Source organism: Aeromonas sp. 600276, assembly GCF_049175815.1.
GTDB lineage: Bacteria > Pseudomonadota > Gammaproteobacteria > Enterobacterales > Aeromonadaceae > Aeromonas > Aeromonas dhakensis.
Genome location: NZ_JAAKVU010000002.1, coordinates 285548 through 342901 on the forward strand (window position 1 = coordinate 285548; position 57354 = coordinate 342901).

Sequence of the window (57354 nt, forward strand, 5' to 3'; positions counted from 1 at the left end):
CTTCTCCGGCGATCGCCTGTTTCTGATGCCGAGCGAACAGCTCAAGGGGGTCATTCCCGGCGCCCGGGTGGTGCCCATCACCGAGGAGCATGGCATTCCGGTCGGCATGAACCTGCTGGGCCGGGTCATCGACGGCATCGGCCAGCCGCTGGACGGGCTCGGTCCCATCCTCTCTTCCCAGACGGTGCAGTTTGCCCAGCACCGCATCAACCCGCTCTCTCGCCGCCCGATCCATCAACCGATGGACGTGGGGGTGCGTGCCATCAACGCCGTGCTGACCGTGGGGCAGGGCCAGCGGATGGGGCTGTTTGCCGGCTCCGGCGTCGGTAAATCCGTGCTGCTCGGCATGATGACCCGCGGCTCGGTGGCCGACGTGGTGGTGGTGGGGCTCATCGGCGAACGGGGCCGCGAGGTGAAGGAGTTCATCGAGGAGATCCTGGGAGAGGAGGGGCGCGAGCGCGCCGTGGTGGTGGCGGCGCCGGCCGATGCCTCGCCGCTGATGCGGCTCAAGGGGTGTGAAACGGCGCTGGCCATCGCCGAGTACTTCCGCGATCAGGGGCTCAACGTGCTGCTGCTGATGGACTCGCTCACCCGTTACGCCCAGGCCCAGCGCGAAATCGCCTTGGCGGTGGGCGAGCCGCCGGCCACCAAGGGCTATCCCCCCTCGGTGTTCGCCAAATTGCCGGCGCTGGTGGAGCGGGCCGGCAACGGCAGCGACGGCCAGGGCTCGATCACGGCATTCTTCACCGTACTGACGGAGGGGGACGATCTGCAGGATCCCATCGCCGACGCGGCGCGGGCCATCCTCGACGGCCACATAGTGCTGTCGCGCGAGCTGGCCGACTCCGGCCACTACCCGGCCATCGACATCGAGAAGTCCATCAGCCGGGTCATGCCCATGGTGACCTCGCCGGAACACATGGAGCTGGCGCGCACCCTCAAGCAGTTCTACTCCCTCTACCAGCAGAACCGGGATCTCATCACCATCGGCGCCTACAGCCAGGGCTCCGACCCCCGCATCGACCGCGCCATCATCCAGAAACCCTATCTGGATCAGTTCTTGCAGCAGGGAATGCGCGAGGTCATTCACTACGATGCCGGCCTGCAGGCCCTGCAGCTGGTGGCCATGCCGCTGATGCGTTGACGAGAAGATGAAGGGGAGGCGTGACCATGAGTAAAGGCTTGATGATGTTGTCGGAGCGGCTGGTGGAGGCCGAGCAGCAGGCCGCGCTGGCGCTGGCCAAGGCCCAGCAGGATCTGAAAATCTTCCTGGAGCAGCAGGATGCGCTCAACCAGTACCGCCAGATCTACCACCAGCAGTGGACCGACCGCGGTCTGCAGGGGATCGGTGCTCAGCAGAACAGCCAGTATCACGCCTTCATCAACAAGCTCGAGCAGGCGGCGACCCAGCAGTACGAAGGGGTGCTGCAGGTGCGCCAGGCGCTGGAGCTGCGCCGTGAAGAGTGGCTGGCCGCCCAGCAGAGGCGCAAGGCGGTGGAGCTGCTGCTGGCCAAGCAGGCGGGGCGCGAGCAGCTTAAAGCCCAGCGCCAGGAGCAGAAGATGCTGGATGAGTACGCCACGCTTCGCCGTTTCCACCATTCTGGCCTGTAACTTGCTTTCTTCTTGCCATCCCGTGTGCGCCTCACTCCCTGCGGGGAGCTGAGGAGAAATCCGAAGCCGAATGCCGTCAGGAATCTTCACCATGATGCAGACACTGTTAACCAATTCTTCCGCCGCACCGACAGCCGCCGCTGCCGACAAGAGTGCGGTGCTGACGGCGAGTCAGGATGGTAGCGAAGGAGCCCTGCAGAGCGACGGCAAGGGCGGCTTTTCCGAGGTGATGAACCGGGTGCAGCAGGCCGACAAGGGCAATGCCAAAGCCGATGGCCATGTTGCCAACGCTGATGGCAAGGCCGCGTCGCGGCCTGGCTCCGGGCCGGAGCGTGCCGGTGCAGTGGAGAGCGACAAGCCGCTGCAGAACGCCAAGGGCGAGGCTGCCAAATCTTTGGCGAATGAAGCCGAAGAGGCCGCTGGCGCCGACGACAAGCCACAGAAGGGGAGCGATCCCGATCCCGCCCTCACCCCCAACGACTTCCTGCAGCGTCTGCAGGATGCCCTCAAACAGGACACCTCCCTGGTCGCCCCGGCGGCCATCACTCTGGTCGCCAGCACACCCGTGGTCGAAACGGACGGCAAGATGTTGCCGCCGGATGACGCGCAGGCTGCGTCGGCCGAGACATCGGCCACCCTCACCCAGCCGCTCGCCGGCAGCGGTGACAAGCAGGGGACGACGACCGCTGCCGCCGCGCTGGCCCGTCAGGCTGCCAGCTTGCTGACGGGCGAAACAAGTGCACCGGTTGATGCGAAAGCCGCGCAGCCGGATGCCGTCGTGACGGATGACACCGCCCTGGCGGCTCAGTTGCAGGAAGCCGGGAAAGAGGGCAGTGGCAAGGAGAGCGGCGCCGGTGGCGCCAATGCCGACCAGCATGCCGATAAAAATGGCAAGGATACCAAGGGGAGCAAAAGCGAGCTCTCCGCCGCCGAGCGGGCGGCCTTGCAGAGCAAGGTGCCAGCCGCTGCCGCGGTAAGCGGGCAGGATAAGGATAACGCCCAAATCCAGGTGGAGGGCGCCGACAAGGGGGCCAAGCCTGTGGTGCCGCCCATGGCCGGCAAGGATGAACCTGCCAAGCCTTCCCCGCTGCAGACCACCCACAGCACAGTGGCCGCTCAGCCGGGCGCCGCCAGGGCGTTCGCCGAGGGGATGAGCCGGGCCGATGGCGAGGCGAACCAGACCTCTGAAAAGGCGCCGCCGCAGGGCGTTGCCGAGGGGGATGGCCACTCCAAACCCGCGACGGCGGCCAAGACGGAGAGCCAGCCCGCGCCTACAGCCGGCAGCACGCCGGCGCCGGCCGCCACCCCGAGCGAACCCGTGCTGGTGGCGCCGCAGCAGGTGCTGGCCAGCAGTGAACCCCAGGGCCCGCAAGCCTCCCTGGCCAGCCTGTCGGCCGGACTCAAGCAGATGGAAGCCACCGAGCGCAGCGACAGCGCCAGAGGCCGAAGCGAGGTCAAGGTTGACCTGAAACAGAAGGCGGCAGAGCTGGCTCGCGGCACCAGCCAGGGCAGCAGTGAGACGACCGCCACCCCGGAGAGCAGCCACAGTCAGCAGGTCCAGCAGAACAGCCAGCCCCAGGCGGTCGGTCATGACAACCGGCCTGCCACCGCCGAGCTGGCCGCGCGGCGGGATCCCGCCAATCTGCCTCACCTCAAGCTGGCCGACCCGGAGGCGCCGGCCCAGCTGCACCAGAAGGTCAACCTGATGCTGGCGGACAAGCTGCAGCAGGCGGAGATCCAGCTCGACCCGCTCGGGCTTGGCAAGATGAAGATCCAGATCCAGATAGACTCCTCCAACCAGGCCAACGTGCACTTCGTGGTCCAGCATGGCCAGACCCGGGAAATGCTGGAGCAGGCCATGCCCCGGCTGCGTGATATGCTGGCAGGGCAGGGCATCCAGCTTGGCCAGACCCAGGTGCAGCAACAGCCGCAACAGCAGTCACAGGGGCAGTCTGGCTTCTCCGGTCAGGGCCAGCAGGGACAAAAAGGCAGCGGATCTTTTGCCGAAACAGGCCAAACTGAGGCAGAGGTCACGGGCGCCGGCATGAGTTTGTCGAGGGAATCGACAAACGACCGCGGAATTGATTTCTATGCTTGATGCCAGCCCGAGTAAGTTTATGATATCGAACAAGTTTGAGACTAGGGTGGACAAGGGATGGCAGACGATAACGAACTGACGCTGAAAGATCCGGCGGCAGGCAAGAAAAAGAAGCTGATCATGATTATCGCCCTGGCCGTGATTGTGCTGGGCGGTGGTGGTGCCGGCGCCTGGTTCATGCTGGCCGGCGGCGACAAGCCGGCGGCCGAAGCCGCGGGGGAGGGCAAGGATGCCAAGCCCAAGGATGCAGCGCCTCAGCCCTCGCTCTACGTGGGCATGCCGCGCCCCTTCGTGTTCAACGTCTCCGGCGGTCAGCGCGACCGGCTGGTGCAGATCAAGATCCAGCTGATGGTTCGCGGTACCGCCGACGAAACACTGGCCAAGCAGAATATCCCCCTCATCGAAGGCACCCTGCTGCGGGTCTTCAGTGCGGCCACCAGCGAGCAGCTGATGACCTTCGAGGGCAAGGAGAAGCTGCGCAAGGATTCACTGGAAGAGTGCCGTCGGGTGCTCAATGACCTGGTCTCTTCCCCCGTTATCGAACAAGTGCTGTTTACCGGCTTTGTCATGCAATAAGGGTGAAGCGTGAGCGATCTGTTAAGTCAGGACGAAATTGATGCCCTCTTGCACGGGGTCGATGATGTCGAAGAGGAGGAGATAGGCGCGGCGGGGGATCCCGGTGTCGCCCAGTTTGACTTTTCCTCCCAGGACCGCATCGTCCGTGGTCGCATGCCGACCCTGGAGCTGGTGAACGAGCGTTTCGCCCGCCACATGCGGATCAGCCTGTTCAACATGATGCGCCGCACCGCCGAGGTCTCCATCAACGGCGTGCAGATGCTGAAATTCGGCGAATACGTCCACACCCTGTTCGTGCCGACCAGTCTCAACATGGTACGTTTCCGCCCCCTCAAGGGGACGGCGCTCATCACCATGGAGGCGCGGCTGGTCTTCATCCTGGTGGAGAACTTCTTCGGTGGTGACGGCCGCTACCACGCCAAGATCGAGGGGCGCGAGTTCACCCCCACCGAGCGACGCATCATCCAGATGCTGCTCAAGTTGGTGTTCGAGGACTACAAGGATGCCTGGGCGCCGGTGATGGACGTGGGCTTTGAGTACCTCGACTCCGAGGTGAACCCGGCCATGGCCAACATCGTCAGCCCCACCGAGGTGATCGTGGTGAGCTCGTTCCACATCGAGCTGGATGGCGGCGGCGGTGACTTCCACGTGGCCATGCCCTACTCCATGCTGGAGCCGATCCGCGAGCTGCTGGATGCCGGCGTGCAAAGTGACAAGGGCGACACCGACGTACGATGGAGCAAGGCGCTGCGCGACGAGATCATGGACGTCAAGGTGGAGCTGCGGGCCAAGTTGCTGGAGACCGAGCTCACCCTGCGCGAGCTGATGGAGCTGCAGCCTGGCGACATCATCCCGGTGGAGATGCCGGAGAACCTGCTGGTGTTCGTGGAGGACTTGCCCACTTTCCACGCCAAGATGGGCCGCACCAAGGACAATGTGGCGCTCAAGATCACCGACAAACTCAAACGCCCGGAAGGGGTCAAGACAGAGATGCATCTGGTGACCCGGGGCGGCGTACGCATCGATGGTGAGGCCGAGCTGGAAGAGCTCGAGCGCAGCATCGGAGACCAACAGCAATAAACGACGGCCTGCCTGGGCAGACCGTCACGAAAACAGCATAAGGAATTCAAGATGAGCGGAACTGAGGAAGAGGATCTGATGGCGGATGCCTGGGCTGCCGCGCTGGAAGAGCAGGTGACTGCCGAAGCCAAGCCAGCTCCTCTCGAGGAGCTCAAGGACGATGCCCCCATCAGTGCCGAGGAGCGGCGCAAGCTGGATACCATTCTGGATATCCCGGTCACCATCGCCATGGAGGTGGGCCGCAGCCAGATCAGCATCCGCAACCTGCTGCAGCTCAACCAGGGCTCGGTGGTGGAGCTGGATCGGGTGGCGGGCGAGCCGCTCGACGTACTGGTCAACGGCACCCTGATCGCCCACGGCGAGGTGGTGGTGGTGAACGACAAGTTCGGTATCCGATTGACCGACGTCATCAGCCAGATTGAACGGATCAAGAAACTCAAATGATCCGCGTCTTCCCGTTGCTGCTGTTGTCCCTCCCCGCACTGGCTGAACCCGGTGCGGGCGCCAATCCGCCCAGCCTCACCTCCTGGCTGCTCTCCAGCCTGATGGTCATAGGCCTCATCCTGGTGCTCGGTTTCCTGCTCAAGAAAAGCAAGATTGCCACCGCCATGGGGGGCGGCCAGATGCGGGTCATCGCCAGCCTGCCGGTGGGCTACAAGGAGAAGCTGCTGGTGGTCAAGGTGGGCGAGCAGCAACTGCTGCTCGGGGTGACGCCGCAGCAGGTCAACTTTCTCTATCGCCTGGAAGAGCCGCTGGACGAGAGCCGGCCCCAGGCATTTTCCCAGCAGCTTGGCAAATTGATGGGCAAGCATGAAAAAAGCTAACGGCTCACGGCCGCACGGTGGGCTGCTGGTCGGCCTGTTATCCCTCCTGATCCTCTGCTCGCCGCTGGCGCTGGCCCAGGACGGCATGTCGGCGGTCACCATCAAGACCATGGCGGACGGCAGCCAGGAATACAGCCTGACCCTGCAGGTGCTGGCGCTGATGACGGCGCTCTCCTTCCTGCCGGCCATGGTCATCATGATGACCTCCTTCACCCGCATCATCATAGTGCTCGGCATCCTGCGTCAGGCCATCGGCCTGCAGCAGAGCCCCTCCAATCAGGTGTTGATCGGCATCGCCCTGTTCATGTCGTTCTTCATCATGTCGCCGGTGCTGGATCGCATCAACAACGAGGCGTTGCAACCCTATCTGGCAGAGACCATCCAGGCCAAGGAGGCGCTGGAGCGGGCCGAGCTGCCTATCCACCAGTTCATGCTGGCCCAGACCCGGATCAAGGATCTCAACACCTTCATGGAGATAGCTAACGTGCAGGTGGACAAACCCGCCGACGTGCCGCTGCGGGTGCTGATCCCGGCGTTCGTCACCAGCGAGCTCAAGACCGCCTTCCAGATAGGCTTCATGCTGTTTCTGCCCTTCCTGGTGATAGACCTGGTGGTGGCCAGTATCCTGATGGCGATGGGGATGATGATGCTGTCGCCCATGCTGGTGTCGCTGCCGTTCAAGCTGATGCTGTTTGTCATGGTGGATGGCTGGAACCTCATTCTGGGATCCCTGGCCAACAGCTTCGGTCTGGGTGCCGGTGGTTAAGGGCGAACGACGCAAGGAGCGAATGGCATGAGTCCTGAAACCTTTATCGACGTGTTTCGCGAGGCGCTCTGGCTGGTCACCATCATGGTGTGTGCCGTGATCCTGCCGAGCCTCTGCGTCGGCTTGCTGGTGGCCATCTTCCAGGCCGCCACCTCCATCAACGAACAGACCCTGAGCTTTCTGCCCCGTCTCATCGTCACCCTGTTTGCGCTGGGGGCGGGGGCGCACTGGGGCCTGCAGAGTCTGATGGACTTCTTCATGCTGATGGTGAGTCAAATACCCGAGGTGGTGGGATGAGTAGCCAGGCCGTGCGCCTGCCGCTGCCGCAGGCCGGCAAGGTGCCTGCATGACCTATACAACCGCTCTCATCATGGAGTGGTTGTCTTCCATCGTCTGGCCGTTGGCGCGGGTGAGCGGGCTGCTGATGGTGATGGCAGTGTTCGGCAGCCGGCTGACACCGGCCCGCATTCGCATCAGCCTGGCGCTGGCGCTCACCCTGATGATCGCCCCTCTCTTGCCCGCCATGCCCAGGATTGAGCTCTTCTCCGTCGGTAGTTTTCTGGTGCTGGGGCAGCAGCTGCTCATCGGCATCGCCCTCGGTCTGATGACCCAGTTTCTGATGGAGAGCTTCGTGATGGCCGGCCAGATCATCGCCATGCAGACCAGCCTGGGGTTCGCCACTCTGGTGGATCCCATGAACGGCCAGTCGGCCCCTGTGGTGGGTCAGTTTTATCTGATGCTGGCGACCCTGGTGTTTCTGGCGGTGGATGGCCACCTCATCATGCTGCGCATGGTGGTGTTGAGCTTCGAGACCCTGCCGGTGTCGGACAGCGGCCTCAGCCTGCCCTCCATTCGCGATCTGATCGGTTTTCTCGGGGTCATGTATCAGGCCTCGCTGGTGATGGCGCTCTCCGCCATCGTCGCCCTGCTGCTCATCAACTTTGCCTTCGGCGTCATGACCCGCGCCGCCCCCCAGCTCAACATCTTCAGCATCGGCTTTGCGGTCAGCATGATGTCTGGCCTGCTGATCCTCTGGCTCACCATAGGTGGCTTCCTCGGTCACTTCGACAGCATGTGGGAGCGGGTGCAGGAGACCAGCTGTACCCTCATCGGCACCCAGTGTCTGGGGGGCCAGTAAGATGGCAGTGGGGCGCCGTTATCTGCCGCAGGCCGCGCTGGCCTGCGGCCTTGCATTCGCTCTGCTGAACTGCGGCGAGCGGGCGGGCGTTTCGGCTCGCCCACTCAACCTGTGCGGGGGTCAGCATGGCTGATACCGATCAGGAACGTACCGAACAACCCACGGGCAAACGACTGCAACAAGCCCGGGAAAAAGGGCAGATTGCACGATCCAAGGAGCTGGGCACCGCCAGCGTCCTGCTGGCGGCCGTATTCGGCCTGCTGATGGTCAAGGAGAGCCTGGCCGGCGCCATGGTCAAAGTGCTCACCATGGGCTTTACCCTGGACAGGGAGCAGGCGTTCGATCCCAACGCCATGATGACCATGCTGCCGGCCCTGCTGCGCGAACTGCTGCAGCCTCTTGGTCTGCTGTTCATGCTGGTGGCCATTGCGGCCTTCGTCGGCAACGTGCTGATGGGGGGGATGAACTTCTCCTCCGAGGCCATGCTGCCCAAGTGGAGCAAACTGAGCCCCCTCAACGGCATCAAGCGGATGTTCGGGGTGCAGTCCCTAGTCGAGCTGATCAAGTCCATCGCCAAGGTGGTGTTCATCACCCTGTTCGCCTGGTGGATGCTCTCCAGCCAGTTCAACCACCTGCTCAACCTCTCCCTCGAGGGCTACCCGGGCGGCATCATAGACGCGCTGGATCTGCTGCTGTGGATGCTGATCATCCTCTGCTGTGCCCTCATCCCCATCGTCGCCATCGACGTGCCGTTCCAGCAGTGGAACCACATGCGCCAGCTCAAGATGACCAAGCAGGAGGTCAAGGACGAGTTCAAGGACAGCGAGGGCAAACCCGAGGTGAAAGGGCGGATCCGTCGCCTGCAGATGGAGATGGCGATGCGCCGCATGATGGGGGACGTGCCCAAGGCGGACGTGGTGATCACCAACCCGACCCACTACTCGGTGGCGCTCAAGTACGATTCCGCCAAACCTGGTAGCGCGCCCAAGGTGGTAGCCAAGGGTACCGATGAAATCGCAATGAAGATCAGGGAGATAGCCCGAGAGTACGAGATCCCTGTGATGCCCTCTCCGGCGCTGACCCGCGCCATCTACCATGCTACCGAGATAGGCCACGAGATCCCGGAGGGGCTGTTTGCCGCCGTGGCCCAGGTGCTGGCCTATGTCTATCAGCTCAGGAAGTTCCGCCGTGGCCGTGGTCGTCGCCCCAATCCGCTGGCCAAGGATCTGCCCATCCCGCCTGAATTTCGCAAATGACAAACTTCTGACACAGTCAAAATAAAAGCATTGCATTTCAATGCGTTGCATTATTGGCTTGATGTTTGCTTTAATCTGGCATCAGCGGTTTGAGATTGAGAAAAACGATGAAACTCCAGGCATCATTGGGCCGTATCAAAGAGTACAAGTGGCTGTTGACCAAGGGCGTGGGGACGCCGCTGCTGGTGCTGGCCTCCCTTGGCATGGTGGTGCTGCCCATCCCGCCGTTGATGCTGGATATCCTCTTCTCCTTCAACATCGCCCTCTCCATCGTGGTGCTGCTGGTGGCGGTCTACACCCGCCGGCCGCTAGAATTCGCCGCCTTTCCGACCGTGTTGCTGATAGCAACCCTGCTGCGTCTCGCCCTCAACGTCGCCTCCACCCGAGTGGTGCTGTTGGAAGGCCACAACGGCAGTGCGGCGGCCGGCCACGTGATCGAGGCCTTCGGCAACGTGGTGATCGGCGGCAACTACACGGTCGGCATCATCGTCTTCATGATCCTGATGATCATCAACTTCGTGGTGGTCACCAAGGGGGCGGGCCGGATCTCCGAGGTGAGCGCACGCTTCACCCTGGATGCCATGCCCGGCAAACAGATGGCCATCGACGCGGATCTGAACGCCGGCCTCATCAATCAGGAAGAGGCCAAGAAGCGTCGCCAGGACGTGACCCAGGAAGCCGACTTCTACGGTTCCATGGACGGTGCCTCGAAATTCGTGAAAGGGGATGCGGTGGCGGGGATCATGATCCTCTTCATCAACATCCTGGGCGGTTTCATCATCGGCATGGTGCAACACCAGCTGAGCTTCGGCGAAGCGGCCCAGATCTACACCCTGCTGGCGATAGGTGACGGTCTGGTCGCCCAGATCCCGTCCCTGCTGCTCTCCATCGCCGCCGCCATCATCGTCACCCGTCAGAATACCGATCAGGACATGGGTACCGCGGTGCTGGGTCAACTGTTCGACAACCCCAGAGCCCTCATCATCTCGGCCGGTATTCTGCTGATGATGGGCAGCGTGCCCGGCATGCCCCATCTGGCGTTTCTGAGCCTGGGTGGCGTCGCCGCCGCCGGTGCCTGGTGGCTGCTGCGCCGCGAGAAACAGCTGGCCGCCAAGGCCGCCAAGGGCGAGCTGATGCCGGCGAACGCGGAGCAGCCCCACGAGCAGAAAGACTTGAGCTGGGACGATGTGATGCCGGTGGACATCATCGGACTGGAGGTGGGCTATCAGCTCATCCCGCTGGTGGACCGCAATCAGGGCGGCGAGCTGCTCAACCGGATCAAGGGGGTGCGCAAGAAGCTCTCCCAGGAGCTGGGTTTTCTGGTGCCTGCGGTGCATATCCGTGACAACCTGGATCTCGCCCCGAACCAGTATCGCATCACCTTGATGGGGGTCAGTACCGGCGAGGCCAATGTTTACCATGATAAGGAAATGGCCATCAATCCGGGTCAGGTGTTCGGCCAGATCCAAGGGATTGCCACCCGGGACCCGGCCTTCGGACTGGAGGCGGTCTGGGTCGCCAAGGAGCAGGTCTCCCAGGCGCAGACCCTGGGCTATACCGTGGTGGATACCGCGACCGTGGTGGCCACCCACCTGAGTCAGATCCTCTCCAACCATGCCGCCCTGTTGCTGGGTCACGATGAAGTGCAGCAACTGCTCGACATGATAGGGAAGCATCAGAACAAGCTGGTGGAAGGGCTGGTTCCTGAGGTCATCTCCATGGGTAACCTGGTGAAGGTATTGCAGAATTTGCTCAATGAAGGCGTGCCAATCCGCGATATGCGCACTATCCTGCAGACCCTGGTGGAATATGCCCCGCGCAGCCAGGATCCGGAAGTGCTGACGGCCGCCTGCCGTATCGCCCTGCGGCGCCTGATCGTGCAGGAGATTGCCGGACCGGATCCAGAACTGCCGGTGATCACCTTGGCGCCTGAATTGGAACGTATATTGCATCAATCCCTGCAGGCAGGGGGTGGTGATGGCGCCGGCATCGAGCCGGGACTGGCGGAGCGGATGCAGCGCTCGCTGGTGGAAGCCACACAACGACAAGAACTGGAAGGCCAACCGGCCGTGCTTCTGACATCAGGGATACTGCGCAATACCCTGGCGAAATTTGTCAAGAATGCCATTCCTGGATTGCGCGTTCTGTCTTATCAGGAAGTGCCTGATGACAAGCAAATCCGCATCGTCAGTGCGGTAGGACAGAACTAGTTAGCGGAGATGACGGGTGAAGATTAAGCGGTTTTTTGCCAAGGACATGCGAACGGCTCTGGCCGAGGTCAAGGAGACTCTCGGGCCCGATGCCGTCATCATGTCCAACAAGAAGGTCACCGGTGGGGTGGAGATAGTCGCCGCTGTCGATTATCAGTCCCAGGTGCCGGGACCCAAGGACGCGCCGGTTCGCCGTCAGTTGAACGATGAGAGCGTCAATATCTCGTCTGCCGGCCGGCAGATGACGCGCTCCGCGCCGAGCCCGGCCAAAGAGCAGAATGAACACTATGCCGATACCCTGGCCGCCCTGCTGGCTCGCCAGCAAAAACTGAACCCGGCCGGTCAGGGGCTCAACGGCGCAGCGCCTGCCGCCGCCAGCGGTGCTCCCCGCACTCTGGCCGAACAGGGACAGTGGGGCAATGCTCCCGAACCGGCCAAGCCGAAGGCGAGGGCTGCCGCGCCCGGCCGTGCTCCCCAATCCCCTCAGCGGGATCAGGAGATGGAAGGGATGCGCAAGGAGATGGCCAGCATCCGCAAGCTGCTGGAGCACCAGATCTCCGGTCTGATGTGGCAGGAGGTGGAACGCCGCGAGCCGATGCGCGCCCTGCTCATCAAGGAGCTCAAGAAGATGGGCTTCGACGATGCCTTCGCCGATCAGCTGGCCGGCATGATCCCCGAGGATATGCCAATTCATCAAGCCATGGCCCAGCTGGCCGAGGTGCTGACGGCCCAGCTCAAGATCAGCGAAGACGAGATTCTGCGCCAGGGCGGGGCGGTTGCCCTGCTCGGGCCGACCGGGGTGGGCAAGACCACCACCATCGCCAAACTGGCGGCGCGGTTTGCCATGAAGTACGGCGCCGAGCAGGTGGCACTCATCACCACCGACAACTACCGGATCGGGGCCCATGAACAGCTGCAGACCTATGGTCGTATCATGGGCTGCCCGGTGCGCCAGGTGCGTGATGCCGAGGAGCTGGCCAATGCCCTCTATCAGTTCCGCCACCGCCGGCTAGTGCTGATCGACACGGCGGGGGTCGGGCAGCGGGATATCCGGCTGACCGAGCAGCTTGATACCCTGGTCAAGAATGCCAAGGTGCGCATCCGCAGCTACCTGGTGATGTCGGCCACCTCCCAGCGTCGAGTGATGCAGGAGGCGGTGGACCATTTCCGGCGTATTCCATTGAGCGGCTGCATACTTACCAAATTGGATGAGAGTCTGAATCTGGGCGAAGTGATTAACGTGTGTATCCAGAATGCGTTGCCCATCAGCTATATCACTGATGGACAAAGGGTTCCGGAAGATATTCAGGTTGCCAATGCGGCGCAGCTCGTCGGAGCGGCCATGGGCTCGCTGGAGCGGGAAACAGAAGAACCCTATTTCTGGGGCACAGGCTTTGGCGAGGCCGAAGATTCGGAGTTTTATGAGTAACATGTATATGGATCAGGCGAGTGGTCTGCGCAAAATGCGTCAAAACAATCGAGTAAAAGTGATCGCCGTGTCTGGTGGCAAGGGGGGCGTCGGCAAGACCAACGTAACCCTGAACGTGGCGGGAGCCATGGCCGCACAAGGCAAACGGGTGATGGTGCTGGACGCCGACCTTGGCCTCGCCAACGTAGACGTCATGCTGGGGCTGCGGGTGCATCGCAACCTCTCCCATGTATTGGCGGGCGAATGCACCATCGACGACATCATAGTCGAAGGCCCTTACGGCATGATGATAGTGCCGGCGACCTCGGGCACCCAGTCCATGGTCGAGCTCTCGCCGGTGCAACACGCCGAGCTTATCCGCGCCTTCAGCGAGATGAAGACCCAGGTCGACATCCTGCTGGTGGATACCGCGGCAGGCATCTCCGACATGGTGCTGAGTTTCACCCGCGCTGCCCAGGACATCATGGTGGTGGTCTGCGATGAACCGACCTCCATCACGGATGCCTACGCGCTCATCAAGATCCTCTCCAAGGAGCACGGAGTGTTTCGCTTCAAGGTGGTGGCCAACATGGTGCGCTCCTTGCGTGAAGGGCAGGAGCTCTACGCCAAGCTGACCCGGGTGACCGACCGCTTCCTGGATACCTCGCTGGAGCTGGTTGCCTGCGTGCCTTATGACACCAATCTGCGGGCTGCCGTGCGCAAGCAGAAGCTGATTGTCGAAGCCTTCCCCAAGTCTCCGGCCGCACTGGCATTCAGAGCGCTGGCCAACAAGGCGGCAAGCTGGCCCATTCCTAACCAACCCGGCGGTCATCTCGAATTTTTCCTGGAAAATTTGCTGCAAAAGCCGGTCATAGCACAGGAAGGTTCCCGTGAATAAAGCCCAAGCGTACTTGCGTCATCAGGATTCCTACGTGCTGGTCGAGCGCCATGCTCCGCTGGTGAAGCGGATCGCCCAGCATTTGTTGGCTCGCCTGCCAAGCAGTGTCTTGCTGGATGACCTGATCCAGGCAGGTATGATTGGGTTGCTCGAAGCCTCCCGCAACTTTGATGGCAGCAAGGGGGCCAGTTTTGAAACCTACGCCGGGATCCGCATCCGCGGCTCCATGCTGGACGAGATCCGGCGCGGTGACTGGGTGCCGCGCTCGGTGCACCGCAACAGCCGCACCATAGCCGAAGCCATCGAAAATGTTGAACAAACCCACGGTCGTGATGCTCGCGACACCGAAGTGGCCGCCCAGATGGGGGTCAGCCTCGCCGAGTATCACACCATGCTGCAGGATGTCTCCTGCGGCAAGATCATCGGCATCGAGGATCTTGGTGTCAGCGAGGATGTCATCGGTCACCCCGATGACGAGCCGGGCAGCAACGGCTTTGATGAACTGGCGGCTGAACGTTTCCAGGGGGCGCTGGCCGAACACATTGCCCGCCTGCCGGAACGGGAAGCGCTGGTGCTCTCCCTTTACTACGATGAAGAACTGAACTTGCGTGAAATAGGCGAGGTATTGAACGTCAGCGAGTCTCGCGTGAGCCAGATACACAGTCAGGCGATGCACAGATTACGCGCGCGTTTAAGAGATTGGCATGTATAAGTGTTTGTACTGGCTACACTGAAACAAAACTCTAAGGCATAATCCGCAAAACAAAACCTGCGATCTGCATCATGTAAGTGAGCCGCTCTGGCGGCTATTTAGGAGGGAATTTTGGACAAGAACATGAAAATCCTCATTGTTGACGATTTTTCAACGATGCGCCGGATTATCAAGAACTTGCTGCGTGACCTGGGATTCAACAACACCCACGAAGCAGACGATGGCAACACGGCCTTGCCAATGTTGAAAAATGGCGATTTTCAATTTGTCGTGACCGACTGGAACATGCCCGGCATGCAAGGCATCGACTTGCTCAAGGCTATTCGCGTCGATGACAAGCTCAAACACCTGCCGGTACTGATGGTGACTGCCGAAGCCAAGCGCGAGCAGATCATTGAAGCCGCTCAGGCAGGCGTCAATGGTTATATCGTCAAGCCTTTCACTGCTGCAACGCTCAAAGAGAAACTCGACAAAATCTTTGAACGAATCGGCTAAGGAGCAGCAGGGATGAAGGCCAAAACGAGTGCAATGATTTCGCTCGATCAGGCAAGGATGCTTGTTGCCCATCTTGAGCAAGGTGAATTCGAACAGGCCGATACTCTCATCGCAGATGCGTGTGCACCCAATGCGGCGGCCCTGTTTGACAAAGTGGGTCAGTTGACCCGACAACTGCATGATTCCCTACAAGATTTTCGGCTGGATCCCAGGATCCCCGATCTGGCCACCCATGAAATTCCCGATGCGCGGGAGCGCCTCAGCTATGTCATCGACATGACGGACAAGGCTGCCAATCGCACCATGGATGCGGTGGAAGCCAGTCTGCCCATTGCCGATCGGTTAAATGACAACATTCAACTTGTTTTGCCCAACTGGAATGCCCTGATGAGCAGAGACATGAGTGTTGGGCAATTCAAGTCTTTGTGTCACCAACTGGATGATTTTATTAAGGCTTCTGAATCTGATGCCGATAAATTACGGCAACTGCTGACAGAAATCCTGATGGCGCAAGATTTTCAGGATTTGACCGGCCAAATGATCCGCAAGGTCATCAAGTTGGTCCAGGAAGTTGAAACTAAATTAATAGAAATGCTGACTATGTTTGGTGAGGCATCTGCCGAGCATTCTTCTCGCAGCCTTCCTGTAAGCGGGATTGAAGCCGAAGGCCCCATCATGAACCCTGAGACTCGTTCCGATGTGGTCAATGGTCAGGATGATGTGGACGATCTGCTGTCTAGCCTGGGATTTTAATGGAGTGACGCATGGCCTTCGAAGTTGATGAAGACATACTGCAAGACTTTTTGGTCGAAGCATCCGAAATATTGGAACAGTTGTCTGAACAACTGGTCGACTTGGAAAAGCGACCCGATGACAAGAATCTGTTGAATGCCATATTTCGCGGCTTCCATACCGTCAAGGGCGGCGCCGGTTTTCTCTCGCTGACCGAACTGGTGGACGTCTGCCACGGTGCCGAGAACGTGTTCGACATCTTGCGCAACGGCAAGCGGACCGTGACCGCCGAGTTGATGGACGTGATCCTGCAGGCCCTGGATGCCATCAATGTGATGTTCGCCCAGGTGCAGAATCGCGAACCGCCTAGCCCTGCGTCCGCCGAAATCCTTCATGATCTACACGAGCTCTGCAAACCCGAAGGGGAAGAGCAGCTGTTGACCGCCTCTGCAGGCAGCAGTGCGCCGGTGGAGGCTGCCGCTCCCGTGGCTGAAGAGGTGGCTGTGATTGCCGAGCCGGAGCCTGCGGCCGTGCCGGAGGCCTCCGTGGTCAGCGGCGGTGGTTCCATCGATGAGATCTCGGCCGATGAGTTTGAACGCCTGCTTGACGAGTTGCATGGCGTCGGTGGAGCACCTACCGCAGCGGCCAGCCCTGCCGCGCCGAGTTCCGGCGACATCACAGATGACGAATTTGAAGCCTTGCTTGACCAGCTCCATGGTCAGGGTCAGCACGGTGGTGCTCCCGAAGTCAACCCGCTGAAGTCGGTACAGAAAGAGGTGGACGAGCTGATCGATGACGATGAGTTCGAACGCCTGCTGGATGAACTGCACGGTCGCGGTCAGAGTCCGCAGAGCAGCATGTCTGCCCCGGCGGCGCCCCAGACTCCAGCACCGGCAGCACCGGTTACTCCGGTGCCGGCAGCCAAACCTGCTCCTGCACCTGCTGCGGCCAAGCCAGCCGCCGCGCCGGCAGCGGCAAAACCGGCTCCTGCCCCGGCGCCATCGAAGCAGGCTGCGCCAGCGCCCGCCGACAGTGCGGTGCAAAGCGACACTACGGTACGGGTGGATACCAAGACGCTGGATGTCATCATGAACATGGTGGGTGAGCTGGTGCTGGTACGAAACCGTCTGGTGAGCCTCGGCATCGCCAGCAACGATGAAGACATGTCAAAAGCCGTTGCCAACCTGGATGTGGTGACGGCGGATCTGCAAGGCGCGGTGATGAAGACCCGCATGCAGCCTATCAAGAAAGTATTTGGTCGCTTCCCACGGGTGGTGCGGGATCTTGCCCGAACTCTCAAGAAAGAGATTGAGCTGGTGATGGTGGGTGAAGAGACCGATCTCGACAAGAACCTGGTGGAGGCCCTTGCCGACCCGCTGGTTCACCTGGTGCGCAACTCTTGCGACCACGGCGTCGAGATGCCGGATGTCCGCGAGAAGGCGGGCAAGCCACGGCAAGGTACCATTACCCTGAGCGCGTCCCAGCAGGGCGATCATATCCTGCTCTGCATCGAGGATGATGGTGCTGGGATGGATCCCGAGAAGCTCAAGTCCATCGCCATCAGCCGCGGTGTGCTGGATGCCGATACTGCGGCACGCATGAGCGACAACGATGCCTACAACCTGATCTTTGCTCCCGGCTTCTCGACCAAGTCAGAGATCTCCGATATCTCCGGCCGTGGCGTCGGGATGGATGTGGTGAAGACCAGCATCGTCAGCCTGAATGGCTCGGTGCATATCGATTCGACCTGGGGCAAGGGCACCCGTCTCGAGATCAAGGTGCCGCTGACCCTGGCGATCCTGCCGACCCTGATGGTGGAAGTGGGCGAACAGACGTTCGCGCTACCGCTGGGCTGTGTGAACGAGATTTTCCATCTGGATCTGAAAAAGGCCAACATGGTGGATGGACAGCTCACCATCATAGTGCGCGAGAAGGCCATCCCATTGTTCTATCTGCACAACTGGCTGGTCAGAGGCAAAAACCGAAAATCGCGTCAGGACACGGGCCACGTGGTGATTGTCCAGATTGGTACCCAGCAGATCGGTTTTGTCGTGGACAATCTGATCGGTCAGGAAGAGGTGGTGATCAAGCCGCTGGACAGCCTGTTGCAGGGGACTCCCGGCATGGCCGGTGCGACCATCACCAGCGATGGCGGTATTGCGCTCATTCTGGATGTGCCGAGTCTGCTCAAGGCGTACGCCCGTAGACATTGATACCCCAGGCTCAAGGAGTTAGAAGAATAACAATGGCAATCAAGGTATTAGTTGTCGACGATTCAAGCTTCTTCCGTCGTCGGGTCAGCGAGATCATCACTCAGGATCCCATGCTGACGGTCATCGACACGGCCCAAAATGGGCGGGAAGCGGTAGAAAAGGCACAGCAGTTGCGTCCTGACGTGATCACCATGGACATAGAGATGCCAGTGATGGATGGCATCAGCGCCGTGCGTGAGATCATGGCCAAGTGCCCCACGCCGATCCTGATGTTCTCTTCTTTGACCCACGAAGGGGCCAAAGCCACGCTCGATGCGCTCGATGCAGGGGCGCTCGACTTTCTGCCCAAGAAATTCGAAGACATTGCCCGTGACAAGGATGAAGCCGTCCGTCTGCTGCAGCAGCGGGTCAAGGAGATTTCACGCAAGCGCTTCCTGATGTCTGCACCGGCACGCCCGAAGGCGCCCGAGCCTGTGGCCAGGACACCTCTGAATGCGCCACGTCCGGCAGAGCGTCAGGCCGAGCCGCAGCGTGCTGCTCCGGTGGCCGCATTCAAGCGTAGCGGCAAGAGTTATCAGCTGGTGGCCATTGGTACTTCTACCGGCGGCCCGGTCGCCCTGCAGAATGTGCTGACCAAGCTGCCCGGCGATTTCCCGCATCCGATCCTGCTTATCCAGCACATGCCGGCAACCTTCACCGCGGCCTTTGCCGCACGCCTCAATGGCCTGTGCCAGATAGGTGTCAAGGAAGCGGAAGACGGCGATGTGCTCAAGCCCGGTCACGCTTACCTGGCCCCCGGTGGCAAACAGATGCTGCTGGAGGGCCGTGGTGCCGGTGCCCGTATCCGCATCGTCGATGGCAATGACAAGGTCAACTACAAGCCGTGCGTCGACATTACCTTCGCCTCTGCCGCCAAGACCTATGCCGACAAGGTGCTTGCCATCGTGTTGACCGGGATGGGGGCGGACGGTCGGGATGGTGCGCGTCTGCTCAAGGAGCAGGGCTCCACTATCTGGGCCCAGGATGAAGCGTCCTGCGTGGTTTATGGCATGCCGCAGGCGGTTGCCAAAGCTGGTATTGCCACTGAATCGCTGCCGCTGGATCGGGTCGCACAACGTATCCTGGTTGAGCTGGGCCGTTAACGATGGGCATGTTTGGCCTGATCCTGGCACTGGGAGCCATTGCCATTGCCCAATTGTGGCATGGCGGCAACCTGTTGACCCTGCTCGATGGACCCGCGTTTGTCATCGTGGTGGGGGGAACCTGGGGGGCGGTCATTTTGCAGACGCCGCGCAAGTTCCTGCTGGAAGCGATCAGGCAGACCCGCTGGATGGTGGTGCCGCCGGACTGGGATCTGGTCGCTCAGGCCGAGAGATTGCAATCCTGGGCTATCTTTGCACGCCAGCAAGGGTTGCTGGCGCTGGAGAATCAGGCCGAGCAGGAGAGTGACGAATTTACCCGTCATGGCCTCACCATGATAGTGGACGGGGTTTCGGTAGACGACATTCGCATGTTGCTGGAAGCGGATATCGATATCGAGCAGGAGCGCAACGAGCACTCTGCCAGGGTCTTCGAGGCCATGGGAGGATACAGTCCGACCATCGGCATCATAGGTGCCGTCATCGGGCTGATCCAGGCGATGTTTCATCTGGAGGAGCCCGCCGCTCTCGGTGCCGGCATTGCCGTCGCCTTCGTTGCCACCATTTACGGGGTCGGCTTTGCCAACCTGCTCTACTTGCCGATCGCCAATCGCCTGCGTGCTTTTCACTATCATTACGCCCTGTTTCAGGAGATGACGCTGGAAGGCCTGATGGCCATCGCCCATGGCGAGAATGGCCCCCAGGTTGAACGGCGGTTGAAGGCTTATCTGAAGGGAGAGTAGCCATGCGCAAGCGCTATCGTTTGCATCTGCAAGGTCGGGAACACCTCGACCGCTGGCTGGTTTCCTACGCCGACTACATGACGCTGATCTTCGCCCTGTTCGTGGTGCTCTACTCGGTGGCACTGGTCAACAAGGACAAGTATCGCGCCGTCATCGACGGCATGACCCAGGCATTCAATGTGATGCAGCCCCGCAGCGATGGCTTGCTGGAGGGGCAGGGAAAGTCGTTGCTGAACAATGAAGTGTCCGCCGCAACCTCTGTGCTGGAGAGTGCCAAGGCCCGTTCACCCTCGCAGGCTCCTATTTCTGGTGTTCCCATTCTGCAAGATGGTATGACTCTTGCGAAGATAGATTCGCAACTGCAGGAGAACATGGGGTCTCTGGTGGATGCCGGGGTCGTCAAGTTGACACAGGATGACAACTGGCTGACGGTGGAACTGAGTTCCGGCCTGCTGTTTGGCAGTGGCAGCGCGTTTATGAGCTCCAATGCAGATCCGGTGCTCAATACTCTTTCAAGTATCCTGAAACCGGTCGATAACTATGTGAGAGTGCGGGGTTACACGGATAACCAGCAGATAAATAATGAAATTTTTCGCTCCAACTGGACGTTGTCGGCAGCAAGGGCGGAGGCCGTACTCACTGCCCTGATCGCCAAGGGGATAGCCCCGCAGCGACTTGCCTACGAGGCGTACGGGGAGTTCTCTCCCTTCTCGGACAACAGTACCGAGCAGGGGCGTTTACAGAATCGCAAGGTGGTGGTTGCTATCTCCAAGTTCGCCTGGGTACCACCTCCGAACCCGGCTCCTCCCGTTCAGCCAGTGACGGAGGAGCCGGTCCCGGCAGTTCAGCAGGCAGTCGAGGCAGGAGAGGTCAAGGTGATCTCGCTGCCAGGTGGTGGCATACGCATAACAACGAGGCAGGATTGATACAGTGATTGTTTGGACGGTTGCCAACCAAAAAGGTGGGGTCGGTAAAACCACCACGGTGGTCTCGTTGGCCGGTATTCTGGCTCAGCGTGGTCAGCGGGTGCTGTTGATCGACACCGACCCTCATGCTTCCCTGACCTCATATCTCGACTTTGACTCCGATCGGCTGGATGGCACCCTCTATGAGCTGTTCCAGGCGGTCAAGCCCACGGCGGAGCTCGTCAATAAACTGACGCTGCGTACCAAGTTTGAAAACATCCACCTGCTGCCCGCTTCCATTACCCTGGCCACACTGGATCGGGTGATGGGCAATCGGGAAGGGATGGGGCTGGTGCTCAAGCGGGCACTGCTGCGCATCCAGGATCAATACGACTATGTGCTGATCGACTGCCCGCCCGTGCTGGGGGTCATGATGGTGAATGCGCTGGCGGCCTGTGACCGGATCCTGGTGCCGGTGCAGACCGAGTTCCTGGCGCTCAAGGGGTTGGAGCGGATGATGAAGACTTTCGAGATCATGCAGCGCTCCAAGCGGGAGAAGTTCCGCTATACCGTCATTCCCACCATGTTTGATAAGCGAACCCGCGCCTCGCTGATGACCCTGCAGTCCATCAAGGAGCAGCACGGGAGCGCGGTCTGGAATGCCGTCATACCCATAGATACCAAGTTTCGGGATGCCAGTTTGCTTCACATTCCCCCCTCCATCTATTCGCCGAGCAGCCGCGGCACCTACGCCTATGAGACGCTGCTCAACTATCTTGATGCGCAAGAGCGCCAGCGTGCTCATGAGGTGACATCATGAGAGATACCACCCAAGTCCGGGCCATGGATGACTACTTCCACTCCCTGCTGCTGGAGGATGCCCTGCTGCTTGATGCCGACGAGTCTGACTCCGCGCCCGTCATCCAGCTGCAACGCAAGCCCCAGCCGGTTGCCGAGAAAGTGGCGCAGCCCTATCTGGAGGCGGATCAGCGGCTGGAACAGTTGAGTGAACTGCTGGCCCAGGTCGGTCAGGTACAATATGAAATCGACGCCCTGAGCCATGAAGAGGTGGTCACTGAACCGCTGCAGATCGAGGCCGAAGATGCCCTGCTGCCGGTTGAGCCGGTCTGGCCCGAGGAGATGCCTGAGCCGGTGGCGGCGGATCCCGCGACTCTGGTGGTGACGGAGACCGAGGTGGCGCTGGCGCCACAGGAGGAGGTTGCCCCCTCCACCTGGGAAAACATCGATACCGGCAAGGAATTTCAGGCCCTGTTCTTTGAAGTGGCCGGCGTCACTTTTGCCGTGCCGTTGACCGAGCTTGGCGGTATTCATCAACTGGGGGAGGTGTCATCCCTCTTTGGCCAGCCCAGCTGGTACAAGGGGATCATGACGTCCCGCGAGCAGAAGATGAACGTGGTGGACACGGCGCAGTGGGTCATGCCGGGCCAGCATCTGGAAATAGATGACTACAAGTATCTGATCATGTTGGGTGAATCCCCCTGGGGACTGGCCTGCCATCATCTGAAGGGAACCGAGTTATTGCACCGTGATCAGGTCAAATGGCGCCATCAGGAGGGCAAACGTCCCTGGCTGGCGGGCATGGTCAAGGAGAAGATGTGTGCCCTGCTGCACGTGAAGGAATTGCTCCTGTTGCTGGAGCGCGGGGTCAACATAGAAGGTCGCTGATAACTTCTGCACTCGGGCTGTTTTATTGCTAGTTTTACCAGTAGACGTTTTCATAAAAGGAATAAAAACATGACAGAAAAGCGCAATATTGCACAGAATCTGGCCGAAGACGAAGTGCTGCAATGGGTCACCTTCCAGCTGGAAAATGAAACCTACGGTATCAACGTGATGCAGGTGCAGGAGGTGCTGCGCTACACCGAGATCGCCCCTGTGCCGGGTGCCCCCGAATACGTGCTGGGCATCATCAACCTGCGCGGCAACGTGGTGACCGTCATCGACACCCGTTCCCGCTTCGGTCTGCCTTCTGGCGATGTGAGTGAAAACTCGCGCATCGTCATCATCGAGGCGGAGAAGCAGGTGATCGGCATCATGGTCGACAGCGTGGCCGAGGTGGTCTATCTGCGTTCGTCCGAGATCGATGCGGCCCCGGCCGTGGGTACCGAAGAGAGCGCCAAGTTCATTCAGGGGGTCAGCAATCGCGATGGCCAACTGCTGATCCTGGTCGATCTGAACAAGCTGCTCTCCGATGAAGAGTGGGAAGATATCGGTTCCCTCTGATAGGAAGATGATGTGTTGATGATTGAAATTGCCGCCTTGGGGGTGTCCTTGCTGGCGTTGGGGCTGGCCCTGTACGGGGTGTTAGGCAGCCGACGTGGCCAGCGAGAGTCCGAGGCCAGGGTGGAGCTGCTGCAGGGTCAGCTCGAGAGTCTGCGCAAGCAGATGATGGAGCTGCATACCGGAGCCATCGGCATGGGCCAGCGTCTGCAATCCGTCGAGGGGGCCATGCAGCAGGTCAATGACCGCCAGCAGGAGCTGACCCTGCAGGATCCGGAACGCCGCCTGTACAGCCGGGCCGCCAAGATGGTGGAGCTCGGTGCCGACCTCGATGAGGTCATGAACGAGTGTGAATTGCCAAAGGCCGAGGCTGAATTGTTGATTTCATTGCGAAAAGGCCGCTCATGATCGATCGGGAAGGCGTCTGCCTTCCTGATTTTCCCGCCCCGCTTTGCGGCTCTCCAAGGCGGGATCTCCCCCACAAATCCTGCTGATAATTGGCATCTTTGAAAAGACGCTTCCCGATACTGTGTTAATATGCAGGCCGCTTCTTTTCACTGATTACATCCTCATGCTGCTTCAAATTCACAACCTGAGCTGCGTGCGTGAAGATCGCACTCTGTTTGAACATCTCTCCTTTGCGGTGGCTCCCGGTGATCTGGTGCAAATTGAAGGTCCCAACGGCGTGGGCAAGACCAGCCTGCTGCGCCTGCTGAGCGGCCTGTCTCAGCCTTTTGCCGGTGAAGTGTGCTGGAATGGCGAGAATATTCGCCATTGCCGCGACGAATATCACGCCAATTTGCTCTATCTCGGTCATCAGCCAGGCGTCAAGGCTGCCCTGACACCGCTCGAAAACCTCGCCTTCTACCAGAAACTGCACCATGCGGCCGATACCAGCGTGGATCTGTGGCGGGTGCTGGCCCAGGTTGGTCTGGCCGGCTTTGAAGACAACCCCACCGGTCAGCTCTCCGCCGGTCAGCAGCGCCGCGTCGCGCTGGCTCGTCTGTGGCTGAGTGACCAGCCGGCGCTCTGGATCCTGGACGAGCCGTTCACCGCCATCGACAAGCAGGGGGTGAAGGTGCTGGAGCGGCTGTTCCTGACCCATGCCGAGCGGGGGGGCATGGTGATCCTCACCACCCATCAGGACATGACCCTGATGCAGGGACGGCTGAAGACCCTCTCTCTCACGCCCTTGCTGCAGGAGTAGTTCTGATGTTGCGCGCCGTAATGCACCTGATCCACCGTGAGCTGCTGATGGCCCTGCGCCAGCGCTCCGACATCCTCAACCCGCTCTGGTTCTTTCTCATCGTCATCACCCTGTTTCCGCTGGGGATCGGCCCCGAGCCCAAGCTGCTGGCCCGCATTGCCCCCGGCATCATCTGGGTGGCGGCCCTGCTGGCGGCCATGCTCTCCCTGGAGCGGCTGTTTCGCGACGACTTCGGCGATGGCGCGCTGGAGCAGATGATGTTGATGCCCCATCCGCTGGGCTTGCTGGCGCTGGCCAAAGTGATCGCTCACTGGTTGCTGACCGGCCTGCCGCTGTTGCTCATCTCCCCGCTGCTCGCCATCCTGCTGTCGCTGGACATGAACACCTATCTGGCGGTGGTCGCCACCCTGGCGCTGGGCACACCCGTGCTGAGCCTGCTCGGGGCGATCGGGGTGGCCCTCACCGTGGGTCTGCGCAAAGGGGGAGTGTTGCTCAGCCTGCTGATCCTGCCGCTCTATATTCCGGTACTGATTTTTGCCACCTCCGCCATCGATGCGGCGGGGATGGGACTGCCCTATTCGGGGCAGCTGGCGATTCTGGGGGCCATGCTGGCCGGTGCGCTCACCCTGACCCCGTTGGCGGTCTCGGCGGCGCTGCGGGTCAGCGTGAATTGATGAAAGCGTCTGAAAAAGTGGCCATGGAAGGGCCGTTATAAAAAATATAATTGAGATAGATCAAGAGGATGGCTGCTTATTGCTTTCGGGGGATGTGATGTTTTCCGGCAGTGGGTAAGGTAGGCCTCGCCACGATATTAATAACAGAAAGGTTTTGTGAGCTATGTGGAAATGGTTGCACCCTTACGCTAAACCCGAGCGCGCTTACCAGCTGGCAGGGGCCTTGTTGCCCTGGTTTGCCGTGACCAGCCTGCTGGCATTCATCATCGGCACCCTTTGGGGGTTGGCGTTCGCCCCTGCCGATTACCAGCAGGGTGACTCCTTCCGGATCATCTACATCCATGTTCCCGCCGCCATTCTCTCCATGGGGGCCTACTCCACCATGGCGGTCGCGGCCTTCATCGGTCTGGTGTGGCAGCTGCGGATGGCCGACATGACGGTGGCCGCCATCGCGCCGGTCGGTGCCGTGTTTACCTTCATCGCGCTGTTTACCGGTGCCGCCTGGGGCAAACCCATGTGGGGCACCTGGTGGGTGTGGGATGCGCGGCTCACCTCTGAGCTGATCCTGCTGTTCCTCTACCTGGGGGTCATCGCCCTCTACAACGCCTTCAGCGACAAGGTGCTGGCCGGCCGGGCCGCCGGTATCCTGGCGCTGGTGGGGGTGATCAACCTGCCCATCATTCACTACTCGGTGGAGTGGTGGAACACCTTGCATCAGGGCGCCACCATCACCAAGTTTGACAAGCCCTCCATCTCCCCCGAGATGCTGTGGCCGCTGCTCATCATGATCCTGGCCTTTGCCGCCTTCCTCGGGGCCCTCTCCCTGATGCGTTTTCGAAACGAGCTCTTGATGCGGGAGTGGCACCGCCCCTGGGTCAAAGAGATAGCCGAGCAGGAGAAGTAAGCATGCACTTTGCCTCATTCAGTGACTTTCTGGCGATGGGCGGTTACGCCTTCTACGTCTGGCTCTCCTTCGGTCTGACCCTGCTCTGCCTGGTCGGCATCGTCATTTCCACCCGAATGAAAACCCGCAGCCTGCTCGGCGAATTGCGCAGCAAGCAGGCGCGCGAGGCTCGTCGCAAGGCGGCCCAGCAGATGGAGAACACCCTATGAACCCGAGACGCAAAAAACGCCTCACCATCATCCTGGCGATCAGTGCCGGCCTTGCAGCCGTGATCGGCCTGGTGCTCTATGCCCTCAGCCAGAACATCGATCTCTTCTATACCCCGAGCGAGCTGGTGGAGGGCAAGGGGCCGGACAAGATCAAGCCGGAAGAGGGGCAGCGCCTGCGCATCGGAGGTCTGGTGGTGCCGGGCTCGGTGCAGCGGGATCCCCAGAGTCTCAAGGTGGCCTTCAAGCTGGTGGACAATGGCGGGCATCTGGTGACCGTCGAGTTTGACGGCATCCTGCCGGATCTGTTCCGCGAGGGGCAGGGCATCGTCGCCCAGGGCACCCTCAAGGATGCCACCACGGTCGCCGCCTTCGAGGTGCTGGCCAAGCACGATGAGAACTACATGCCGCCGGAAGTGGCCGATGCCACCAACGGCATGCACTTCAAGCCGGAATATACCGACGCGCAGTTGAAGGGGAGCAAGCAATGATCCCGGAATTAGGACAGTTCTCGCTGATCCTGGCATTTGCCACCGCCCTGCTGCTGGGCAGCTACCCGCTGCTCGGGGCCAAATGGGGGCGCCTTGGCATGATGTCGGCGGCCCGTCCGCTCGCCTATGCCCAGTTCCTGCTGCTGTTGCTGTCGTTCCTCTGCCTGACCTGGGCCTTCATCGACAACGATTTCACTGTGCAGTACGTGGCTACCAACTCCAACAGCTTGCTGCCGCTGCAATATCGCATCTCGGCGGTATGGGGGGCTCATGAGGGCTCCCTGCTGCTGTGGGTGCTGACGCTGGGGGGCTGGACGGCGGCGGTCGCCATGTTCAGCCGCCGCCTGCCGCTCGACGCGGTGGCGCGGGTGCTCGGCGTGCTCGGCCTCATCTCGGTCGGTTTCACCGCCTTCGTGCTGTTTACCTCCGACCCCTTCACCCGCACCTTGCCCTACTTCCCGGTGGATGGGCGCGATCTCAACCCGCTGCTGCAGGACCCGGGTCTCATCTTCCACCCGCCCATGCTCTACATGGGTTATGTGGGCTTCTCGGTGGCGTTTGCTTTCGCCATCGCGTCCCTGATGACCGGCCGGCTCGATGCCACCTGGGCGCGCTGGTCCCGCCCCTGGACCATGGCCGCCTGGGTCTTCCTGACGCTGGGTATCGTGCTGGGCTCCTGGTGGGCCTATTACGAGCTCGGCTGGGGCGGCTGGTGGTTCTGGGATCCGGTGGAAAACGCCTCCTTCATGCCCTGGCTGGCCGGCACCGCCCTGCTGCACTCGCTGGCAGTCAGTGAAAAGCGCGCCACCTTCAAGGCCTGGACCGTGCTGCTGGCGCTCTCGGCCTTCTCCCTGAGCCTGCTGGGTACCTTCCTGGTGCGCTCCGGCGTGTTGGTGTCGGTGCATGCGTTTGCCTCCGACCCGACCCGCGGGCTGTTCATTCTGGGCTTCTTGCTGGCGGTAATTGGTTCATCCTTGCTGCTGTTCGCCTTCAAGGGCTCCCAGGTGAGAAGCCATGGCAAGCACGAGCTGTGGAGCCGCGAGACCCTGCTGCTTGGCAACAACATCATGCTGGTGGCGGGCCTGCTGACCGTGCTGCTCGGCACCCTGCTGCCGCTGGTGCACAAGGAGCTGGGGCTGGGCAGCATCTCTATCGGTACTCCCTTCTTCAACCACATCTACAGCTGGCTGATCATCCCGTTCGCCCTGTTGCTGGGGGTCGGCCCGCTGTTTCGCTGGCGCCGTCAGGAGCTGGGCGAGCTCAAGGGCAAGGTAGTCCTGGCGCTCCTGCTGAGCCTGGCCGCCGCCATCCTGCTGCCGCTGCTGCTGGCCGAGGAGTTCAAGCCCTGGGCTGCGCTCGGTATCGGGCTTGGCGCCTGGATCATCGTGACCAGCGTGCAGGAAACCTGGGCGCGCGCCACCCACAAACACAGCTTTGCCGTCGGTGTACGGCGCCTTGGCAACAGCCACTGGGCCATGATCCTGGGCCACGTGGGTCTCGCGGTGAGCATCATCGGCATCGCCTGCACCCAGAACTACAGCATCGAGAAGGACTTGCGCATGCAGGCCGGCGATCGGGTTCATTTTGCGGATTATGAGTTCGTCTTCACCGGCATCAAGGAGAAGAACGGCCCCAACTACGACGGTTTCAAGGGCGTGCTGGAAGTGCACAAGGATGGCAAGCAGGTGGCTCTGCTCAAGCCGGAGAAGCGCATGTACAAGGTGACCCGGATGCCGATGACCGAGGCGGCCATCGATGCCGGCTTTACCCGGGATCTCTATGCGGCCCTTGGTGAGCAGCTCGACAACGGCGCCTGGGCGGTGCGGATCTACTACAAACCCTTCGTGCGCTGGATCTGGTTCGGCGGCGTCTTCATGGCCATTGGCGGCGTGCTGGCGATGCTGGACAAGCGCTACCGTTTCGGTCGTCGTGAAGAGGAGGCCAAGGCATGAGCAAGAAGACCTGGTTGTTTCTGATCCCCTTCATCGTCTTTCTGCTGGGGGCCGTGTTTCTGTTCAAGGGGCTCTACTCCGATCCCACCAAGCTCGAATCCGTGATGGTGGGCAAGGAGGTGCCCGTGTTCACCCTGCAGGATATCTATGACCTCAATAAGCAGCATGACAGGAGCATCCTCAAGGGACGCCCCATGCTGCTCAACGTCTGGGCCACCTGGTGCCCGACCTGCTACGGGGAGCACACCTACCTCAAGGAGCTGGCGGGGCAGGGGATCTACATCGTCGGCATGAACTACAAGGATGAGCGGGCCAAGGCCATCAACTGGCTGGCGGAGCTCGGCAATCCCTATCAGATCAATCTGTATGATCCCGACGGCATGCTGGGGCTGGATCTGGGGGTTTACGGCGCGCCGGAGACCTTCTTCATCGACAGTCAGGGCATCATCCGCTATCGCCACGTGGGTGACGTCAACCCCGAGGTGTGGGCATCGACCCTCAAACCCATCTATGACGCCATGAAGTGAGGGAGAACCCGATGAGAATCTTGATTGCATCCCTGCTGCTGCTGGCGGGACTGGGCGGGGCGGGTCAGGCGCTGGCCGCCATCGATGTCTACACCTTCGACAACGACGCCCAGGAGCAGACCTTTCGTGAACTGACCAAGGAGCTGCGCTGCCCCAAGTGCCAGAACCAGGACATCGCCGACTCCAATGCGGGCCTGGCCAAGGACCTGCGTGACAAGACCTACCAGATGGTGCGCGAGGGCAAGGAGAAGCAGGAGGTGGTGGACTACATGGTGGCCCGCTACGGCAACTTCATCCTGTACAACCCGCCGCTGATGGCCTCCACCCTGATCCTCTGGCTGGGGCCGCTGCTGGTGATCGTGGTGGGCATAGTCCTGGTGGTGGTGCGCAGTCGCCGTCGTCCCGCGGCAGCTACGCCGGCGGATAGCGCCCTGAGCGCGGAGGAGCAGCGTCGTCTGGCTGCCCTGCTCAAAGAGGAAGAGAAACAATGACCGCATTTTGGATAGTGATCGCGGCCCTGCTGGTGCTGGTGAGCCTGGCAGTGGTGTTGCCCCTGTGGCGGGGAGAGGGCCGGCAGAGCATCAGCCGCTCGGCCCTCAACAAACAACTCTATCGTCAGCGTCTGCTGGAGATCGGTGAAGAGCGCGAACAGGGGGTGCTGGCGGAAGAGCAGGACACCCTGATCGAGTTGCAGCGCAGCCTGCTGGACGACATCCCCGACGTGGAGCAGACCGCCCGTGGCGGCAAGAGTCTGATCTGGATCCCGGGTGTGCTGGTGCTGCTGGTGGTGAGCCTGGGGCTCTACTACAAGCTCGGTGCCTGGCAGGAGGTCAGCCGCTGGCAGGACGCCAGCAGCCGGTTGGGCGAGCTCAGCAACCGCATCCTGGTGGAGCGCAATGCAGAGGTCACCGAGCAGGATCTGCTGGACTTCACCCTGGCCCTGCGTACCCGCCTGAAAGAGGAACCGAACGATTACCGCGGCTGGCTGCTGCTGGGCCGACTGTCGCTGGATGGCAATGATCCCGATATGGCCCGCGAGGCGCTGGAGCGGGCCTACGGGTTGGCACCGCAGAAGGGGATGGTGGCGGTGCCCTATGCCCAGGCGCTGATGATGACAGGGGATGACGCGCAAGCCGATCAGCTGCTGCGAGGAGCCATCGCCCAGGATCCGGCCAATATCGAGGCGCGCTCCGTCTACGCCTTCATGGCCCTGCAAAAAGAGGACTTCAAGACCGCCCTGCAACGCTGGCGCGAGATGCTGCCGCTGATGGAGAAGGGCTCGACCCGCTACACCATGGTGGAGCGCTCCATCGACTATGCCGAGCAGCAGTTGAAGAAACGCGGCATGGCCAGTGAGACCGTGCCGGCGGAGGCGAGCGGACAGGGCACCGCTTCCGCCCAGGTGCTGGAGGTGAAGGCCGGCGAGTTCCCGCTCAAGGTGACGCTGGCCGATGGCATTGCGCTGCCGGAAGATGCCCATCTGTTCGTGTTTGCGGTGATCCCCAACGGGCCGCCCATTCCCATCGCGGTCAAGCGCATCCCAGGCCCGCACTTCCCGGTGACGCTGTCGCTGGGTGACGGCGATGCCATGATGGAGGGCAACAAGCTGTCTGCCTATCCCGAGCTGCAGTTCAAGGCGCGCCTCTCCCGTGGCGGCAACGTCATGAACAAGGAAGGGGCGTTCGAAGGGGCCTCGGTCCCGGTCGCCACCGGCTCAATTCCTTCAGCGCCGATTGACATCCGCATCGATCACGCCCTCTAATACGCCTCTGGCCCGGCCCTCGATGGGGCCGGGCTGCCTATAATTCAGATTAATCACAATAAAAAGCTAGGACTTCCATATGCATGTGCGTGTAGGGGCATTGACGGTGGCCTTGTTGCTGGGTGGCTGTGCTGGCGGCCCGCCCAAGCCGGGCCCCGAGAGCCTTGACCTCAAGGAGACGCCGAGCCGGCCCGAAGCGACCAGCACGGCCAGTGACAGCCGTGACCCGTTTCAGGGTGCCAACCGGGCCATGTGGGCCGTCAACTACGATGTGCTGGAGCCCTACGTGGCTCGCCCCGTGGTGCACGGCTACGCCCGCTACGTTCCGCAGGGAATGAAGGATGGCATCGAGAATCTGGTGGAGAACTTCAACGAACCGAGCAGCATGGTCAACCACCTGCTGACCGGCGACTTGAAGGGGGCGGGTACCAACCTGGGCCGCTTCACCCTCAACACCACTGTGGGTCTGCTGGGGATCTTCGACGTGGCCAAGCATGCGGGCCTTGAGCGCAACAAGCTGGAGCTCTCTACCGTGCTCGGGCGCATGGACATAGGTGAGGGGGCCTACGTCATGGTGCCCGTCTATGGCCCCACCACCACCCGCGAGATAGTGGGGGATACCATAGACGTACTCTACTTCCCCTACTCGCTGCTGACTTTCCCGCTGAAAGCGGTGCACTGGGCGCTGAATGGTCTGGGTACCCGTTCCAAGCTGATCGATCAGGAGCGGATCATTGACAACGCGCTCGATCCTTACGCCCTGACCAAGGACTTCTATCTGCAGTACAACCAGAACAAGGTGACCGGTCGTCAGACCGAGCTCAAGCAAGAGCAGCAGGAGAAGCAAGACGATAGCAATCTGGATGACTATCTGGACGAGATCGACCAGTGATGCCTGTGCATCCCGGCTCGAATGTCAAAGGCGCCTGCGGGCGCCTTTTTGCTGGGCTGGCTGCCCTCGCGCCCATAAAAAACGCCCCGCAAGAGCGGGGCGTTTTGGCAAGAGTGTGGCGCTATCAGGCAGCCAGGTTCTTGGCCACGAATTCCCAGTTGACCAGGGCCCAGAAGGTTTCCATGTACTTCGGACGCAGGTTGCGGAAGTCGATGTAGTAGGCGTGCTCCCACAGGTCGACGGTCAGCAGCGGGGTGGTACCGGCTTCGGTCAGCGGGCAACCGGCGTTGGAGGTGTTGACGATGGCCAGGGAGCCGTCAGCCTTCTTCACCAACCAGGTCCAGCTGGAGCCGAAGTTGCCGATGGCAGACTTGGTGAACGCATCCTTGAACTCGGCGAAGGAGCCGAACGCCTTGGTGATGGCATCGGCCAGGGCGCCAGTAGGCTCGCCACCGCCGTTCGGGGAGAGGCAGTGCCAGTAGAAGGTGTGGTTCCAGATCTGGGCGGCGTTGTTGAAGATGCCACCAGTGGAGGTCTTGATGATCTCTTCCAGAGACTTGCCTTCAAACTCGGTACCCGGCACCAGGTTGTTCAGGTTGACCACGTAGGTGTTGTGGTGCTTGCCGTGGTGGTATTCCAGAGTTTCCTGGGAGATGTGCGGTTCCAGAGCATTGATTGCATAGGGCAGAGCGGGAAGTTCGAATGCCATTTTCTACTCTCCATTGGCTGGCCGTGCGAAGGCGACGGTTGCAAGACATTGCGTACTCTTTTCTATTTTGAAAAGAATTGTTCTTGAAGTGATGGGGCCAGTTGGCCCAAAGCCCATCGATTGTACCAGCATCAAAGATGGCCTAACAACTCTTGATTCTCGCCATGATCCGGATCAAGCTGCGGCGTATTGATTCGTCACTTCTTGCTGTTGCCGCGGTTTGCCAGTTTGTGGTCTGCCCGGATTGCAGTAGAATGGCCGCCGAAATCGCTCTAGTGAGGCACCTATGGAAACTATTGAAAAGATCAAACAGCAGCTGGCTGAAAACCCCATCATTCTGTACATGAAGGGCTCCCCCAAGCTACCCAGCTGCGGTTTCTCTGCCCAGGCCTCCCAGGCCCTGATGTCCTGTGGCGAGCCGTTTGCTTACGTCGACATCCTGCAAAACCCGGACATCCGCGCCGAGTTGCCGAAGTTTGCCAACTGGCCCACCTTCCCGCAGCTGTGGGTCGAGGGCGAGCTGGTCGGCGGCTGCGACATCATGATCGAGATGTTCCAGGCTGGCGAACTGCAGACCCTGATCAAGGAAACTGCCGCCAAACACAAGCAGGATGACGCAGCCGCCGAATAAGGCCGCCATCGCATCATGCAAAAAGGGGAGCCATCGGCTCCCCTTTTCTTATGCTGCAAGACGGTATCAGGCGATGCGCTCGATGCGCGCCAGATAGAAGCCGTCGAAACCGGTGGCCGCCGGGCTCACGGTATGATCACCGAGCAGGCGGAAGTTGTCGTTGGCGGCGAGGAATTTGTCCACCTGCTGGCGGTTCTCCTCGGGCAGGATGGAGCAGGTGGCGTAGACCAGCATGCCGCCCACCTTCACCATCTGGCTGTAGCGTTGCAGGATCTCTTCCTGCAGGGCGACCAGCACCGGCAGCCGCTCGGCGGTATCGCGCCACTTGGCATCCGGATTGCGCTTGAGCACGCCCAGGCCGGAGCAGGGCACGTCCAGCAGCAGGCGATCCGCGCTCTCTTTGAGGCGCTTGACGGTCTTGCTGCTGGTGATGACCCGGGTCTCCACGTTGTGGGCACCGGCGCGGCGGGCGCGCTGCTTGAGGTTTTCGAGCTTCCACTCTTCCACGTCCATCGCCAGCAGGCGGCCCTTGCCCTTCATCATGGCGGCCAGATGCAGGGTCTTGCCGCCGGCACCGGCACAGGCGTCGATCACCCGCATGCCGGGGGCTACGTCCAGCGCCGCCGCGATGTGCTGGGAGCCGGCATCCTGCTGCTCGAACCAGCCGTCAGCAAAGGCGTTGGTGCGAAACAGGGCGGCATCCGAGGTCACTTCCAGGGCGCTCTCGACCCCTTCCACCGGTACAGTGGTGACCTGCTCTTTGGCCAGCGCCGCCTGCAGCTCGTCACGGGTGCACTTGAGGGTGTTGACCCGCAGGTAACGCTTGGGCATGGCGGTCAGGGCGGCACGCTCGGCCGGCCAGGCATCGCCCAGCTGCTCGCTGCCGAGCTTTTCCAGCCAGGTCGGGCAGCCATCCATCAGTACCGGGTTTTTCTTGGCTTCGGTCAGGCGGCGACGAAACGCCTCTTCATTGAAGCGATCCAGGGTCGGGTGGTTGGGTTGAGCTATCTTGTGGAAAGCATGCCAGCTGTGCAGCAGCGGCCAGACGTGCTTCTCGGCCTGGCGGACCTGAATACCGGTCAGGGCGCAGTAGAGGCTGAGGCGACGCAGCAGATCGCCGGTGACCAGGGCAATCCTTGCCTGTTCTTGCGGTTTGAGTTCGATGCCGGAGAAGTGACGGGCATAGGCGCGATCCAGGGTGAGACCCTGGCCCAGCACATCGTCAACAATGGCAACGACCAGGTCCCCGAGACGGGGCAACAGTGGGGATTTGAGCATGAGATTAACCTTGGTCAGAAAAAGACGAACCGTCGCCATGGTGACGCGGCTCAAAAACTGATAAATCCGCGCAATGATAGGGGCTAGACAGGGTTGGTGCAACACTCCCCATTCGGGGAAGATAGGGTGGATGCTGCTGGACTAATCGGACCAGCAGGCGAATGATGCCGGTTGCAGTTCAGGTGAGTGCATTTTAAAAGGACTAAAAAGATGCAGTTGATGAAATTTTCTCCCTTGGCGCTGGTGGTTGCCAGCTTGATGAGTTCGGGCGGCCTTGCGGCCAAGGAGTGGGATACGGTCGCGGCGCGCGCCACCGCCGCCGACGGTTATGAAGTGCGGGCCAACCAGTTTCGGGTGGCCAAGGTGCCCATCGACTATTTTGCCGGACTGCAAGCCGGGGCGGGTTCGCTGACCCTGCCGCTGCCCGACGGGGGAGAGGTGACCTTCGCCCTGCAGGCCTATGACCTGCTGCCGGCCGATCAGGCGGCCAAATTCCCCGAAATTAAGACCTTCAAGGGTCACAATCCGGCGGCGCCGGTAGAGACGGGGCGTTTTGATCTGGGGCCGCTGGGTTTCCACGCCATGTTCAGCCATCAGGGCAAGACGGTGTTCGTCGATCCCCTCAGCAATGCCGAGGGGTATGCCGTCTATTACCAGCAAGACGCCTACAGCAGGTTGGCGGAGGAAGCGGACAAGGTTATTGGCAGCGATGCCAGCAAGGCGTTGGCGCACAAGGTGCAGGTGGATGGCAACGTGCGCAAGCGCTACGTCATCGCCATCTCGGCGGCGGGGGAATACACCCAGTTCCACGGCGGCTCCAAGGTGCTGGCCACCGCGGCCATCGCCACCCTGCTCAACCGGGTCAACGAGGTGTACCAGCGCGACGTGGGGGCCGAATTCCAGTTGGCCAGTGGTAACGACAACATCATCTTTACCGATCCGGCCAGCGATCCCTTCACCAATAGTGACGCCGACGTCGATATCAACAGCGTGGTGCAGGCCAATGCCCAGACCCTGCCCAGCACGCCGCTGGGACCGTTTGACATTGGCCATGTGGTCAATACCGGAGGCGGTGGTCTGGCCGGCCTCGGTGTGCTCTGTATGGCTGACAAGTCGGCCGGCATGACAGGTTCCGCCACCCCGGTGGGGGATGCCTTCTTTATCGACTATGTGGCCCACGAGATTGGCCACCAGTTCGGCGCCGATCACACCTTCAACGGCACCACCAACAGCTGTGGCAGCGGCAATCGTGAGGCGAGCCAAGCCTGGGAGCCGGGCAGCGGTACCTCCATCATGGCCTATGCGGGCATCTGCGGGGAGGAGAACATCCAGCCCCACAGCGACCCCTATTTCCACAGCAAGTCCATCGAGCAGATGCGGGCACACATGGCGACCGTGCCGACCTGTGGCACCTCCATCGACCTTGTCAACAACGCGCCCCAGGCGGCGGCCGGGGCCGGCCGCATCATTCCGGCCAACACGCCGTTCGTGCTCAAGGGGGCCGGCGCCGATCTGGACGGGGATCCCCTGACCTACACCTGGGAGCAGATCGATCTGGGCACGGAGTCGAGCAGCCTGGCCACCATGGTGGACGACGGCAGCCGGCCGCTGTTTCGCTTTGTCTCCCCCACCAGCTCACCGGAGCGGATCCTGCCGAGCCTGCCCTCCCTGCTCTCGGGCACGCTCGCCAAGGGCGAGGCCTGGCCCACCACCAACCGGGATCTCAACTTCCGGCTGACGGTGCGTGACGGCAAGGGCGGTGTCGCCAGCGATGACATGAAGGTGCAGGTGGTCAATACCGGCAGCGCCTTCCGGCTGACTGCGCCGCTTGGGGTGTCGTTGACGCCGGGGGCAAGTCAGGCGGTCAGCTGGGATGTGGCCGGCACCAACCTGGCACCGATCAGCTGCAGCAAGGTGGACCTGTTCCTGACCCAGAACGAGGGAACCAGCTGGAGCAGCCTGGCGGTTAGCCAGCCCAACAGCGGCTCGGCCACCGTGACCCTGCCGGCGGATCTGGCCAGCGCCGCCCGTCTGAAGGTGGCTTGCAGCGACAACATCTTCTTCGCCATCAGCCCGGCCAAGCTGCCGGTCGTCCAAAGCGGCGGCAGCTCGGGCGGTGGTGGCGGTGGCGCCCTCGGTCTCTGGACCCTGGCGCTGGCCCTGCTGGGCTGGCAGCGGAGGCGCGGATGAGAGCGGCCTGGCTGGTGCTGGCGTCCCTGCTCGGCGGCTGTCAGGCCGACGCCGATACCCTGGAGCAGGCGGTCAGCGCCAGCCTGGCCAAGCAGGATTACCGGCTGATCGTGCGGGCCGGGCGAGGCGAGGTGGCGCCCGGCATAGCGCCGGAGCAGCAGGCATCAGCCAAGGCCCGCTGCGGCGTGCGCTATCTGGAGGGGCTGGGGGATGTGATCAAGCCAGGCCAGCAGGAGGCCCAGGCCAAGCTGGCGGCCTACGCGGCCGACTACAACCGGCGCATGCTGGCGCACTGCCCGTCACTACCGGCGACGGATCGGCAGTGACAGAGGGCCGTCAAGGTCAACAGGGGGAGGCGCGAGCCTCCCTCTTTTTTACGGCTGTCATTTGCCGGTCACAAGGCTTGTACCCATGGCGTGCTCGTCGCACAATGCCTGCACGCATGGCCGCATGGGCGGCAAAGAGAGAAGGAAAATCAAGATGATGGATGTAGCCGATCTGCGCCGTGAATACACCCGGGGTGGACTGCACAGGGCCGATCTGCCGGCCGAGCCCCTCGCCCTGTTCGAGAAGTGGCTGGCCCAGGCGTGCGAAGCCAGGCTGACCGACCCCACCGCCATGGTGGTGGGCACAGTGGATGCCGACGGCCAGCCCTGGCAGCGCACCGTGCTGCTCAAGCACTACGACGCCGAAGGCATGGTGTTCTACACCAACATGGGTAGTCGCAAGGCGCACCAGTTGGAGGGCAACCCCCGCATCAGCCTGCTCTTCCCCTGGCACACCCTGGACAGACAGGTGCATGTGACCGGCCGGGTGGAGAAGATGAGCACCTTCGAGGTGATGAAGTATTTCCACAGCCGCCCCAAAGACAGCCAGATCGCCGCCTGGGTCTCCAAACAGTCGACCCGCATCTCGGCGCGCGGCGTGCTGGAGGCCAAGTTCCTCGAACTCAAGCAGAAGTTTGCCAATGGCGAGGTGCCGCTGCCGAGCTTCTGGGGCGGTTTCCGGGTGCGCATAGACACGGTCGAGTTCTGGCAGGGGGGCGAGCATCGCCTGCACGATCGCTTCTACTACACCCGTGAAGGGGAAGGGTGGCACATCGAGCGGCTGGCGCCCTGAGCACCCCGCTAGCCTTTTGCTGCTGACAAGGAGTCTGTATGCGTCTGTATGGCGATCTGAAGTCCGGCAACTGCTACAAGCCCTGGCTGCTGGCCCGCTGGCTTGAGCTGCCCCTCGAATGGGTGCCGGTGGATGTGCTGGCGGGGGAGACCCGCACCCCCGATTTTCTGGCTCTGAACCCCAACGGCAAGATCCCGGTGCTGGAGCTGGCCCAGGGCGACACCCTGGCGGAGTCCAACGCCATCCTCTTCTACCTGGCGCAGGGGTCGCCCCTGTGGCCGGCCGAGCCGCGCCAGCAGGCCGAGGTGCTCAAGTGGCTGTTCTTCGAGCAGTACAGCCATGAGCCCTATATCGCGGTAGCCCGTTTCATTGTTCACTATCTGGGGCGGCCGGAGTCCCAGGAGGCGCGCCTCGATGGGCTCAAGGCTGGCGGCGAGAAGGCGTTGGCGGTGCTGGAGCAGCGGCTCAAGCAGAGTTCCTACCTGTGCGGTGAGGCGCCGACCATCGCCGACATCGCACTGTACGCCTACACCCATGTGGCGGAGGAGGGGATCTTCTCGTTGCAGGGGTGGCCCGCCATCCGGGCCTGGATTTCCCGTATCGAGGCGCATCCCCGCCATCTGAGCCTGCCTGCAGCCTGTCAGGCCGGCTGATGGAACTGCTGATCGAGTGCGCCCTGTGGCAGCCCCACTGGGCGCCGGTGCTGCAGGCCTGGCAGCGGCAGGGCCATGGTTGGCAGTTGCTGCAGAGCAAGGTCGATGAGCGTTTGCCGAGCGATACCGGCGGACTCTGGTCCTGTTGTCCGCCCGATGGCGTGCGTTCGGCTAGCGCACTGCTGGCCGCCTGGCTGGACGGCGATCTGCCCGGCCAGCAGGCCGTTGATCCGAGCCGGCAGATCCTCATCAGTGGCTCGGCCTCCCTGCTGACCCTGGCGCGAGAGGAGGGGCTGCTGACCCTGGGAGGGCAGGGGGCCGATCTGGCGCTGACGGCGCAGGACGATCTGGGCGCCGTGCTCAATCGCCTGCTGGCCCGCTGTCTGACGGTGCCGGTGCTGGCCGAGCCCGCCTCGCAGTTGGGGCCTGCCCTGCAACTGCGCCCCCTGCTGGCGTGCGATGAGGCCGAGGTGGTGCACTATTGCAGCGATGCGGCGCTCGCCCGCTACACCCTCAACATTCCCCACCCCTATCCGCCGGAGGCGGCCCGCGACTGGCTGGCCGGCTGCTGGCGCAAGGCGGCGCTCGGATTGGGCTGGAGCTGGGCGCTGACCCTGCCGGCTGGCGAGGGCCATGCGCCGCTGGTGGGGGTGATCTCGCTGCACTGGAACGGCGAGCTGGCCTGGTGGGTGGGTGTGCCTTGGCAAAATCGCGGGCTGGCGACCCGGGCCGCCCAGCTGGTGAAGGCCTTTGCGTTCGACCGGCTGCAGCTGCCGGTGCTCACCGCCCGCCACATGCCGGACAACCATGCCTCCGGCCGGGTGATGGCCAAGCTGGGCATGCGCTACTGCGGCCGACGGGCATTGAGTGGCCAGCGCCAGCGCTTAAGTCAGAGCCAGAACAAGGTGAGCTACTGGCAGCTGGCGCGAAGCCTGACGCTGGCGGCGCCGGTCGAACAGCAGCTGGTCCCCTTGCTGGCCGACGCGCGGGTGGTGGCAGCCATCCTGCAGACACAGGTCGGGGAGGGGGCGCCGCAGCGGCTGGCGCTGTTCATGACAAATCGGGATGGGGAAGAAGGGGCCGAGCTCGCCGCCGCGCCGCTACGCTCCCTGGATACTGACGGGCCGCTGGCGGTGGAATACTACGACCAGGATGCGCTGGCGCAGGCCGAGCCGGAGCAGCTCCATCTGCTGCGCGGCCTGCTGCTGAAAGACGCCGAGGAGCAGGGGCTGGACTACCTGCTGCAGCTGGCCAGCCTGCAGCGCCAGGGACCTGTGTTGCTGACCCTGGCGGAGCGGCACCTGCGCCTGCGCTGGCTCGCAAGTGAGGAGTCCAGACTCGCCCTGCTGGCCGCTGCGCCGCTCACCCATCGCTACCATTTGCTTGACTTGTTGGTGGCCTTGCCCGCTCTGCTCGATGAGCTGGCCGGTCGCTGGCATCGGGATGCCGACGACACCTTGGCCTGGCTGGCACGGGCCGAACCGCCGCTGTTCAACGCCTATCGAACCGCCATCACCCGCCTGCAACCGGCCGATCTGCATGAGTTGCTGGCGCAGGTGGCGGATCGTTTTCCTGAGTCCACCCTCCCATTTCTGGACAAAGATGCTCAGGGCGGCGGGCAGTTTGTGGAATAATGCCCGCTCTGCTGTACGAGGAGTAACGCTGTATGCTGAGAACCGAGCGCCCTGGCGACATGCTGCCGGTCTATGACCTGGTGAGTGCCGCCTTTGGCCGTACCGACGAGGCCGAACTGGTCAACCGCCTGCGCGAATGCGGCGCCGCCGTGGTGACCATGGTCGAGGAGGAGGAGTACGAGTTCATGGGGCACCTGATGCTGAGCCCGATCACCATTAACGGGGTGGAGGGGCCCTGGCTTGGTCTTGCGCCCGTGGCGGTCCATCCCGATTGGCAGGGGCAGGGCATAGGGTCGGATCTGGTACGCGAGGGGCTGGACACGGCGCTGGAGATGGACTGGAAGGCGGTGGTGGTGCTGGGTGACCCGACCTATTACAGCCGCTTCGGTTTTCGCCCCGCCAGCGAGTTCGGCCTGCACTGCATCTACGAAGTGCCCGCCGACTGCTTCATGGCGATGGAGCTGCAGGAAGGCGGTCTGGCTGGCGTGCAGGGGGAGGTGCTCTACCACCCGCTGTTTGACGAACTTCCCGAAGAACAATGAGCCACGCAAACGGCAGCCAGGGGCTGCCGTTTTGTTATCTGAATGCGCTGCAGATGCTGTGTCTCCCCCCTCGAATAGTCGATGGTTTTTCCTTCCCCATCTCATCATTGCGGATCGTATTCACGAGCACACCGGTGAGCTAATGCCACTTTGCTCCGTGCTGGGATATATAGTGCGTACCACCTTTATCTGGAAATCATGGTGCTGCCCTGCAGCCTGATGGCACCTTGCTGCATTTTTGGGGGGCTCTTTTCGAAATATATTGTTACAACTTTTTCTCGGCAATATCTGTTTTTGTCTAACGGGTAACATTTTCTGGTTAGACCTCATTATTGATGTTTGACTCAAATGAGGATTGGCAGGTAGGTTGTGCAATATATAAACAAGGAGGCTTGATACGGTTGCCTTGGCTTTAATTGTTAATATCCTCCTTGCCTTGTATATCGGTAGTGCTGCTGTCATGCATATATTGACGATGCTGATAGGGCAGCCTATTTACACCTCTCATAGAACAACAACCATATGCTCGGTCATGATGACATGGCCCGCCAGACTATTGCCTGAAATATTTAATAATCTGGGAAGCAATGAGCACTGATAGGGATATATAATATGAAAAAACTTTCAGAAATAATCCATCGTGAAGTTTCACAAGGGCGTCGGGATTTTCTGACGTTCTCCTCCATGTCGCTGATAGGCCTGGCTGCCGGCACTGTCTTCCCAGCCCCGGTGAAAGCCGCTATTGCTGTCCTGAATAGTGGCAATTTCGCCGAGCTGGATGGGATCAATTTTTACGTGATGGCATCTAACCAGCCCGTCGTTGATTCGAACCGGGTCAACTTTGTACAAGAAACCGATGAAGCGCAATATCTTGCCCAGGTGATGTTTCAAGAGCTGATGAAGTTTGAATTCCAGTATCAGAACAGCTCATTGAGCGAAGCGTTAGGCTCTGGCATGAAGCCTAACAATAATGTGCTGACCATGAGTGATGGCATCAACTCGGTCAATACTATTTACAGCAGCAACCGACGCTATTTTACCGATAATATGGTTGAATATGTGAGTGGCTTGTTGCAGAACTCATATAGCAAGCAAACCAATGTCACTGTGGCAGACCGGAAGCTGTATAACTCTTGGGATATGGTGAAGGTAAATGCAAATATCAAGAAAGCTGAAAAGGGTACGCAGTTTAAAGAAATTATCGATCAGCTATACTCTGTCGCCACCCATTATTGTCAAAGCGGAAAGTTAACCGGCTACAAAGCAGCGGGGGAAAACTGGGCTCGTCAACTTATCGAACACTACTCCAAGAATGAGGTGTTAGAGGAACTGATCAGCTCTTTCAAAGTTCAGGAGTATCTGGGAGCTGGTTCATCGTTTGAAAAGGCGATGTGGCAAGTCTACAACACCATCAATAAAGTAAGAGCGCTCAATATATCATCTGGTCGTCGCATCACCGAGGATGAGCTGAAAAAATTTGAACGTACCCTGGCGGGTTCTGTATACAGCGGGTTTGCCATGAACATGAGCTGGGGCCAACAAAGCGAGAAATACACAGTCCTGGCCAACAGGAGAAATTTCGATGATGTGGTGACCTTGCTGAGAAATGAAAGCGGGACTCAGCGCACCTTCTGGAACAGTTTCTTCAACCAGAATAGCCCGGATAGTTTCTGGAATGAACTGAACAACATGAGCTTGAGAACGAGCACCCTGCAGGATGAGGGGGCCCGGCAGCGCATTCTTCAACGATATCCTGCGCTGGCAGGGACGGTGGGCAGTATGGCTCCCACAGCCTTCTCCGGTGTGGCTCCCGCTGCCTTCCCCATCGATTCATTCCTTTCCGTGTTCACCTTGTTGCTGGGGGTGGGCAACTTTACCTGGTTGACGGCGACCGATCGGGAGGAATGGAGCAACCCTGTGCCTTTGATGGAGTTGGGGGCAGCCCTGTTTGATGTGACATTGAATCTGATCCAGCTCGGTCGATTCCTTGATAAAGTGACCATGTTTATTTATGGCAATGGTGAAGGCATCATCAACAGCATTGCCATCAACATGGGTAAATTCAGTCAATTCTTGAGCAACCTTACCGCCAAGGGCCAGCATCTCACGAATGTATTAGAGCGGCAGATAGCCAGCAAGATGTTTCTCGCCACGCAAAATATCACCCGGATTATCAATATATGTTTTGTCGGATTGGCGGCGCTGGGGGCGGCCTTGGCCGCGTATAACCTATATCAGGCTGTCGAGGGTGGCGATATAGGTGATATTATATTTGCGGCAATCAATATGTTGGTCGCCACGGTGGCGTTGGGCGTCGCCGTGGCCTCTTTTATGGGCTTTGCCATTGCTGGCCCCCTGGGGATTATTGTCGCGGTGATAGGCATAGTGGTGGCCATCGCCCAATGGATCTACACATTACTCAAAAAAGAAGAGGTTAAACCTACCCCGATCGCGAGATATACCAACGAGTATATTAAACCGAAGGGGCTTGAGTATGAAGACCTGGGGGCATATATTTGCCGAGTGTCCAGTTATTGGAAGCGAACTCTGGTATGCGCCTTCGATGCAAGGACCATGAATACCGATTGGGATTACGTCCCAAGTATCGCGGATCATGACAACCCGATTTATACCCAGCCGGGGGCATTGGTCACCTCCCCAAGAAATGGCAGGATTTATAACTTTGCCAATATTCAGAAGCCAGGCTACGGAAATATATCGAACTTCTTCACTGCGGGAGCCACCACCCCAATCAGTAACTGGTGGCCGGGAAGTGATTTGCAGACCTGTGTGCATGCCGTCGAGAGTCAGGCAAACAATAATAGTCGCGCAGCAATATTTGTGGTGCTGGGCAACAACTCAAGCTTTTCACGAGCCTTCTTGACGTCTCATCTGGAGGATGCCCCGACAAGCAGCAATGAACTGACGAGTCAATTAAATCTGGAGTGGCAAGAGTATCCGCTGGATGTGGTTGCCATCAATGGCCTTGACGAGACCATGTTCCTTATCTTTACGACCCGGCATATCTATCAAGTAAAAGGTGGGCTAGCCCGCAGGATAATATCTGACTTTGTCGGTCAGCGCGATGCACCGATAACCTATGGCCTGAATGCACTGGCGCTCGGTACCAATGTGAATTTGATCTATCGGTTAAATGGTCTGCAGGCGCCCGATACCCGCTACCATTATCTGCTGACCCGGGATGACAATGGTGACTATACCAGCATGAAATTGCTGCGGACCATCAATAATCCCATGTCCTCAGACTCGCCGATTGTTGGCCGGCTGTTCAAGAAAACCAACGATCTGGTTTCGCGGATGGACTTTATGTATCACGATGGCAAGAGTGGTTATGCGCGTTATGGCGCAATCATGAACAAGACTGATGATGCCTCCTTGTCATTGTACAATGGGGTGGAATTTCAGGTGCCGGACAATGGATTCCGCTCCTTCTACAAGAATGCGTTTATTCCCAAATAACACAGTCGGCACGCTTTCAGGCGTTCACGTCCCGGGCCATGGAGGACCCGCCACGCCCTTGTCGGCAACACTCAAAAGCCCTCAGCGAGGGCTTTTTTTATGTCATCCCCTTGCGTGTACAGGGCTTGCTCAGGCGCGGGTATCGAGCAGGTTGCCCTTGCGATCTTCGGCCCCTGTCATGCCCGCCAGTTGCTTGCCAAGGGGGCTCTGCCGGTATTGCAGGTAGTCGCCGAGCTGCTGTTGCTGCTGGTTGCGTGCTTCCATCCGGTAGAGATCGACGGCCGTCGGGGCGCTTTTATCATCGCTCTCCTGCCCACTGGCTTGCAGATAGCGATCCACGGCGGCCTTGTCCTGCTGCTGCTCTGTGTAGGAGACGGCCAGAGTGCGGCGGGTGGTCTCTTTCTCCTCCTGCGTCGCCACGTATTCAGCTCTCTTGTCCAGCGCCTTGTCACGGCCCTGGTTGAGCTGCTCCGGGGTCAGCTTGGGATAGGCGTTGTCATAACCGGGCAACGGCATGGGACGAGTGCTGATCTGCATGGGATACCTCTCTGCTAAACCTGGCTGCTTGAGCAATGGCCGCATGATACGAGCTTTCACTTGCGCAAAAAAGCATCATCAGATGTGTCGTCAAGAGTGGGTTCAGCTTCGAAAGCAGGTTGTGGACAAGGCAAGCAGTGAAAGCGCCGCCGGGGTGGCCCGGTCGGCAGCAGAGACGGTGAGGTCGGGCAGCTGAGATAGAAAAGGCGCCCGAGGGCGCCTTCTGTCACCGCGGGGGGATCAGTTGAAGAACCAGTAGCCGCGGTTGACCAGCCGGGTCAGCAGCTGCAGGAAGCCGGCCTGATCGGCCAGTTCCACCATGTCGGCCTGGGTAACCATGTCCTTGTCGCACAAGAGCGAAATGGCGGCGGCATCCTCGCTCGGCAGGGTCCAGGCTTCGCCGTCGATGTAGCAGGTCTGGCTTTCGCCACTGAACCAGACGGTGCGCAGACCCGGCACCTTGATGGCGGGCTCGCCCTGGGTCAGCAGGTCGGCCACTTCCTCGGCGCTGTAGTCCGGCTCCACCGGATTGACGTCCAGATCGTGCTTGGCCTCGGAGATCATGGTGCCGAACCACTCCTTGAACAGGGTCTCGTCATCGAGTGCCTGCTGCATCAGCTCGCGCAGGCGGTGCAGCTCGTGGGGCTGGATCTCGCCGTGGCGGGCACGGGGCTTGAGGTCGGCATCGCCGTAACGCTCGGTGCGGATCTCGTTGTCGATCAGGTGATCGGCAAAGGAGGAGATAAGTGCCTTGGCGTCCGGCGCGCGAAAGCCCACCGAGAAGTTCAGGGAGGGTTCGATGGCGTAGCCCTCGTGGGGGAATCCAGGCGGAATGTAGAGGATGTCGCCCGGCTCCATGATGACGTCGATGATCGCCTCGAACGGCTCGCAGTGCAGCAGGGCGGCGTGGGCGGCAAACTCGCTTCGCGGTGTTGCATCGCCGACCCGCCAGTGGCGTTTGCCCTGGCCCTGGGTGATGAAGACGTCGTAGTTGTCGATGTGGGGACCGACGCCACCGTGAGGGGTGGAGAAGCTCACCATCACATCGTCAAAACGCCAGCCCGGGATGAACTGGAACGGCAGCGCCAGCTCGTTGACCTCGGGGGCCCAGTGGTTGCAGGCCTGCACCAGCACGGTCCAGTTCTCTTCGCCCAGGTGATCGTAGGATTCGAAGGGGCCGTGGGCAGCTTCCCACTTGTTGTTGAAGCGGGTCACCAGGCGCGATTCAATCACCTCTTCCATGGCCAGACCCGCCAGCTCGTCCGGGCTGATGGGATCCTGAAAGTCGGTGAAACCGCCCTTGATGAGGAGCGGGCGCTTCTGCCAGTAGTGCTCGAGGAAGTGAGCGATATCCAGATTGAGTTGGTACATGGTCTTCTCGTGTCTCTGTGAGAGAGGTGTTGCCCAAGACGGGCTTGGGCAACGCCACTCATGGCCCTGCCTTGGCAGGGAAAACAACAGGGGGCCCTGTGGCTAGTGCCCAGGGCCCCCGATACTCTCTCGCCCGCTTATTTCAGCAGGTCGACCAGACGCTGGGCGTCGCCGATATAGTTGGCCGGGGTCAGCTTCTTCAGCTCGACTTTCACGGCTTCCGGCAATTCCAGCGTGTCGATAAAGGTGCGCATCCCTTCGGCGTCGACGCGGCGGCCACGGGTCAGCTCTTTGAGCTTCTCATAGGGCTTCTCGATGCCGTAACGGCGCATCACGGTCTGGATCGGCTCGGCCAGCACTTCCCAGTTGGCATCCAGATCGGCGGCCATGGCATCGGCGTTGGCTTCCAGCTTGGAGATGCCCTTCAGGGTCGCCTGATAGGCAATCAGGGAGTAACCCACTGCCACGCCTAGGTTGCGCAGCACGGTCGAGTCGGTCAGGTCACGCTGCCAGCGGGAGATGGGCAGTTTGCTCGCCAGGTGCTGGAACACGGCGTTGGCCAGACCCAGATTGCCTTCGGAGTTTTCGAAGTCGATGGGGTTGACCTTGTGCGGCATGGTGGAGGAGCCGATCTCGCCGGCGATGGTGCGCTGCTTGAAGTGGCCCAGGGAGATGTAGCCCCACACGTCGCGATCGAAGTCGATCAGGATGGTGTTGAAGCGTGCCATGGCGTCGAACAGCTCGGCGATGTAGTCGTGCGGCTCGATCTGGGTGGTGTAGGGGTTCCAGGTCAGGCCCAGAGAAGTGACGAACTCCTCGGAGAACTGGTGCCAGTCCACTTCCGGATAGGCGCTGAGGTGGGCGTTGTAGTTGCCCACGGCGCCGTTGATCTTGCCCAAGATCTCCACTGCCATGATCTGCTTGAGCTGGCGCTCCAGACGGTAGGCGACGTTGGCCATCTCCTTGCCCATGGTGCTCGGGGTCGCCGGCTGACCGTGGGTGCGCGACAGCAGCGGCATGTCGCGGTACTCGGCGGCCAGGCGCTTGATCTCGGCAATCAGCTTCTCGCAGTAAGGCTTGATGACCTCCTCGCGGGCGGTCTTCAGCATCAGGCCGTGGGAGTTGTTGTTGATGTCTTCGGAGGTGCAGGCGAAGTGGATGAACTCGCTGACGGCGGCCAGTTCGGGGTTCACTTCCACCTTCTCTTTCAGGAAGTACTCCACCGCTTTCACATCATGGTTGGTGGTGCGCTCGATCTGTTTGATACGGGCGGCGTCGCTCTCGTTGAAGTTGCTGACGATGCCGTCGAGCAGGGCACTGGCGGCCGCGCTCAGGGCAGGGACTTCCGGGATCCCGGCGTGGCTGGCCAGTTTTTGCAACCAGCGTACCTCGACTTCGACGCGAAAACGCAGCAGACCGAATTCGGAGAAGATAGGGCGCAGGGCATCGGCCTTGTCGCCATAACGACCGTCAATCGGGGAAACAGCAGTCAGCGCGGACAGCTCCATGGGGTGAACTCCTGATGATTGGTGTGGGGGATTCGTATCCACTCGCGCGCGGGCCGGGGGGCATCAAGGCTGATGTGCGGCTGTTCACCTTGTTCTCCCTCTGCCTTTGCGCGAGCCAATGATTAGTAACGCTTGGCCAGTTCCACCATCTTCTTGCGGGCGAAGATGATCTGGGTACGACTGCCGCCGAGCTGGCGCCACAGTACGCAGGCCCGGATGCCGGCCAGCAGCAGGGCGCGCACCTTGTGCTGCACCAGCGGCTGCTGCAGGAACAGCGGGGTGCCCGCCACCTGAATTCGGGGGCCGATCGGGCTGATGAGATCGCTATAGATGCTCGCCATGTTGGCCAGGATCTGCTCGTCGAGCAGGTCGAAATGCTGTTGCTGGCGGCCGATCTGGCCGATCCGCTCACCCAGCATGTTGAGAATGTCCTTGCGCTTGGCCAGCTTGCGCTCCAGCGCAATCAGGCTCACCACGTAGCGGGTCAGCTCGGCATTCTTCTGGCTGCCGTCGGCGCCCAGCTGCTCGACCAGGGCGCGGTAGCCGTCGCGAATGGCCAGGTGGTTGCCAAACACGTCCAGCGGCTGCTTGGGGTCGGTGACCAGGATGCTGGAGAGGCTCTCGCGCAGGGAGGCCTCGTCACAGGTGCCGTCGCGGGCTACCTTCTGCACCAGGTAGGCGGCCTGGCAGATGCCGGCAAAGGCCATGGTTCTGTCTTGGAATTTGTCGCTCATATCTTCGCGGCCTTGTTCTGTTCATTCACTGGCAGATATCCGCTGCAGGCCATGATCCGGCCTTGGAATTTGTCGCTCATATCTTCACAGCCCTGTTCTGTTCATTCACCGGCCGATGTCATGATCCGGCCAGGAAGTTGCCAATCATGTATCACTGCCTTGTGCTGTTTTTTCTTTGTCCCCTCTCCCTCAGGGAGAGGGTCAGGGTGAGGGTGGTTCCCCCCTCATCCCCAACCCTTCTCCCGCAAGGGGAGAAGGGAGTCGAGCGCGGACGCTTGTGAGCGTCCAGCCCTTACACCGGATGGCTGAAACGCTGCTCTATGATGCCACCGCCCAGACACACTTCCCCGTCGTAAAAGACGGCGGACTGGCCCGGGGTGACCGCAGCCTGTTTCTCGTCGAAGATGACCCGGATGGTCTCATCGTCGATGGGCTGGATCAGGCAGGGAATATCTTCCTGACGATAACGGGTCTTGACGGTGCAGCGGCGCGGTTCGCGAATAGGGGTGCGATCCACCCAGTGCAACTGGCTCGCGATCAGGCCATCGGAGTAGAGGCGGGGATGCTCGCCCTGCGCCACGATCAGGGTGTTGCGCTCGACCTCTTTGTCGACCACGTACCAGGCCTCTTCGGTGGCATCTTTGCGCCCGCCGATGCCAAGCCCCTTGCGCTGGCCCAGGGTGTGATACATCAGCCCTTGGTGCTCGCCGATCACCTTGCCGTCCACGGTTTCGATGGGGCCGGGCTGGGCGGGCAGGAACTTGGCCAGGAAGTCCTTGAATTTGCGCTCACCGATAAAGCAGATGCCGGTGGAGTCTTTCTTCTTGGCGGTGATGAGATCCAGCTGCTCGGCGATGCGGCGCACCTCGGGCTTCTCGAGATCCCCGACCGGGAACAGGCTCTGACCCACCTGGGTTTCGCTCAGGGTGTAGAGGAAGTAGCTCTGATCCTTGTTGGTGTCGAGACCGCGCAGCAGGCGCGGGCGGCCGGTGCTGTCGTCACGGCGCACATAGTGGCCGGTGGCGATGTAGGTGGCGCCCAGCTCCTCGGCGGCAAACTCCAGGAACGCCTTGAACTTGATCTCCTTGTTGCACAGGATATCCGGGTTCGGCGTACGGCCAGCCTTGTACTCTTCTAGGAAGTGCTCGAACACGTTGTCCCAGTACTCGGCGGCGAAGTTGATGGTGTGGAGTTTCATCCCCAGCTTGTCGCAGACGGCCTTGGCATCAGCCAAATCCTGGGCGGCAGAGCAGTACTCGTCCGTGTCGTCTTCTTCCCAGTTCTTCATGAACAAGCCTTCGACCTGATAGCCCTGCTGCTGGAGCAGGTAGGCCGAGACGGAAGAATCCACGCCGCCGGACATGCCGACGATCACCTTGATTTGGCTGTTGTCTGTCATTAGTCGAAGTTACCAGTTCGTTTAAACGGGGCGTATTCTACCAGAATTTCGCGCCCCCGGTCACATATCCATGCCGCCGTTCCCATCAGGAACCCGGCTGCAGGAAATCGTTTTTCTTGTCTCGGCCTCACAGCGTCAAAAAGAGCCTCCAACGGCTCTTAGATAAAGGCCTTGAGGGCCGACAGCGGTAAGCGGGTACCCGCCAGATAGTCCTGAATGCACTGCCACACCAGAGGGCTTCTCAGGGCCGCTTTGCACTCGGCAATCTCCTCCAGGGTGAGCCAGTGGCAGGCCAGCACGTCGCCGTCGGGATCCTCTGGATGGTGCTGACCCGGCGCCTTTTCAAGGTCGAAGATGACGGCGATGCGCACAAAGGTGGCCTCGCTGTCTGCCGGCTTGTAGAGATAGACCCCGAGCCAGGCGGTGGGAGCGGCGGTGAGCCCTGTCTCCTCCTTCAGCTCGCGGCAGGCCGCCTGGACGAGATCTTCCCCAGGCTCCACGTGGCCGGCGGGCTGGTTGAAGCGGCGCTGGCCTTTTATCTCCTCTTCCACCAGCAGGAAGCGGCCCTGCCAGTGCACCAGGGCGGCCACGGTAAGGCGGGCGGGCAGGGGGGATGATCGCTCATTGGGACTCCTTGTCTTGTGTACCGTGCCTTGCTGTGGCACTCGATCAGGTTGCGCCATCTATGTTGCGGCACGCTGGCCAAATGGCTTACTCGTGTTATTCCGATGGCTTGCTGCGGGCCGGACGGCGCGCGGTGCCTCGGCCGCCGCTGCGATTGGCCGGGCGGGGGCTCGCTTCGCGGCTGTCCCGCTCTTGGTGTTGGGCGTGACGGGTCGGCCGGGCCTTGCTGTTGCTGCCGGCCCCCTGTGGCCTGGCGGCTGTGCGCGGCTTGCCGTGCACAGCCGATTGCCGCGGTGCAGCTGCCAGCTCGGGAGCGGGCAGGGCGCGGCTCTCCCCCGGCGCCAGACCATCGAGGGTCCACTCCCCGATGGCGTAGCGGATAAGGCGCAAGGTGGGGTGACCGATATGGGCGGTCATCCGCCGCACCTGGCGGTTGCGCCCCTCCACAATCTTGATCTCCAGCCAGCAGGTGGGGATCTCTTTACGCTCGCGAATAGGCGGGTTGCGCGGCCACACCGCAGGTTCCTCCATGATGCGCGCCCCGGCGGGCAGGGTCATGCCGTCGTTGAGCTCTACCCCAGCGCGCAGGGCGGCCAGTTTCTCTTCGCTCGGGATGCCTTCCACCTGTACCCAGTAGGTCTTGGGGGTCTTCTCCCCCGGCTGGGTGAGGCGCGCCTGCAGTTTGCCGTCGTTGGTGAGCAGCAAGAGCCCCTCGCTGTCACGGTCTAGCCGGCCCGCGGCATAGATGCCGGGCTCGGTGATGTAATCCTTGAGGGTCTCGCGGCCCGCCTCGTCGGTGAACTGACAGAGCACCATGTAGGGCTTGTTCAACAGCAGCAGCTTGCGATCGGCAGGCGCCGGTGCCGGTTTGCGCTCGCCCTCCTTGTCTCTCATGGCGTGCTGCGCCTCCCTGCGCTGGGATGGGCGCGCCGTGGCGGGCCCTTTGGCCTTGTGCTCGGTGTCAGGGCGGGTGGAGAGGGAGAGACGGGGGCGGGCTGATTTCATCGCATGCATACCAAAAACAGGGGAAGGGCGAGTGTACCACAGGGGGCTGTCACGGGCATGAACGACGGGGACGGGAGGCCAGCGGCTCAGCCGAGCAGGCCGTCGATGACGATGGCCTGACGGGCGGAGGCGGAGCCTGCGTGCAGCAGCGCGGTACCCACCTGCTCGTCTATCAATGCGCGGGCCAGCCGGGTGAGGGGACGCAACAGCTCGGGGGCAAGACCGGCGGGCACAGCCAGCAAAATCAGGGTCTGCACCGGCCCGAGCGCGGAGCCCCACTCGATGGGTTCGCTGCTGCTGAGCAGCGAGAGCGCGGGGCGGCGGATGGCGGGGCAGATGACGTGGGGCATGGCGAGGCCGGGCCGAATGATGGTAGCGGCCAACTGCTCGCGCGCGGCGATGGCCTGCTCCAGCATGGGTCTGTCGCTTATCAGCGCAGCGGGCAGCAGATCCACCAGCACCGCCAGTGCCTGGGCCTTGTCGAGGGGGGCCGTGGCATGGCCGAGCTGGGCCAGGGTGAAGCAGTAGTCGGGCAGCGCCTGAGCGAGGCGCTGCTCGGCCAGGGCGGCGCTGCCCGGGCGCCCCAGCGGCTGGCCAAGCTCCACGCACCAGCAGGTGAAGGCCATGTGGGCGAGCTCGGCATCCAGCCCCTCGATCAGCAGCAGACAGAGATCGCCGGGCTGGGTGGCCAGGGTGAGCAGGGAGAGCTGGTTGGTCGCCTCCACCGCCTGGCGGCGGGTGACGTTGATGAACTGGATATGGGACTTGAACAGCCCGGCCAGCCGGCTCAACTGCTTGGCCTGGGTGATGGTGAGCCCCAGCCGGCAGTGAAAGGAGATCTCGCGGATCAGCATTCAGACGCCGGGGGCGGCGGCCTTGAGCACGGCTACCGCATCGAGCAGCACCGCCTCCAGCGCCACCTGGTGAATGGGGCTGCCGAGAAAGCGATCTTTTTGCTCAATCTCGATATCGGAGGCGATCAGCACCAGATCGGCGCCGGCGATGTCGCGGGCGGTGAGGATGTTCTCCAGCCCCATGGCCCCCTGGGTTTCGACCTTGATCTTGAGCCCCAGCTTGTCGGCGGCTTTTTGCAGCGCCTCGGCGGCCATGTAGGTGTGAGCGATGCCGGTGGGGCAGGCGGTGACGGCGAGGATCTTCATGGGCTCTCACGGCAAATTCGGGTGGGGCAACAAGATAGCGCCAAGGGGCGGCCTTGCCAAAGGGGTGGAGGCAAAAATGGGATCCCGACTGCGCTCTGTTGAAGGGATGGGCAAGGGGTAGGCGCATTTGTGGCCCCAAAAGGGACAAGTGGGGAAAAAGGGGATAAAAAACGGCCCGCCAGAGGGCGGGCCGAATACACACTACGGAGTGAAACCTTAAGACCGGGCAATCAGTGCCCAGTAAGCCGGGGCTCAGGCGGACTGGGCGGCCAGGGTGGCAGCTTTCAGCTCACGTTTGATACGGCGGATCTTGCGCTCTTCGGCGACCGCGACGCAGGCCATCAGCACCAGACAGGCGGCGGCGGCCATGTCGAGCGCCGCGAAGGTGCCGCTCCAGCCGGTCAGGCCGAAGATGGGGGTGCCGTCGGCGATCATGCCCAGACCCAGTTTGGCGAAGCTGTCACCGATGAGGTAGGCGAAGGTGCCCTTGACGCCATCGGCCACGCTGATCCCCTGCTTGGGTACGAAGCCCACGGCGGCCACGCCGATCAGCAGTTGCGGACCGAACACCAGGAAGCCCAGCAGGAACAGGGAGCCCAGGAACATGAACTGGGTTGTGGCGTGCTGGTAGAGCCCCAGGGTGGCGATGATCAGCGCCAGCGCCACGCAGGCCACCAGACCACGACGACCGTTGGCCAGATCCGAGAGGTAACCCCACATCAGGGTGCCGACCAGGGCGCCCACTTCAAAGAAGGTAAAGCCCTGAATGGCTACGTCCTTGGAGAAGCCCAGCTCCTGGTGGGCGTAGACGGTGGACCACTGGTCGATACCGATACGCACTACGTAGAGGAAGATGTTGGCGAAGCAGAGCAGCCAGATCACCTTGTTGAGCAGCACGTACTTCACGAAGATCTGCCACTTGGTCAGCTTCTGCTCTTCGGTGGCAACGTCTTCTTCGCTCGCCACTTCGTCAAACAGCTCTTCCACCTTGCCCAGGCCATAGGCTTCCGGCGAATCGCTACCAAAGCGCAGGCCAACAAAACCGACGATCAGCGCGATGATGGAGGGGAAGATGAACATGCCGAGCACGTTGCCATCGAACAGGTAGTTGGCACCGAACAGCGCCACACCGGCCGCACCGGCGCCGCCCACGTTGTGGGAGAGGTTCCACATGCCGAGGTAGGTGCCGCGCTTGTTGCGGGGTGTCCACTTGGTGATGGTGGAGTAGCTGCAGGAGCCGCCGCAGCTCTGGAAGAAACCGCTGGCCGCGTAGAAGAAGATCATCAGGTAGAGGCTGAAACCGGTACCGCCCATGCTGGCACTGAAGCCCAGCATGCAGAGGGAGGAGAGGATCAGCATCAGCGGCAGGAACTGCTTGGTGTTCTTGCCGTCGGCATAGTAGGAGACGATGGTCTTGCCCACCCCGTAGGTGATGGAGAAGCCAAGGCCGATCATGCCGAGCTCGGTCATGGAGAGACCGTACTCCTGGATCATGTCGTTCTGCGCAATGTTGAAGTTCTTGCGGATCAGATACATGGTCAGGTAACCGATGAACACAACCAGATAGGATTGCATAAACGGTTTGAACCAGAGCTTGCGCCGGGCTTCGACCGGCAGGTTCAGGGTGGGGACCCGGACCTGTTCGAGCAGTTTAAACATCTTCGTTCATCCTCTGCGAGATAGACGCTGTTTCCGCCGCGTTCCACCCTTTTTGATTGGAGTTGGAGGTCACGCCACGGAAAGAACAACAGGAAGCGGGCGCGGTGCGCGGCGAGCCCCTGTCGATTGAACCCATGCCCGTCCCTTGCGCCATGGCGCGGGTCGGGTAACCACATCAGGTAGCGTGACTTTAATGAGGCGCGCTGCAAATGGCGTGAGAGCCATCCCTAGGGGGGGTAGGAAAATTTCCTAGTTTGGCGGGATCCGGCCGCGAAGCGTGAAGAGGATCACAAGCCGGCGTCGTACGGCAGAGGTGAGCGGGCTCTCTCGAACCCGACAAAAGAGGAGGCCACCCGCAGGTGGCCTCGTCCGGTTTGTCATCCGTCCCGCAAGGGGGCGGCTTGGTTGGGCGGGGATCAGGCGGCCTTGGCCAGGTTCACCTCGTCACTCTTCTTGACCCGCAGTTTTTTCAGGGCAACCGCCACCACACCGGTGACGATGGCGCCGCAGATCATGCAGAGCAGGGCCAGCAGCGGCTTGTTGACGGCGCCCAGCAGGGCCACGATGGGGCCACCGTGGGCGACGCTGTTGGTGATGCCAAACAGGAAGGCCATCACCGCGGCGGTCATGCTGCCCAGCACGTTGGCCGGAATGACGGCCAGCGGATCACGGGCGGCAAACGGAATCGCCCCCTCGGAGATCCCCACCAGACCCATGGCGCCGGCAGCCTTGCCCGCTTCAATCTCGGTGGCATCGAAGATGCCGAGCTTGCGACCGAGCACGGTAGCCAGCGACATGCCAAGGGGCGCGGCCGGGATGGCGCAGGCCATGGCACCCATAAACTGGGTCTGGCCGGAGGCGATCATGCCCACCGAGAACAGGAAGGCCACCTTGTTGACCGGGCCACCCATGTCAAAGCCGGCCATGCCCCCCAGCACGATCCCCAGCAGCACCAGGCTGCCACCGCTCATGGAGAGCAGCATGGCGTTCAGACCCGTCATCATGTCGGCAATGGGGGCGCCGATGATGAAGATGAAGACCGCAGCGATAAAGAGCGACCCGACGATGGGGGCGATCAGGATCGGCACCAGCGGCTGCACCATCTTGTGGTAGTGGCGGGTGGCAATCCAGCGCACCAGATAACCGACCAACAGGCCCGCAATGATGGCACCGATAAAGCCGGTACCGGCGTCGGCGCCGTAGAAGCTGCCGTTGTTGGCGATCCAGCCGCCGATAAAGCCCGGTGCCAGCGCGGGTCTGTCACCGATGGCGTAGGCGATGTAGCCCGCCAGGATGGGGATCATCAGGGTGAATGCGGCGACGCCCACGTTGAGGATCTGGTTCCACATGCTCCCTGCCGGGATCTGCATGCCGCTCGGGGTCGGATCGCCGCCGATGGCCAGTGCCAGGGCGATCAGCAGACCCCCGGTGACCACAAACGGGATCATGTGGGAGACGCCGTTCATCAGATAACGGTAGAGATCCGAGCTGCCGCCTGAGCTCTTCTCCTCGCTCTTGCGCTCATCCTTGTCCGCCACATAGGCGGGGGCCTTCAGTGCCTGCTCAATCAGCCCCTTGCCATCCTTGATGGGGGCCTTCACGCCGGTCTTGATGAGCGGCTTGCCGTTGAAGCGGGCCATGTCCACCTGCTTGTCGCAGGCCACCACGATGGCGCTGGCACGGGCGATCTCGGCCGCAGTCGGGCTGTTCTTGACGCCGATGGAGCCGTTGGTCTCCACCTTCACCTCAAAGCCCAGCTCTTTGGCGGCGCGCTCCAGGGATTCTGCCGCCAGGTAGGTGTGGGCGATGCCGGCCGGGCAGCCGGTGACGCCGATGATCAGCCCCTTGTCGGCGGCCGGGGTGGCCACCGTCTCTTCTTTCTTCTCGAGCAGCAGGGCCAGCGCATCGGCTTGGGTCTTGGCTGCCAGCAGGGCATCGATAAAGCCCTCTTCAATCAGCTTGGCGGAGAGCTCGGCCAGCACCTCGATATGGTGGTTGGCGCCGCCGGCCGGGGAGGCAATCATGAAGAACAGTTTGGAGGGCTTGCCATCCTCGGCGCCGTAGTCGATGCCGGCGCGGCTGATACCGATGGCCACCGCCGGGGTGCTTACTGCCGCACTCTTGGCGTGGGGTAGGGCGACGCCCTCTTCAAAGCCGGTGTTGTCCAGCTCTTCCCGGGCCCACAGATCCTTGATAAAGGCCTGTTCGTCGCTGACCTTGCCTTGCGCCGCGAGCAATCGGGTCATCTCGGTGAAGACCTCCTCCTTGCGCGTGGCCTTTAAATCGAGCGCGATCAGCTGCTCGTTGATAAGGGTGGTGATCATGGCGTTCTCCCTGCTCCTGGCCGGAGCCTGTTGGCATCTTTTCCTGGGCTACCGCCCAGGACATGCAGACAAAAGTGACCCCACTATTATCCCGCCCGCAGGGCAGCGCACCTATCGGACAAAACTGCGAAATACTGGATTTTTGTGCGCCATCATCCCGAGTGTGACCCCGATCGCACAGCAGACCAGCTGACAAAATGGGTCTTGATTGAATCGGTGTGTTATTTTTTGTTTTTAAAAATCATCACCTTGGTGTTGATTGTTTCAACGTGCCTTTATGATGGAGAGTGATGTTATCCGGCCTAGAATCGGTGAGAAACTGTAAATTTGTGAGGTGAAAAGAGCGGGCTGTGTGTGAGCTGTCGCACATAAATGGCAGTGACGGGGCGCTTGATAAGGGGAGACCGGCGAGGGGAAAGGTGGAGAAATGGGTTGAGCCATAGGTGCCAGACAGCCCACCACAACGCGCGAGTGAAGCCATAGGAGTTGGCCCCGTAGGGTGCAATGAACGAAGTGAATTGCACCGCTTGTTTGGGTAGGCGGGGTGGAGGTAGGAGAGGGGATGGCCGAAAAGAGAGAGGCGATAACGCGAACGTCCGAATACGCTCCGCTATTCGAACCTACGGGCTACCCCGTTAGCTATGAATGGTCAGTTGCGTGAGGTAGCTATTTACCGCTTCGCGAGTCGTGAAACGGTGCTTGTCGTTTGGGAATCGATCAAACAGCTCGCGATGGAATTGGCGGGAGCTTTTGCCGGCTCGCTGCCCATATTCCGAAGCCCACACCAGCAGTTGTTGAAAGTTCTCTTCGGCAGCCATTGTATCCCGTTGCCTGGCACTTTGTGATCCGCGCGATAGCAGCGAATCACGGCATACAGACCAGTCGAGATCCAGAAAGAGCAGGGTATCGGCGGCATCAAGCAGTTACTCGGCCAGGGTACCAAATACCCCTTCGACCACCCATGAGGGCTCTTGAAAAAGTGTTTGAATGGCTTGGTCAATCTCATGTTGGAGGCGTTTTTGGTTAAAGCCGCCCGGGTGCCAGACAATGGTGTCCAGATTGTATGGAGATGGTATTCACCTGACAGTTGCCCACAAAAGGGAGTGGTCATACGGCTTCAAACCGGATAACAAAACG

56 protein-coding genes and 1 pseudogene (1 of these 57 running past the window's edge) are annotated in these 57354 nt (G+C 61.1%); 43 read left to right on the plus strand and 14 right to left on the minus strand.

Features of this window, described 5'->3' with window-relative positions; translation table 11 throughout:
* The 35 genes from fliI to G5134_RS03540 all read left to right on the plus strand — a co-directional run.
* Positions 1 to 1144 carry the 3' portion of a flagellar protein export ATPase FliI gene (gene fliI, locus G5134_RS03370; RefSeq protein ID WP_005298767.1) on the plus strand. Its footprint begins 188 nt before the window's first position, so only the last 1144 of its 1332 coding nucleotides appear in the window; the start codon falls outside the window, past its left edge; the stop codon is at positions 1142 to 1144.
* A 26-nt stretch (positions 1145 to 1170) separates the two neighbouring features.
* Entirely contained in the window at positions 1171 to 1611 is a 441-nt protein-coding gene (gene fliJ / locus G5134_RS03375; protein WP_005298769.1) for a flagellar export protein FliJ, read from the plus strand.
* A 91-nt stretch (positions 1612 to 1702) separates the two neighbouring features.
* Positions 1703 to 3709: a flagellar hook-length control protein FliK gene (locus G5134_RS03380; protein ID WP_065018243.1), complete on the plus strand. Its 2007-nt coding sequence runs from the start codon at positions 1703 to 1705 to the stop codon at positions 3707 to 3709.
* A 57-nt stretch (positions 3710 to 3766) separates the two neighbouring features.
* Positions 3767 to 4285 (plus strand): flagellar basal body-associated protein FliL, encoded by a 519-nt coding sequence (gene fliL / locus G5134_RS03385; RefSeq protein WP_065018244.1) that lies wholly within the window; start codon positions 3767 to 3769, stop codon positions 4283 to 4285.
* 9 nt (positions 4286 to 4294) lie between these two features.
* Positions 4295 to 5365 (plus strand): flagellar motor switch protein FliM, encoded by a 1071-nt coding sequence (fliM, locus tag G5134_RS03390; protein ID WP_005298775.1) that lies wholly within the window; start codon positions 4295 to 4297, stop codon positions 5363 to 5365.
* Between the two features lie 51 nt (positions 5366 to 5416).
* Entirely contained in the window at positions 5417 to 5809 is a 393-nt protein-coding gene (gene fliN / locus G5134_RS03395) for a flagellar motor switch protein FliN (RefSeq protein ID WP_005298791.1), read from the plus strand.
* Positions 5806 to 6189 (plus strand): flagellar biosynthetic protein FliO, encoded by a 384-nt coding sequence (gene fliO, locus G5134_RS03400; protein ID WP_421231865.1) that lies wholly within the window; start codon positions 5806 to 5808, stop codon positions 6187 to 6189. The genes fliN and fliO overlap by 4 nt, the downstream gene beginning before the upstream one ends.
* Complete coding sequence (gene fliP / locus G5134_RS03405; RefSeq protein WP_010634623.1) at positions 6176 to 6955, plus strand: flagellar type III secretion system pore protein FliP; 780 nt, start codon at positions 6176 to 6178, stop codon at positions 6953 to 6955. The genes fliO and fliP overlap by 14 nt, the downstream gene beginning before the upstream one ends.
* A 27-nt stretch (positions 6956 to 6982) precedes the next feature.
* On the plus strand, positions 6983 to 7252 hold the full coding sequence (gene fliQ, locus G5134_RS03410) for a flagellar biosynthesis protein FliQ (RefSeq protein WP_005298799.1): 270 nt from the start codon (positions 6983 to 6985) through the stop codon (positions 7250 to 7252).
* Positions 7253 to 7301: 49 nt separating this feature from the next.
* The gene (fliR, locus tag G5134_RS03415) at positions 7302 to 8093 is read left to right on the plus strand and encodes a flagellar biosynthetic protein FliR (protein ID WP_017766596.1); all 792 of its coding nucleotides are present in this window, start codon (positions 7302 to 7304) and stop codon (positions 8091 to 8093) included.
* A 125-nt stretch (positions 8094 to 8218) separates the two neighbouring features.
* Positions 8219 to 9349 (plus strand): flagellar biosynthesis protein FlhB, encoded by a 1131-nt coding sequence (gene flhB / locus G5134_RS03420; protein ID WP_017766597.1) that lies wholly within the window; start codon positions 8219 to 8221, stop codon positions 9347 to 9349.
* A gap of 107 nt (positions 9350 to 9456) precedes the next feature.
* Positions 9457 to 11559 (plus strand): flagellar biosynthesis protein FlhA, encoded by a 2103-nt coding sequence (gene flhA, locus G5134_RS03425; protein ID WP_005298806.1) that lies wholly within the window; start codon positions 9457 to 9459, stop codon positions 11557 to 11559.
* 16 nt (positions 11560 to 11575) lie between these two features.
* A complete protein-coding gene (gene flhF / locus G5134_RS03430) occupies positions 11576 to 12988 on the plus strand; it encodes a flagellar biosynthesis protein FlhF (protein WP_005298808.1) in 1413 nt (470 codons plus the stop codon).
* 1 nt (position 12989) lies between these two features.
* The gene (locus G5134_RS03435; RefSeq protein ID WP_010634619.1) at positions 12990 to 13865 is read left to right on the plus strand and encodes a MinD/ParA family protein; all 876 of its coding nucleotides are present in this window, start codon (positions 12990 to 12992) and stop codon (positions 13863 to 13865) included.
* Positions 13858 to 14577, plus strand: coding sequence for an RNA polymerase sigma factor FliA (locus tag G5134_RS03440; RefSeq protein WP_005298811.1), 720 nt, complete (start codon positions 13858 to 13860; stop codon positions 14575 to 14577). Before G5134_RS03435 ends, G5134_RS03440 begins: the two co-directional genes overlap by 8 nt.
* A gap of 111 nt (positions 14578 to 14688) precedes the next feature.
* Positions 14689 to 15072, plus strand: a complete 384-nt coding sequence (gene cheY, locus G5134_RS03445) for a chemotaxis response regulator CheY (RefSeq protein ID WP_010634617.1) — start codon at positions 14689 to 14691, stop codon at positions 15070 to 15072.
* A gap of 12 nt (positions 15073 to 15084) precedes the next feature.
* Positions 15085 to 15825 (plus strand): protein phosphatase CheZ, encoded by a 741-nt coding sequence (locus G5134_RS03450; protein WP_005298816.1) that lies wholly within the window; start codon positions 15085 to 15087, stop codon positions 15823 to 15825.
* An 11-nt stretch (positions 15826 to 15836) separates the two neighbouring features.
* A complete protein-coding gene (locus G5134_RS03455) occupies positions 15837 to 18017 on the plus strand; it encodes a chemotaxis protein CheA (protein ID WP_017778740.1) in 2181 nt (726 codons plus the stop codon).
* 32 nt (positions 18018 to 18049) lie between these two features.
* Entirely contained in the window at positions 18050 to 19159 is a 1110-nt protein-coding gene (locus tag G5134_RS03460) for a protein-glutamate methylesterase/protein-glutamine glutaminase (protein ID WP_017766599.1), read from the plus strand.
* A 2-nt stretch (positions 19160 to 19161) separates the two neighbouring features.
* Entirely contained in the window at positions 19162 to 19899 is a 738-nt protein-coding gene (locus G5134_RS03465) for a flagellar motor protein (RefSeq protein ID WP_024942916.1), read from the plus strand.
* A gap of 2 nt (positions 19900 to 19901) precedes the next feature.
* Entirely contained in the window at positions 19902 to 20825 is a 924-nt protein-coding gene (locus tag G5134_RS03470; protein ID WP_017785780.1) for a flagellar motor protein MotB, read from the plus strand.
* A gap of 4 nt (positions 20826 to 20829) precedes the next feature.
* Positions 20830 to 21624, plus strand: coding sequence for a ParA family protein (locus tag G5134_RS03475; RefSeq protein ID WP_005298826.1), 795 nt, complete (start codon positions 20830 to 20832; stop codon positions 21622 to 21624).
* Positions 21621 to 22490 (plus strand): chemotaxis protein CheW, encoded by an 870-nt coding sequence (locus G5134_RS03480; protein ID WP_024942915.1) that lies wholly within the window; start codon positions 21621 to 21623, stop codon positions 22488 to 22490. The genes G5134_RS03475 and G5134_RS03480 overlap by 4 nt, the downstream gene beginning before the upstream one ends.
* A gap of 69 nt (positions 22491 to 22559) precedes the next feature.
* Positions 22560 to 23048 carry a chemotaxis protein CheW gene (locus tag G5134_RS03485; RefSeq protein ID WP_005298836.1) on the plus strand — a complete coding sequence of 163 codons (489 nt, stop codon included), beginning with the start codon at positions 22560 to 22562 and terminating at the stop codon, positions 23046 to 23048.
* 18 nt (positions 23049 to 23066) lie between these two features.
* A complete protein-coding gene (locus G5134_RS03490; RefSeq protein ID WP_065018245.1) occupies positions 23067 to 23453 on the plus strand; it encodes a DUF2802 domain-containing protein in 387 nt (128 codons plus the stop codon).
* A 163-nt stretch (positions 23454 to 23616) separates the two neighbouring features.
* Complete coding sequence (ccmA, locus tag G5134_RS03495) at positions 23617 to 24252, plus strand: cytochrome c biogenesis heme-transporting ATPase CcmA (RefSeq protein ID WP_024942913.1); 636 nt, start codon at positions 23617 to 23619, stop codon at positions 24250 to 24252.
* A gap of 5 nt (positions 24253 to 24257) precedes the next feature.
* A complete protein-coding gene (gene ccmB, locus G5134_RS03500) occupies positions 24258 to 24926 on the plus strand; it encodes a heme exporter protein CcmB (protein WP_017766603.1) in 669 nt (222 codons plus the stop codon).
* A 163-nt stretch (positions 24927 to 25089) separates the two neighbouring features.
* Positions 25090 to 25830: a heme ABC transporter permease gene (locus tag G5134_RS03505; protein ID WP_065018246.1), complete on the plus strand. Its 741-nt coding sequence runs from the start codon at positions 25090 to 25092 to the stop codon at positions 25828 to 25830.
* Positions 25831 to 25832: 2 nt separating this feature from the next.
* Positions 25833 to 26039: a heme exporter protein CcmD gene (gene ccmD, locus G5134_RS03510; RefSeq protein WP_005298845.1), complete on the plus strand. Its 207-nt coding sequence runs from the start codon at positions 25833 to 25835 to the stop codon at positions 26037 to 26039.
* The gene (gene ccmE / locus G5134_RS03515) at positions 26036 to 26527 is read left to right on the plus strand and encodes a cytochrome c maturation protein CcmE (protein ID WP_005298847.1); all 492 of its coding nucleotides are present in this window, start codon (positions 26036 to 26038) and stop codon (positions 26525 to 26527) included. The genes ccmD and ccmE overlap by 4 nt, the downstream gene beginning before the upstream one ends.
* Positions 26524 to 28479 (plus strand): heme lyase CcmF/NrfE family subunit, encoded by a 1956-nt coding sequence (locus tag G5134_RS03520; protein WP_065018248.1) that lies wholly within the window; start codon positions 26524 to 26526, stop codon positions 28477 to 28479. The genes ccmE and G5134_RS03520 overlap by 4 nt, the downstream gene beginning before the upstream one ends.
* Positions 28476 to 29006 carry a DsbE family thiol:disulfide interchange protein gene (locus tag G5134_RS03525; RefSeq protein ID WP_010634605.1) on the plus strand — a complete coding sequence of 177 codons (531 nt, stop codon included), beginning with the start codon at positions 28476 to 28478 and terminating at the stop codon, positions 29004 to 29006. The genes G5134_RS03520 and G5134_RS03525 overlap by 4 nt, the downstream gene beginning before the upstream one ends.
* 11 nt (positions 29007 to 29017) lie before the next feature.
* Positions 29018 to 29497 (plus strand): cytochrome c-type biogenesis protein, encoded by a 480-nt coding sequence (locus G5134_RS03530; protein WP_005298856.1) that lies wholly within the window; start codon positions 29018 to 29020, stop codon positions 29495 to 29497.
* Positions 29494 to 30768, plus strand: a complete 1275-nt coding sequence (ccmI, locus tag G5134_RS03535) for a c-type cytochrome biogenesis protein CcmI (RefSeq protein ID WP_065018249.1) — start codon at positions 29494 to 29496, stop codon at positions 30766 to 30768. The genes G5134_RS03530 and ccmI overlap by 4 nt, the downstream gene beginning before the upstream one ends.
* A 79-nt stretch (positions 30769 to 30847) precedes the next feature.
* Positions 30848 to 31660, plus strand: coding sequence for an MlaA family lipoprotein (locus G5134_RS03540; RefSeq protein WP_005298859.1), 813 nt, complete (start codon positions 30848 to 30850; stop codon positions 31658 to 31660).
* Positions 31661 to 31784: 124 nt separating this feature from the next.
* On the opposite strand, the gene sodB is transcribed toward G5134_RS03540, so the two are convergent.
* Positions 31785 to 32369 carry a superoxide dismutase [Fe] gene (gene sodB, locus G5134_RS03545; RefSeq protein ID WP_005298860.1) on the minus strand — a complete coding sequence of 195 codons (585 nt, stop codon included), beginning with the start codon at positions 32367 to 32369 and terminating at the stop codon, positions 31785 to 31787.
* A 286-nt stretch (positions 32370 to 32655) separates the two neighbouring features.
* Between sodB and G5134_RS03550 the strand changes: the two genes are divergently transcribed.
* The gene (locus G5134_RS03550; protein ID WP_010673955.1) at positions 32656 to 33000 is read left to right on the plus strand and encodes a Grx4 family monothiol glutaredoxin; all 345 of its coding nucleotides are present in this window, start codon (positions 32656 to 32658) and stop codon (positions 32998 to 33000) included.
* A 66-nt stretch (positions 33001 to 33066) separates the two neighbouring features.
* Here the strand turns inward: G5134_RS03550 and G5134_RS03555 are convergent, their stop codons facing one another.
* Positions 33067 to 34278: an RsmB/NOP family class I SAM-dependent RNA methyltransferase gene (locus G5134_RS03555; RefSeq protein WP_019839609.1), complete on the minus strand. Its 1212-nt coding sequence runs from the start codon at positions 34276 to 34278 to the stop codon at positions 33067 to 33069.
* A gap of 210 nt (positions 34279 to 34488) precedes the next feature.
* On the opposite strand from G5134_RS03555, the gene G5134_RS03560 reads away from it, so the two are divergent.
* The 7 genes from G5134_RS03560 (at position 34489) to G5134_RS03590 (ending at position 43896) form a co-directional block, all read left to right on the plus strand.
* Positions 34489 to 36468, plus strand: coding sequence for a reprolysin-like metallopeptidase (locus G5134_RS03560; protein ID WP_065018250.1), 1980 nt, complete (start codon positions 34489 to 34491; stop codon positions 36466 to 36468).
* Positions 36465 to 36794: a hypothetical protein gene (locus tag G5134_RS03565; protein WP_024942908.1), complete on the plus strand. Its 330-nt coding sequence runs from the start codon at positions 36465 to 36467 to the stop codon at positions 36792 to 36794. The genes G5134_RS03560 and G5134_RS03565 overlap by 4 nt, the downstream gene beginning before the upstream one ends.
* A 154-nt stretch (positions 36795 to 36948) precedes the next feature.
* Entirely contained in the window at positions 36949 to 37587 is a 639-nt protein-coding gene (pdxH, locus tag G5134_RS03570; protein WP_005298871.1) for a pyridoxamine 5'-phosphate oxidase, read from the plus strand.
* A gap of 38 nt (positions 37588 to 37625) precedes the next feature.
* Complete coding sequence (locus tag G5134_RS03575) at positions 37626 to 38240, plus strand: glutathione S-transferase family protein (protein WP_219326391.1); 615 nt, start codon at positions 37626 to 37628, stop codon at positions 38238 to 38240.
* A complete protein-coding gene (locus G5134_RS03580; RefSeq protein ID WP_421231866.1) occupies positions 38240 to 39874 on the plus strand; it encodes a GNAT family N-acetyltransferase in 1635 nt (544 codons plus the stop codon). The genes G5134_RS03575 and G5134_RS03580 overlap by 1 nt, the downstream gene beginning before the upstream one ends.
* Positions 39875 to 39906: 32 nt before the next feature.
* Entirely contained in the window at positions 39907 to 40416 is a 510-nt protein-coding gene (locus G5134_RS03585; RefSeq protein WP_017788558.1) for a GNAT family N-acetyltransferase, read from the plus strand.
* Between the two features lie 612 nt (positions 40417 to 41028).
* Entirely contained in the window at positions 41029 to 43896 is a 2868-nt protein-coding gene (locus tag G5134_RS03590; protein WP_421231867.1) for a hypothetical protein, read from the plus strand.
* Between the two features lie 129 nt (positions 43897 to 44025).
* Here G5134_RS03590 and G5134_RS03595 read toward each other — a convergent pair whose 3' ends face one another.
* The 12 genes and pseudogenes from G5134_RS03595 to G5134_RS03650 all read right to left on the minus strand — a co-directional run.
* Positions 44026 to 44433, minus strand: a complete 408-nt coding sequence (locus tag G5134_RS03595) for a hypothetical protein (protein WP_065018254.1) — start codon at positions 44431 to 44433, stop codon at positions 44026 to 44028.
* Between the two features lie 240 nt (positions 44434 to 44673).
* Positions 44674 to 45804 carry a cupin domain-containing protein gene (locus G5134_RS03600; RefSeq protein WP_065018255.1) on the minus strand — a complete coding sequence of 377 codons (1131 nt, stop codon included), beginning with the start codon at positions 45802 to 45804 and terminating at the stop codon, positions 44674 to 44676.
* A gap of 137 nt (positions 45805 to 45941) precedes the next feature.
* Complete coding sequence (purB, locus tag G5134_RS03605; protein ID WP_065018256.1) at positions 45942 to 47312, minus strand: adenylosuccinate lyase; 1371 nt, start codon at positions 47310 to 47312, stop codon at positions 45942 to 45944.
* Positions 47313 to 47434: 122 nt separating this feature from the next.
* A complete protein-coding gene (hflD, locus tag G5134_RS03610; RefSeq protein ID WP_005298892.1) occupies positions 47435 to 48046 on the minus strand; it encodes a high frequency lysogenization protein HflD in 612 nt (203 codons plus the stop codon).
* Between the two features lie 292 nt (positions 48047 to 48338).
* A complete protein-coding gene (gene mnmA, locus G5134_RS03615) occupies positions 48339 to 49445 on the minus strand; it encodes a tRNA 2-thiouridine(34) synthase MnmA (RefSeq protein WP_010634593.1) in 1107 nt (368 codons plus the stop codon).
* Between the two features lie 158 nt (positions 49446 to 49603).
* Complete coding sequence (locus tag G5134_RS03620; protein WP_421231868.1) at positions 49604 to 50128, minus strand: NUDIX hydrolase; 525 nt, start codon at positions 50126 to 50128, stop codon at positions 49604 to 49606.
* Between the two features lie 37 nt (positions 50129 to 50165).
* A complete protein-coding gene (locus tag G5134_RS03625) occupies positions 50166 to 51083 on the minus strand; it encodes a pseudouridine synthase (RefSeq protein WP_065018257.1) in 918 nt (305 codons plus the stop codon).
* Positions 51084 to 51160: 77 nt separating this feature from the next.
* Entirely contained in the window at positions 51161 to 51928 is a 768-nt protein-coding gene (locus G5134_RS03630) for a PTS sugar transporter subunit IIA (protein ID WP_065018258.1), read from the minus strand.
* Positions 51929 to 52234 carry a PTS fructose transporter subunit IIB gene (locus tag G5134_RS03635; protein WP_065018259.1) on the minus strand — a complete coding sequence of 102 codons (306 nt, stop codon included), beginning with the start codon at positions 52232 to 52234 and terminating at the stop codon, positions 51929 to 51931.
* A gap of 252 nt (positions 52235 to 52486) precedes the next feature.
* Positions 52487 to 53893: a hexose-6-phosphate:phosphate antiporter gene (uhpT, locus tag G5134_RS03640; RefSeq protein WP_065018260.1), complete on the minus strand. Its 1407-nt coding sequence runs from the start codon at positions 53891 to 53893 to the stop codon at positions 52487 to 52489.
* Between the two features lie 416 nt (positions 53894 to 54309).
* Complete coding sequence (locus G5134_RS03645; protein WP_065018261.1) at positions 54310 to 56217, minus strand: PTS fructose transporter subunit IIABC; 1908 nt, start codon at positions 56215 to 56217, stop codon at positions 54310 to 54312.
* Between the two features lie 635 nt (positions 56218 to 56852).
* Positions 56853 to 57278 (minus strand): annotated as a pseudogene (locus G5134_RS03650) (AAA family ATPase); the annotation flags it as partial.
* Positions 57279 to 57354: the final 76 nt, after the last annotated feature.

Coding starts and splice junctions, on each gene's coding strand:
- fliJ (WP_005298769.1), top strand. CDS start 1,171: ATGAGTAAAGGCTTGATGATGTTGTCGGAGCGGCTGGTGGAGGCCGAG.
- G5134_RS03380 (WP_065018243.1), top strand. CDS start 1,703: ATGATGCAGACACTGTTAACCAATTCTTCCGCCGCACCGACAGCCGCC.
- fliL (WP_065018244.1), top strand. CDS start 3,767: ATGGCAGACGATAACGAACTGACGCTGAAAGATCCGGCGGCAGGCAAG.
- fliN (WP_005298791.1), top strand. CDS start 5,417: ATGAGCGGAACTGAGGAAGAGGATCTGATGGCGGATGCCTGGGCTGCC.
- fliO (WP_421231865.1), top strand. CDS start 5,806: ATGATCCGCGTCTTCCCGTTGCTGCTGTTGTCCCTCCCCGCACTGGCT.
- fliP (WP_010634623.1), top strand. CDS start 6,176: ATGAAAAAAGCTAACGGCTCACGGCCGCACGGTGGGCTGCTGGTCGGC.
- fliQ (WP_005298799.1), top strand. CDS start 6,983: ATGAGTCCTGAAACCTTTATCGACGTGTTTCGCGAGGCGCTCTGGCTG.
- fliR (WP_017766596.1), top strand. CDS start 7,302: ATGACCTATACAACCGCTCTCATCATGGAGTGGTTGTCTTCCATCGTC.
- flhB (WP_017766597.1), top strand. CDS start 8,219: ATGGCTGATACCGATCAGGAACGTACCGAACAACCCACGGGCAAACGA.
- flhA (WP_005298806.1), top strand. CDS start 9,457: ATGAAACTCCAGGCATCATTGGGCCGTATCAAAGAGTACAAGTGGCTG.
- G5134_RS03435 (WP_010634619.1), top strand. CDS start 12,990: ATGTATATGGATCAGGCGAGTGGTCTGCGCAAAATGCGTCAAAACAAT.
- G5134_RS03450 (WP_005298816.1), top strand. CDS start 15,085: ATGAAGGCCAAAACGAGTGCAATGATTTCGCTCGATCAGGCAAGGATG.
- G5134_RS03455 (WP_017778740.1), top strand. CDS start 15,837: ATGGCCTTCGAAGTTGATGAAGACATACTGCAAGACTTTTTGGTCGAA.
- G5134_RS03460 (WP_017766599.1), top strand. CDS start 18,050: ATGGCAATCAAGGTATTAGTTGTCGACGATTCAAGCTTCTTCCGTCGT.
- G5134_RS03465 (WP_024942916.1), top strand. CDS start 19,162: ATGGGCATGTTTGGCCTGATCCTGGCACTGGGAGCCATTGCCATTGCC.
- G5134_RS03470 (WP_017785780.1), top strand. CDS start 19,902: ATGCGCAAGCGCTATCGTTTGCATCTGCAAGGTCGGGAACACCTCGAC.
- G5134_RS03480 (WP_024942915.1), top strand. CDS start 21,621: ATGAGAGATACCACCCAAGTCCGGGCCATGGATGACTACTTCCACTCC.
- G5134_RS03485 (WP_005298836.1), top strand. CDS start 22,560: ATGACAGAAAAGCGCAATATTGCACAGAATCTGGCCGAAGACGAAGTG.
- G5134_RS03490 (WP_065018245.1), top strand. CDS start 23,067: ATGATTGAAATTGCCGCCTTGGGGGTGTCCTTGCTGGCGTTGGGGCTG.
- ccmA (WP_024942913.1), top strand. CDS start 23,617: ATGCTGCTTCAAATTCACAACCTGAGCTGCGTGCGTGAAGATCGCACT.
- ccmB (WP_017766603.1), top strand. CDS start 24,258: ATGTTGCGCGCCGTAATGCACCTGATCCACCGTGAGCTGCTGATGGCC.
- G5134_RS03505 (WP_065018246.1), top strand. CDS start 25,090: ATGTGGAAATGGTTGCACCCTTACGCTAAACCCGAGCGCGCTTACCAG.
- ccmD (WP_005298845.1), top strand. CDS start 25,833: ATGCACTTTGCCTCATTCAGTGACTTTCTGGCGATGGGCGGTTACGCC.
- ccmE (WP_005298847.1), top strand. CDS start 26,036: ATGAACCCGAGACGCAAAAAACGCCTCACCATCATCCTGGCGATCAGT.
- G5134_RS03520 (WP_065018248.1), top strand. CDS start 26,524: ATGATCCCGGAATTAGGACAGTTCTCGCTGATCCTGGCATTTGCCACC.
- G5134_RS03525 (WP_010634605.1), top strand. CDS start 28,476: ATGAGCAAGAAGACCTGGTTGTTTCTGATCCCCTTCATCGTCTTTCTG.
- G5134_RS03530 (WP_005298856.1), top strand. CDS start 29,018: ATGAGAATCTTGATTGCATCCCTGCTGCTGCTGGCGGGACTGGGCGGG.
- ccmI (WP_065018249.1), top strand. CDS start 29,494: ATGACCGCATTTTGGATAGTGATCGCGGCCCTGCTGGTGCTGGTGAGC.
- G5134_RS03540 (WP_005298859.1), top strand. CDS start 30,848: ATGCATGTGCGTGTAGGGGCATTGACGGTGGCCTTGTTGCTGGGTGGC.
- sodB (WP_005298860.1), bottom strand. CDS start 32,369: ATGGCATTCGAACTTCCCGCTCTGCCCTATGCAATCAATGCTCTGGAA.
- G5134_RS03550 (WP_010673955.1), top strand. CDS start 32,656: ATGGAAACTATTGAAAAGATCAAACAGCAGCTGGCTGAAAACCCCATC.
- G5134_RS03555 (WP_019839609.1), bottom strand. CDS start 34,278: ATGCTCAAATCCCCACTGTTGCCCCGTCTCGGGGACCTGGTCGTTGCC.
- G5134_RS03560 (WP_065018250.1), top strand. CDS start 34,489: ATGCAGTTGATGAAATTTTCTCCCTTGGCGCTGGTGGTTGCCAGCTTG.
- G5134_RS03565 (WP_024942908.1), top strand. CDS start 36,465: ATGAGAGCGGCCTGGCTGGTGCTGGCGTCCCTGCTCGGCGGCTGTCAG.
- pdxH (WP_005298871.1), top strand. CDS start 36,949: ATGATGGATGTAGCCGATCTGCGCCGTGAATACACCCGGGGTGGACTG.
- G5134_RS03575 (WP_219326391.1), top strand. CDS start 37,626: ATGCGTCTGTATGGCGATCTGAAGTCCGGCAACTGCTACAAGCCCTGG.
- G5134_RS03580 (WP_421231866.1), top strand. CDS start 38,240: ATGGAACTGCTGATCGAGTGCGCCCTGTGGCAGCCCCACTGGGCGCCG.
- G5134_RS03585 (WP_017788558.1), top strand. CDS start 39,907: ATGCTGAGAACCGAGCGCCCTGGCGACATGCTGCCGGTCTATGACCTG.
- G5134_RS03590 (WP_421231867.1), top strand. CDS start 41,029: ATGAAAAAACTTTCAGAAATAATCCATCGTGAAGTTTCACAAGGGCGT.
- G5134_RS03595 (WP_065018254.1), bottom strand. CDS start 44,433: ATGCAGATCAGCACTCGTCCCATGCCGTTGCCCGGTTATGACAACGCC.
- G5134_RS03600 (WP_065018255.1), bottom strand. CDS start 45,804: ATGTACCAACTCAATCTGGATATCGCTCACTTCCTCGAGCACTACTGG.
- purB (WP_065018256.1), bottom strand. CDS start 47,312: ATGGAGCTGTCCGCGCTGACTGCTGTTTCCCCGATTGACGGTCGTTAT.
- hflD (WP_005298892.1), bottom strand. CDS start 48,046: ATGAGCGACAAATTCCAAGACAGAACCATGGCCTTTGCCGGCATCTGC.
- mnmA (WP_010634593.1), bottom strand. CDS start 49,445: ATGACAGACAACAGCCAAATCAAGGTGATCGTCGGCATGTCCGGCGGC.
- G5134_RS03620 (WP_421231868.1), bottom strand. CDS start 50,128: ATGGCGCAACCTGATCGAGTGCCACAGCAAGGCACGGTACACAAGACA.
- G5134_RS03625 (WP_065018257.1), bottom strand. CDS start 51,083: ATGCATGCGATGAAATCAGCCCGCCCCCGTCTCTCCCTCTCCACCCGC.
- G5134_RS03630 (WP_065018258.1), bottom strand. CDS start 51,928: ATGCTGATCCGCGAGATCTCCTTTCACTGCCGGCTGGGGCTCACCATC.
- G5134_RS03635 (WP_065018259.1), bottom strand. CDS start 52,234: ATGAAGATCCTCGCCGTCACCGCCTGCCCCACCGGCATCGCTCACACC.
- uhpT (WP_065018260.1), bottom strand. CDS start 53,893: ATGTTTAAACTGCTCGAACAGGTCCGGGTCCCCACCCTGAACCTGCCG.
- G5134_RS03645 (WP_065018261.1), bottom strand. CDS start 56,217: ATGATCACCACCCTTATCAACGAGCAGCTGATCGCGCTCGATTTAAAG.